At 62.4% G+C, this 57,065-nt stretch carries 54 protein-coding genes and 1 pseudogene (1 of these 55 cut by a window edge); 19 read left to right on the forward strand and 36 right to left on the reverse strand.

The features are described 5' to 3' along the window. Window positions 1–366, forward strand: partial view of a CBS domain-containing protein gene (locus NO360_RS16195; protein ID WP_256308892.1) — the 3' portion only. It extends 27 nt beyond the left edge of the window; only the last 366 of its 393 coding nucleotides appear in the window; its start codon lies off the left edge, out of view; its stop codon occupies window positions 364–366. A gap of 364 nt (window positions 367–730) precedes the next feature. On the opposite strand, the gene NO360_RS16200 is transcribed toward NO360_RS16195, so the two are convergent. The 4 genes from NO360_RS16200 to NO360_RS16215 all read right to left on the reverse strand — a co-directional run bounded on the left by NO360_RS16200 (window position 731) and on the right by NO360_RS16215 (window position 5,934). After that, window positions 731–2,782 carry a glycoside hydrolase family 15 protein gene (locus NO360_RS16200; RefSeq protein WP_256308893.1) on the reverse strand — a complete coding sequence of 684 codons (2,052 nt, stop codon included), beginning with the start codon at window positions 2,780–2,782 and terminating at the stop codon, window positions 731–733. 6 nt (window positions 2,783–2,788) lie between these two features. After that, on the reverse strand, window positions 2,789–4,192 hold the full coding sequence (locus NO360_RS16205; protein WP_256308895.1) for an ADP-dependent glucokinase/phosphofructokinase: 1,404 nt from the start codon (window positions 4,190–4,192) through the stop codon (window positions 2,789–2,791). Between the two features lie 138 nt (window positions 4,193–4,330). After that, window positions 4,331–4,990 carry an alpha/beta hydrolase gene (locus NO360_RS16210; RefSeq protein ID WP_256308896.1) on the reverse strand — a complete coding sequence of 220 codons (660 nt, stop codon included), beginning with the start codon at window positions 4,988–4,990 and terminating at the stop codon, window positions 4,331–4,333. After that, window positions 4,987–5,934 carry a ring-cleaving dioxygenase gene (locus NO360_RS16215; protein ID WP_256308897.1) on the reverse strand — a complete coding sequence of 316 codons (948 nt, stop codon included), beginning with the start codon at window positions 5,932–5,934 and terminating at the stop codon, window positions 4,987–4,989. Before NO360_RS16215 ends, NO360_RS16210 begins: the two co-directional genes overlap by 4 nt. A 155-nt stretch (window positions 5,935–6,089) precedes the next feature. Between NO360_RS16215 and NO360_RS16220 the strand changes: the two genes are divergently transcribed. Together NO360_RS16220 and NO360_RS16225 are read left to right on the forward strand one after the other, a co-directional pair. After that, window positions 6,090–6,971, forward strand: a complete 882-nt coding sequence (locus NO360_RS16220; RefSeq protein ID WP_256308898.1) for a mechanosensitive ion channel family protein — start codon at window positions 6,090–6,092, stop codon at window positions 6,969–6,971. A gap of 310 nt (window positions 6,972–7,281) precedes the next feature. Continuing rightward, window positions 7,282–7,563 carry a YgaP family membrane protein gene (locus NO360_RS16225; RefSeq protein ID WP_256308899.1) on the forward strand — a complete coding sequence of 94 codons (282 nt, stop codon included), beginning with the start codon at window positions 7,282–7,284 and terminating at the stop codon, window positions 7,561–7,563. Between the two features lie 820 nt (window positions 7,564–8,383). Here NO360_RS16225 and NO360_RS16230 read toward each other — a convergent pair. Further along, window positions 8,384–8,593 (reverse strand): hypothetical protein, encoded by a 210-nt coding sequence (locus tag NO360_RS16230; RefSeq protein ID WP_256308900.1) that lies wholly within the window; start codon window positions 8,591–8,593, stop codon window positions 8,384–8,386. A gap of 563 nt (window positions 8,594–9,156) precedes the next feature. Here NO360_RS16230 and NO360_RS16235 point away from each other — a divergent pair. Both NO360_RS16235 and NO360_RS16240 read left to right on the forward strand, forming a co-directional pair. Next, the gene (locus NO360_RS16235) at window positions 9,157–10,050 is read left to right on the forward strand and encodes a CPBP family intramembrane glutamic endopeptidase (protein ID WP_256308901.1); all 894 of its coding nucleotides are present in this window, start codon (window positions 9,157–9,159) and stop codon (window positions 10,048–10,050) included. 249 nt (window positions 10,051–10,299) lie between these two features. Next, a complete protein-coding gene (locus NO360_RS16240) occupies window positions 10,300–11,430 on the forward strand; it encodes a serine hydrolase domain-containing protein (RefSeq protein ID WP_256308902.1) in 1,131 nt (376 codons plus the stop codon). Window positions 11,431–11,739: 309 nt separating this feature from the next. On the opposite strand, the gene NO360_RS16245 is transcribed toward NO360_RS16240, so the two are convergent. Together NO360_RS16245 and NO360_RS16250 are read right to left on the reverse strand one after the other, a co-directional pair. After that, window positions 11,740–12,750 (reverse strand): Acg family FMN-binding oxidoreductase, encoded by a 1,011-nt coding sequence (locus NO360_RS16245; RefSeq protein ID WP_256308903.1) that lies wholly within the window; start codon window positions 12,748–12,750, stop codon window positions 11,740–11,742. A gap of 150 nt (window positions 12,751–12,900) precedes the next feature. Then, on the reverse strand, window positions 12,901–13,086 hold the full coding sequence (locus NO360_RS16250) for a hypothetical protein (RefSeq protein WP_256308904.1): 186 nt from the start codon (window positions 13,084–13,086) through the stop codon (window positions 12,901–12,903). A gap of 236 nt (window positions 13,087–13,322) precedes the next feature. Here NO360_RS16250 and NO360_RS16255 point away from each other — a divergent pair, with 236 nt between their 5' ends. From NO360_RS16255 to NO360_RS16270, 4 genes are all read left to right on the forward strand, one after another. Further along, window positions 13,323–14,195, forward strand: coding sequence for an SDR family oxidoreductase (locus NO360_RS16255; protein ID WP_256308905.1), 873 nt, complete (start codon window positions 13,323–13,325; stop codon window positions 14,193–14,195). 188 nt (window positions 14,196–14,383) lie between these two features. Next, the gene (locus tag NO360_RS16260) at window positions 14,384–14,572 is read left to right on the forward strand and encodes a hypothetical protein (RefSeq protein WP_256308906.1); all 189 of its coding nucleotides are present in this window, start codon (window positions 14,384–14,386) and stop codon (window positions 14,570–14,572) included. A gap of 205 nt (window positions 14,573–14,777) precedes the next feature. Further along, entirely contained in the window at window positions 14,778–15,476 is a 699-nt protein-coding gene (locus tag NO360_RS16265) for a PH domain-containing protein (RefSeq protein WP_345780212.1), read from the forward strand. Then, entirely contained in the window at window positions 15,473–16,012 is a 540-nt protein-coding gene (locus NO360_RS16270) for a PH domain-containing protein (protein WP_256308907.1), read from the forward strand. The genes NO360_RS16265 and NO360_RS16270 overlap by 4 nt, the downstream gene beginning before the upstream one ends. A gap of 440 nt (window positions 16,013–16,452) precedes the next feature. On the opposite strand, the gene NO360_RS16275 is transcribed toward NO360_RS16270, so the two are convergent. The 3 genes from NO360_RS16275 to NO360_RS16285 form a co-directional block, all read right to left on the reverse strand. Next, on the reverse strand, window positions 16,453–17,316 hold the full coding sequence (locus NO360_RS16275) for a CPBP family intramembrane glutamic endopeptidase (RefSeq protein WP_256308909.1): 864 nt from the start codon (window positions 17,314–17,316) through the stop codon (window positions 16,453–16,455). Between the two features lie 299 nt (window positions 17,317–17,615). Then, window positions 17,616–18,167, reverse strand: coding sequence for a hypothetical protein (locus NO360_RS16280; protein ID WP_256308910.1), 552 nt, complete (start codon window positions 18,165–18,167; stop codon window positions 17,616–17,618). 81 nt (window positions 18,168–18,248) lie between these two features. Then, window positions 18,249–19,373, reverse strand: a complete 1,125-nt coding sequence (locus tag NO360_RS16285; protein ID WP_256308911.1) for a HEAT repeat domain-containing protein — start codon at window positions 19,371–19,373, stop codon at window positions 18,249–18,251. A 380-nt stretch (window positions 19,374–19,753) separates the two neighbouring features. Here NO360_RS16285 and NO360_RS19000 point away from each other — a divergent pair. Then, window positions 19,754–19,919, forward strand: a pseudogene (locus tag NO360_RS19000) (ACR3 family arsenite efflux transporter); the annotation flags it as partial. Between the two features lie 84 nt (window positions 19,920–20,003). Here the strand turns inward: NO360_RS19000 and metE are convergent. Further along, window positions 20,004–22,313: a 5-methyltetrahydropteroyltriglutamate--homocysteine S-methyltransferase gene (metE, locus tag NO360_RS16290; protein ID WP_256308912.1), complete on the reverse strand. Its 2,310-nt coding sequence runs from the start codon at window positions 22,311–22,313 to the stop codon at window positions 20,004–20,006. Window positions 22,314–22,719: 406 nt separating this feature from the next. Between metE and NO360_RS16295 the strand changes: the two genes are divergently transcribed. The 4 genes from NO360_RS16295 to NO360_RS16310 all read left to right on the forward strand — a co-directional run bounded on the left by NO360_RS16295 (window position 22,720) and on the right by NO360_RS16310 (window position 25,693). Further along, complete coding sequence (locus NO360_RS16295; protein ID WP_256308913.1) at window positions 22,720–23,589, forward strand: hypothetical protein; 870 nt, start codon at window positions 22,720–22,722, stop codon at window positions 23,587–23,589. 135 nt (window positions 23,590–23,724) lie between these two features. After that, window positions 23,725–24,933 (forward strand): threonine synthase, encoded by a 1,209-nt coding sequence (locus NO360_RS16300; RefSeq protein WP_256308915.1) that lies wholly within the window; start codon window positions 23,725–23,727, stop codon window positions 24,931–24,933. Window positions 24,934–25,101: 168 nt separating this feature from the next. Then, window positions 25,102–25,248 (forward strand): hypothetical protein, encoded by a 147-nt coding sequence (locus NO360_RS16305; protein ID WP_256308917.1) that lies wholly within the window; start codon window positions 25,102–25,104, stop codon window positions 25,246–25,248. A 250-nt stretch (window positions 25,249–25,498) separates the two neighbouring features. Further along, window positions 25,499–25,693 carry a hypothetical protein gene (locus tag NO360_RS16310; RefSeq protein WP_256308918.1) on the forward strand — a complete coding sequence of 65 codons (195 nt, stop codon included), beginning with the start codon at window positions 25,499–25,501 and terminating at the stop codon, window positions 25,691–25,693. 289 nt (window positions 25,694–25,982) lie between these two features. On the opposite strand, the gene NO360_RS16315 is transcribed toward NO360_RS16310, so the two are convergent. Beyond that, a complete protein-coding gene (locus NO360_RS16315; RefSeq protein WP_256308919.1) occupies window positions 25,983–26,567 on the reverse strand; it encodes a flavodoxin domain-containing protein in 585 nt (194 codons plus the stop codon). Between the two features lie 334 nt (window positions 26,568–26,901). Here NO360_RS16315 and NO360_RS16320 point away from each other — a divergent pair, with 334 nt between their 5' ends. After that, window positions 26,902–27,144, forward strand: a complete 243-nt coding sequence (locus tag NO360_RS16320) for a PRC-barrel domain-containing protein (RefSeq protein WP_256308920.1) — start codon at window positions 26,902–26,904, stop codon at window positions 27,142–27,144. A 166-nt stretch (window positions 27,145–27,310) separates the two neighbouring features. On the opposite strand, the gene NO360_RS16325 is transcribed toward NO360_RS16320, so the two are convergent. The 3 genes from NO360_RS16325 to NO360_RS16335 form a co-directional block, all read right to left on the reverse strand. Further along, on the reverse strand, window positions 27,311–28,558 hold the full coding sequence (locus tag NO360_RS16325; protein WP_256308921.1) for an outer membrane protein assembly factor BamB family protein: 1,248 nt from the start codon (window positions 28,556–28,558) through the stop codon (window positions 27,311–27,313). 565 nt (window positions 28,559–29,123) lie between these two features. Continuing rightward, the gene (locus NO360_RS16330; RefSeq protein WP_256308922.1) at window positions 29,124–29,330 is read right to left on the reverse strand and encodes a hypothetical protein; all 207 of its coding nucleotides are present in this window, start codon (window positions 29,328–29,330) and stop codon (window positions 29,124–29,126) included. Window positions 29,331–29,463: 133 nt separating this feature from the next. Further along, on the reverse strand, window positions 29,464–30,489 hold the full coding sequence (locus NO360_RS16335; RefSeq protein ID WP_256308923.1) for a type II CAAX endopeptidase family protein: 1,026 nt from the start codon (window positions 30,487–30,489) through the stop codon (window positions 29,464–29,466). Between the two features lie 125 nt (window positions 30,490–30,614). Between NO360_RS16335 and NO360_RS16340 the strand changes: the two genes are divergently transcribed. Further along, entirely contained in the window at window positions 30,615–30,956 is a 342-nt protein-coding gene (locus NO360_RS16340; RefSeq protein WP_256308924.1) for an ArsR/SmtB family transcription factor, read from the forward strand. Beyond that, complete coding sequence (locus NO360_RS16345; protein ID WP_256308925.1) at window positions 30,953–31,276, forward strand: DUF7521 family protein; 324 nt, start codon at window positions 30,953–30,955, stop codon at window positions 31,274–31,276. Before NO360_RS16340 ends, NO360_RS16345 begins: the two co-directional genes overlap by 4 nt. Window positions 31,277–31,473: 197 nt before the next feature. Here the strand turns inward: NO360_RS16345 and NO360_RS16350 are convergent, their stop codons facing one another. The 7 genes from NO360_RS16350 to NO360_RS16380 all read right to left on the reverse strand — a co-directional run bounded on the left by NO360_RS16350 (window position 31,474) and on the right by NO360_RS16380 (window position 38,798). Beyond that, complete coding sequence (locus tag NO360_RS16350; protein WP_256308926.1) at window positions 31,474–32,418, reverse strand: hypothetical protein; 945 nt, start codon at window positions 32,416–32,418, stop codon at window positions 31,474–31,476. Next, window positions 32,415–32,834: a hypothetical protein gene (locus tag NO360_RS16355; RefSeq protein WP_256308927.1), complete on the reverse strand. Its 420-nt coding sequence runs from the start codon at window positions 32,832–32,834 to the stop codon at window positions 32,415–32,417. Before NO360_RS16355 ends, NO360_RS16350 begins: the two co-directional genes overlap by 4 nt. Window positions 32,835–33,108: 274 nt before the next feature. After that, a complete protein-coding gene (locus tag NO360_RS16360; protein WP_256308928.1) occupies window positions 33,109–33,807 on the reverse strand; it encodes a cupin domain-containing protein in 699 nt (232 codons plus the stop codon). 620 nt (window positions 33,808–34,427) lie between these two features. Further along, complete coding sequence (locus tag NO360_RS16365) at window positions 34,428–34,985, reverse strand: VOC family protein (protein ID WP_256308929.1); 558 nt, start codon at window positions 34,983–34,985, stop codon at window positions 34,428–34,430. A gap of 91 nt (window positions 34,986–35,076) precedes the next feature. Continuing rightward, a complete protein-coding gene (locus tag NO360_RS16370) occupies window positions 35,077–36,348 on the reverse strand; it encodes a site-specific integrase (protein ID WP_256308930.1) in 1,272 nt (423 codons plus the stop codon). A 329-nt stretch (window positions 36,349–36,677) separates the two neighbouring features. Beyond that, window positions 36,678–37,643, reverse strand: a complete 966-nt coding sequence (locus tag NO360_RS16375; protein ID WP_256308931.1) for an alpha-ketoacid dehydrogenase subunit beta — start codon at window positions 37,641–37,643, stop codon at window positions 36,678–36,680. 6 nt (window positions 37,644–37,649) lie between these two features. After that, window positions 37,650–38,798, reverse strand: a complete 1,149-nt coding sequence (locus tag NO360_RS16380; RefSeq protein ID WP_256308932.1) for a thiamine pyrophosphate-dependent enzyme — start codon at window positions 38,796–38,798, stop codon at window positions 37,650–37,652. Between the two features lie 286 nt (window positions 38,799–39,084). Here NO360_RS16380 and NO360_RS16385 point away from each other — a divergent pair, with 286 nt between their 5' ends. Then, window positions 39,085–40,173 carry an amidohydrolase family protein gene (locus NO360_RS16385; protein ID WP_256308933.1) on the forward strand — a complete coding sequence of 363 codons (1,089 nt, stop codon included), beginning with the start codon at window positions 39,085–39,087 and terminating at the stop codon, window positions 40,171–40,173. Between the two features lie 94 nt (window positions 40,174–40,267). Here NO360_RS16385 and NO360_RS16390 read toward each other — a convergent pair whose 3' ends face one another. The 13 genes from NO360_RS16390 to NO360_RS16450 all read right to left on the reverse strand — a co-directional run bounded on the left by NO360_RS16390 (window position 40,268) and on the right by NO360_RS16450 (window position 54,850). Then, entirely contained in the window at window positions 40,268–41,293 is a 1,026-nt protein-coding gene (locus NO360_RS16390) for an ABC transporter substrate-binding protein (protein ID WP_256308934.1), read from the reverse strand. A 274-nt stretch (window positions 41,294–41,567) separates the two neighbouring features. After that, window positions 41,568–42,500 (reverse strand): VOC family protein, encoded by a 933-nt coding sequence (locus NO360_RS16395; RefSeq protein WP_256308935.1) that lies wholly within the window; start codon window positions 42,498–42,500, stop codon window positions 41,568–41,570. 87 nt (window positions 42,501–42,587) lie between these two features. Beyond that, window positions 42,588–43,373: an HpcH/HpaI aldolase family protein gene (locus NO360_RS16400; RefSeq protein ID WP_256308936.1), complete on the reverse strand. Its 786-nt coding sequence runs from the start codon at window positions 43,371–43,373 to the stop codon at window positions 42,588–42,590. A 230-nt stretch (window positions 43,374–43,603) separates the two neighbouring features. Further along, the gene (locus tag NO360_RS16405) at window positions 43,604–43,969 is read right to left on the reverse strand and encodes a VOC family protein (protein ID WP_256308937.1); all 366 of its coding nucleotides are present in this window, start codon (window positions 43,967–43,969) and stop codon (window positions 43,604–43,606) included. A gap of 108 nt (window positions 43,970–44,077) precedes the next feature. After that, window positions 44,078–45,649: a class I adenylate-forming enzyme family protein gene (locus tag NO360_RS16410; protein WP_256308938.1), complete on the reverse strand. Its 1,572-nt coding sequence runs from the start codon at window positions 45,647–45,649 to the stop codon at window positions 44,078–44,080. 7 nt (window positions 45,650–45,656) lie between these two features. After that, a complete protein-coding gene (locus NO360_RS16415; protein ID WP_256308939.1) occupies window positions 45,657–46,739 on the reverse strand; it encodes an amidohydrolase family protein in 1,083 nt (360 codons plus the stop codon). 375 nt (window positions 46,740–47,114) lie between these two features. Next, window positions 47,115–48,344: an ABC transporter substrate-binding protein gene (locus NO360_RS16420; protein ID WP_256308940.1), complete on the reverse strand. Its 1,230-nt coding sequence runs from the start codon at window positions 48,342–48,344 to the stop codon at window positions 47,115–47,117. 143 nt (window positions 48,345–48,487) lie between these two features. Continuing rightward, the gene (locus NO360_RS16425) at window positions 48,488–49,450 is read right to left on the reverse strand and encodes a branched-chain amino acid ABC transporter permease (RefSeq protein WP_256308941.1); all 963 of its coding nucleotides are present in this window, start codon (window positions 49,448–49,450) and stop codon (window positions 48,488–48,490) included. Next, on the reverse strand, window positions 49,447–50,334 hold the full coding sequence (locus NO360_RS16430; RefSeq protein WP_256308942.1) for a branched-chain amino acid ABC transporter permease: 888 nt from the start codon (window positions 50,332–50,334) through the stop codon (window positions 49,447–49,449). Before NO360_RS16430 ends, NO360_RS16425 begins: the two co-directional genes overlap by 4 nt. 310 nt (window positions 50,335–50,644) lie before the next feature. Next, complete coding sequence (locus NO360_RS16435; RefSeq protein WP_256308943.1) at window positions 50,645–51,355, reverse strand: ABC transporter ATP-binding protein; 711 nt, start codon at window positions 51,353–51,355, stop codon at window positions 50,645–50,647. After that, window positions 51,348–52,070: an ABC transporter ATP-binding protein gene (locus NO360_RS16440; protein WP_256308944.1), complete on the reverse strand. Its 723-nt coding sequence runs from the start codon at window positions 52,068–52,070 to the stop codon at window positions 51,348–51,350. Before NO360_RS16440 ends, NO360_RS16435 begins: the two co-directional genes overlap by 8 nt. A gap of 366 nt (window positions 52,071–52,436) precedes the next feature. Further along, a complete protein-coding gene (locus NO360_RS16445) occupies window positions 52,437–53,291 on the reverse strand; it encodes a methylenetetrahydrofolate reductase (protein ID WP_256308945.1) in 855 nt (284 codons plus the stop codon). Between the two features lie 212 nt (window positions 53,292–53,503). Then, on the reverse strand, window positions 53,504–54,850 hold the full coding sequence (locus NO360_RS16450) for a hypothetical protein (protein ID WP_256308946.1): 1,347 nt from the start codon (window positions 54,848–54,850) through the stop codon (window positions 53,504–53,506). 108 nt (window positions 54,851–54,958) lie between these two features. Between NO360_RS16450 and NO360_RS16455 the strand changes: the two genes are divergently transcribed. Further along, entirely contained in the window at window positions 54,959–55,354 is a 396-nt protein-coding gene (locus NO360_RS16455) for an acyl-CoA thioesterase (protein WP_256308947.1), read from the forward strand. Window positions 55,355–55,621: 267 nt separating this feature from the next. Here the strand turns inward: NO360_RS16455 and NO360_RS16460 are convergent, their stop codons facing one another. Continuing rightward, on the reverse strand, window positions 55,622–56,383 hold the full coding sequence (locus tag NO360_RS16460; protein WP_256308948.1) for an IclR family transcriptional regulator: 762 nt from the start codon (window positions 56,381–56,383) through the stop codon (window positions 55,622–55,624). Window positions 56,384–57,065: the final 682 nt, after the last annotated feature.

Raw genomic sequence — 57,065 nt, forward strand, 5'->3', positions numbered from 1 at the left:
ATGTCACGACCCGTCGAGACGGTCAGCCCGACGACAACGCTCGGCGATGCGGCAGAGACGATGATCAGACACGACGTCGGCGCCGTCGTCGCCGTCGACGATTCCAACGGATTCGAGGGGATTCTCACGGCGACAGATTTCGTGCTGCTCGCTATGGAGGGGAGCACAGCGTCGGACGTGACGGTGGCTGAATCGATGCGAACCGACGTGGTCACGACCCAGCGTACCGCACCCGCGACCGACGTCGTCGACGCGATGCTCGAAGAACTGATTCATCACGTCCCGGTCGTCGACGGAAACGAGGTCGTCGGGATGGTCACGACGTTCGACCTTGCGGCGTATCTGGGACGGTCACTCGAACCCTGAGTGCGTCGGGGCGCTTCCACCGGCGGGCGCAGAAAGGGGTAGCTTCACATCGCGCGGAGCGGCGGTGAGTCCGCGGGAGCGCACCGCTCGCCTCGAGGCGGTCGCTCCTCCGCGAGACCGGCGAGGTTTGACCCGCTGGAGGGACAGCGTGAATCGGCTGGAGATCTGAGCCACATACATTGACCGACGGCCCGAAACGAGAGTTAGAAACCTGTTACCGTGGAGAAAAACGAACGTTCCGAATTAAGCGGTTCCTATAAAATAACAATAGTACAGCTGTTACACGCGATCAAGTGAATGTCGCATCGAGTGGTAAAAACTACCTAACCCGTGTACGTTTCTGATTCGAGGCTGGAGAGGAATCTCAGGGTCCGGGAGCGAGACCGACCGGCGTCCCGCGGACGAAACTCTCCACGAGTAGGACGTACATCGCCTGACTCCACTGGAGATTCGAGTTCCACCTGACGCCGCCGTCGCCGTCGACACGCTCCGGGAGCAATCCCGCGTCGGTGCGCCAAGTCCGACTGTCTTCGTGAATGAATTTCTCGACGGCGTCGGGGTCTACGCCGCACTGCCACCGCACCATATCGGCGTAGGCTTCACAGATTGGCCATCCTCCGTCCTCGGCGGTTTCCGTGGGCGTGTAATCGTCTCCGGGATACCGGCCCACGCACGGTGTTCCGTCGGCCCGCCAATACGGATTCTCGGCGTGCATCACCGTTTTCTGCATTTCCTCGCTGTCGGCGTCGACGACGTTCCACGGCCAGGAGGCAGTGAACGCCGCGGCGTCGGGGCGTCTGTCGGGGCGCGGATTGTCCACTCCCTCCGGTCGATCAGCCGTGACGTAGTGGCCGCCGAGGAGTCCGTCGCGCTTGAAACAGTACGCGTCGAAGTTCCCGGCCCACCGCGACGCGAGATCCCGACATCGCGACGCGTACTCCGTATCGCCGGCCCCGTCCGCGAGTTCTGCCATCGACCGGAGGCCGGCGATCGCGGCGGCGCTCCCGCCGGTCGTGTGCCCCCAGACTTCTTCCCACGGGTCCTGGTGCTTCGCGGGGAACCCGTCCCCGTTGTCCCACCCAAGGAGGAAATCCGCCGCCAGTTTGCTCATATCGTAGTACGCCTCCAGCAGCGAATCGTCGTCCGTGAAACGCCAGAGCAGCCAGTGTGCGTAGATCGGTCCCCCGACCTGATCCAACTGGAGCTCCCGCCAGTGTGCCATCCCGTTGGAGTAGTAGTTCTGCCACCACGTGCCCCGTCGGTCGATCCCTCGGTGATCGTACCGCTCTTCGGCGATCTGAGCGCGGTCGAGCCAGTCGACGGCGTTGATCGCTTCGGTGACGGCTCCGGCGGCGAGCAGGGCCTGCACCATCGCGACCAGATCCCGCGGCCACACGTACCGATACCCGAAGGACTGCGGCTGGAACGCGCCGGCGACGATCGCCCCGTTTCGGTCCTGTGCGCACTTCATACTCGTGAGCGAGAGGTCGTACATCTCGCTGACGTAGGCGTCCTCGACGGGGCTACCGGCGTGGGTCCGGTGCCAACTCTCCCACGCCGCCTCGAACATCGACCGCTCGGCGTCGTAGCCGTTGTGTTGGACGGTCAGGGCGTTCTCGATCGCCTCTCGCTCGCTCTCCCCGAACCCGACAGCAGTCGTCCACGTCACTTCCGGAGCGTCGCCGACTTCCAGTCCGACGCCGACGTCGACCTTCCCGCTCAAGTAGTCGTTCCCGTCGATGTGGCCGTCGTTCTCGACGTAGATATCGTGCCACGCGCTCTTCGCCGCGCCCGACGTGTACCCCTGTGCCCCCACGCGCAATCCGTCGAACGTCGTCTGTCCCGTCGGCGGTCGATGGTGGCAGATAGCGAGGTACCGGGCCCCGTCCTGCGCGACGACGAAGTCGTACCCGCGGCTGTGGGACCCGTACGCTTCGTCCACGTCGTCACCGGTGACGAGGTCCCGAATGCCGAGGCCGACCACGGTGAAGACGGTTCGTCGGTGGGACGTCGAAAACGACGCCCGGTTCCTCACTACCAGCGCCGCCGCGTTGACGCTCACGAGAACGTCCTGTTCGAGCGCCGCGGTGACATCGGCGGCGAACTCGAAGTCGTTCGTGACGTGAATCTCGGGGACGCGACCCGATTCGTACTCCACCTCACTCGCGACCGCGTCGTTGCGGACGTCCAGGGTCTGACCGAGGTCGGCGTCCCAGAGAAGCGTGTGGATGTCGTAGAACTGGTCCACGTCGAGTCTGAAGGCGGACGTGTCCTCGATGAGCGCCCCGCGCCAGTCGGGATGGCCCGCTCCGGGGTACTTGTTGACCGTCGAGAGGACCGCCTGTCCGTCGCCGACCGGCGCGCTCACGATGGCGTCCTTGTCGCTCGGGCGGAGGGTCGGCGGGTCTTCCGTCACGGGTGCTCACCCGTTCCCCGCTCCGCGACGGTCCCGCGTGACCGCGACTTCGAGTGCGAAACTGGCCGAGGAGACGATGTCACCGATGCCGACCGTCCCCACCGGGTCCTCGACCACGCGATTGGGGACGGCGACGACCGTCGGAGTGCAGAGCGCGCCGTCTCGGGTCGACGCGTCGACGTTGTCCGCGAGCGACTCGATGGCGCTTTCACCGGCGTCCGACGGTTCGTATGCCAGCCCCCGTTCCAAGTCCTCAGGGGCTGTAATGTGACCCCTCGATGCCTTCGCCGCAGCGTTGATCGCGGCGAACTCGAGTCCGCGGCGGACGGCTTCGGGGGGGAGGTACTCGTCCGTGACCGCGAGGTGGTATTCCATCGCGTGCATCCGGACGCAGGGGACGCCGAGAGCGTCTTTGACGGCGGTTAGCGCGCGGTAGTGTTCGAGTATCGGGGGTGCTCCGTCGACGGTTTCTCGACGCGCCGCACCGTCGCCCGCTGACAGGGATCCGACGCCGAGGTCTCGTCCCAGCAGTTGCAGTTCGTGCGTATCGAGGCCGATCACGTCGGCTTCAGGGAGGACGTGGTCGGTGAGACTCCGTCGAAGGGCGTGGTCGTGCGTCACCGCGTATTCGATATGAACGGGCAGGTCGCCACCGGAGCGCAGGCGGCGGACGACGTCTCTGGCGTGTCGATGCACCTGCTCGTAATCCGTCTGGACGTTCTCGCGAGTCAGGTTGTGATAGCCGGCGAGGAGTGCGCCATCGACCGCGGCACCGACCTGGTCGACGACCGGGTCGAGGTCGTCGACAGTCAAATCGAACTCGGGCGGCCGCGACGCGGCGATGAACCGCGTGTCGGCCGCGGCGCGGACGCCGAACAGCTCCGTCCCGTCCTCGAACTCGAAGATCCAGTTGGTTTTCGTGCGATCCGCCTCGATCGCGTCGCCGAGCGGGACGAATCGGACGCGACCGTCTTCGACGCGTGGGAAGCGCACGGCGTCAGGGTGGTCGAACATCGAGAACTGCGTCTCCGAGAGGAGATACGTGTAAACGATCGGCGCCGCTCCCAGCGTCGAGAGGAGGTTGGTCATTATTCCGGCCTGCCCGCCCATCTGCCTGGTGTCCGGGACGAGTTCGGACGCCAGTTCGGTGGTGAGTTCGGCGCTCATCGCTATTTCGTCGCCCTGCCCCGCGGCCATCGAGCGGGTGATCGCCGTCGCGAGGTCCCGTTTCGAGCTCAGGCGGTCGGGCGGTGCCGCCTCGCCGGGCGGGTCCTCGGGACGGTCGAGGAACGCTTCCAGTTCTTCGTCGACTCGGACGAGCGCGTCCACGTTCGCGTTGTACGCGACGAACAGCGGACAGTCACGGAGCAGCGTCAGATCCGTTTCGATTCGGCTGTCGATGTCGCCCATCTCTTCCGTATTCACGCAGAAGACATTTAATCGTGTCCGTGTTCGCAGTCGCGTCCATCGGGTCGCTTCCGTCGGGCGGGGACGGGCGTCTCCGCGGATCGATCGACGATGCTTGGTATCGAGACCGACGCGAGCGGCTCAGACGAGTCGTTCGGTGAATCGATCGACCGTCTGGATCTCGTCGTCGTTGATCTCGTGGCCGAGCCCGTCGTAGAGTCTGCTGGTCACGTCGCCACCGAGTCGTTCGAACACCCTCGCCGATTCCTGAACGCGCTCGGCCGAGACGTAGGCGTCGTCGGAACTACAGCCCAGGAACACCGGCGTTCCATCGATGGTCCCACCGTAGTCGTCTCCCGTTTCGGGTCCGAGTAGGCTTCCCGACAAGACCACCAGACCGCCGTATCGACGGGGGGTTCGTGCCACGAACTCACTCGCGAGACACCCGCCCTGTGAAAACCCGAACAGAAGCGTTCGTTCCGTCGGGATGTCGGCGTCGGCCGCCACGCCGAGCGCCGCCGAAACGCGGTCGAGCGCGGACGAGAACCACGGTTCGTTGTCCTCGTACGGCGCGTAGCCCGATCGAGGGTACCACGTGCGCCGGGCGGCCTGCGGAGCGAGGTACATTACGCCGTGATGGTGGAATTCGTCGGCGAGTCGGAGCACCTGCTTGGCCGTCGAACCGCGACCGTGGAGCAGTATCACCGCAGCGTCTGCCGCCGGCGGCGGCGCCCCCGCCGTCTCGATCGGCTGATCCCGATGTGGGTCGTCCCGAGACTGGACCGCGAACGGGTCGCTCATCCGTTCGAATCAGACGCGGACGAGACGTCGAGCGGGCGGAGCTGTCCCTCGATCATCTCGCGATCTTCCTCGAGCCAGGGCGGGAGGTACAGCGACTGTCCGAACGTATCGAGGTCCTCACCCGCTGTGAGACCCGGTGCGTCGGTCGCGATTTCGAACAGGATCCCGCCGGGGTCCCGGACGTACAACGAATGGAAGAAGTGTCGGTCCTTCACCCGTGAAACGTCGTAGTCACGCTCCCGAAAGAGGTCGTGCCACTCGTACAGTTCGTCTTCGTCCGAGACGCGCACGGCGACGTGGTGGATCGACCCGGCACCTTCCCGCCCGAAGTCGCTATCCCGATCGAGAAGGTCGACGACGGTCGCGCGGTCACCCGGTGCCCGATACCGGACGCGGTCCCCCTCCTGACCGACGAGCTCGAACCCTAGCGTGTCCAGCACGCTCGCGGTAACGAACGCGTTCGCCGAGAGCAGCGTCACGCTATGGATGCCGCGAATTGCGTGACGCGGCGGAATCGGTCCGTCCGCCCACGGCTCCACGGTCGATTCGCCGGTGACGAGTTCGAGTCGTGTCCCGTCGGGGTCGGAGAACCGGAGCACCGTCTCGTCGAACCGGTCGAACGGTTCTTCGACATCGACGCCGTGTCTACGGAGTCGCTCTCGCCAGTAGGACACCGAATTCGGCGGGATCACCAGTCCAGCGGTGGTTATCTGTGGTTTCCCGATCCGACCGTCTTCCTCCGCGGGGTACGGAAAGAACGTCAGGCTCGCGCCCGGTGAGCCGGTTTCGTCGCCGTAGAAGAGGTGTCGCGTGAACTTCTCGTTGAAGTTCACCGTCTGTTTGACGAGGCGCAAGCCGAGAACTCCCGTGTAGAAGTCGACGTTCTGCTGGGCCTCGCGGACGATACCGGTAATGTGGTGGATTCCGGGAGTGTCTGTGAGCATCGACGGTAATCGCTGGTAGACCCCGAGGGGAAATCATCCTTCGGTTCCCGTGGCCGCAGTCGCGTCCGACCGCCAGCGGGCTCGTCGAGAGTCGTTTCGGCCGGCCGTATCGAGCGAATCATTAAGTGTCCGGTTCCCGTCAACCAGTTCGAAATATGTTACCACTCCAACAGGCTATCTCGCTCGACCCACAGCAGTACGTGCCACCGCTTATCAGCGCAGTCACGACGATCGTATTGTTCGTCGTCGTGTTCGCGGTCATCTATCTCCTCGGGAGGTATTTCGTCACTCAAGCGGTGGAACGCAGTCTCAGGCACCGGGGTTTCGACGAAACGCTCGTCGGTCTCGCGGTGAGCACTGCCGTCGTACTCACCGCCGTCGTGGCGGTCGCGCTGGCTGCGACGGTCGCTGGCTTCGGTGTGGTCCTGGCCGCGTTCGCGACCCTGGCCGGGGCGCTCGCGCTCGCCGTCGGCTTCGCCGCCCAGGACCTCATCGCCAACTTCGTCGCCGGGGTGTTCATCATTCAGGACGAACCGTTCACGGTCGGCGACTGGATCGAGTGGAGCGGGAACAGCGGCGTGGTTCGAGAGATCCAACTGCGAGTGACGAAACTGGACACGTTCGACAACGAATTGGTCACCGTCCCGAACAGCGACCTCGCCAGCGCGGCAGTGGTGAACAACGTGGCGAACGACCAACGACGGGTGTCAGTCGGCTTCGGGATCGGGTACGAGGACGACATCGAACAGGCACGCGAGGCGATCATCGACGAGGGGTCGCGCATCGAGGGCGTCCTCAGCGACCCTGCGCCGACGGCGCCCGTGAGCTCCCTCGGCGACTCGGCGGTCGTGCTCTCGGGACGGATCTGGATCGATCCCGAGGAGAGCAGTTACGGCGCGATCCGCGCGCAGTTCGTCGAGGCAGTCAAAGGGCGGTTCGACGCCGAGGGGATCGATATGCCGTATCCCAACACCGAACTTTCCGGGGGGATCGAAGTCACGAACGTCGGCGGAGCCGGGGAGGCTGCAGGCGACTGAACGACGGTCCATTCGTCGCGTCGGCGAAGTCGAAGAACCGCTGTCGGCGGTGGCAACCGAGAGTTGATCTTCCGCGATTTTATTTCCAGATGACACGTATCACTATACGGCGCCGTGACAGGTGCTAAAATCCCTATTTGGTGACTGATGAGTTGCAGTTGTCACTGCGCGATCAGCGCCAAGATCGCTCGACCCCACGTGCACGGAACCGTATCGCGAACTCCCGGCCCCCCATAGAAATCACACATCGATGGTCTCGGTACGATCAGATATGGTTATGTCCTCAGGGCGCCAATAGAGAGCGATCAATATGGAAAAAAACGTCGGAGGGTACGATCGCACTGCTCGCCTCGTGCTTGGTCCAATCCTCGGAACCATCTCGTTGGCGGCTCTTGCTGGATACGTTAGCCTGGGGTTCGGTCCGCTATCAACAGGTATCGTTGCCGCGCTTTTCGGCCTGGTCGCCGTAGTGCTCATCGTCACCGGAGCCACCCAGCAGTGTGTCCTCAACCGTGTGCTCGGGCTTGACACCTACCGTCCCGAGCGCTCGACTGAAAGCGAAGAGACTGTTCAGTCGCGAAAGTCTGTGTAAACTACCCTAGCCCTATTCTCACCCTTCTTCCCGCGGTCCTTCGGCCCACTCGAATGGTCCCCGGAACGGGACTCCGCGCTACATTCGTTCGCTTCACTGATGATTCCGCCAGGCGGAATCTGAGAACGTGAGACTGTGAGTCTGCACGATGGCTTTCACATAGACTCTCGCTCCGGCCGCCGTCGCGGGTCGCAGTCGACGAGACTGCTGTCGACACAACGGCAAGTTATCTTGAAATCATACTGCATTATACTCCGGCCCCAAGTCGTTGCTTGGGGTCGATCTTTTTCGACCGACCAAGCACCGATGCAGCGCAGATTCTCTCGAACAACTCTTTGGGAAATACGATCTCTCAAACACCGAACTTCTCATCAGTTACTACACATAGCTGACTGCCATCTTTCGATTAGACTTGCTCAATTATCTCGACTACGCGGACGAAAACCTCATCGAAAAGCGGTTTCACAGGCTCGAAATGAGAGTCGGCGGCTTCCGTCACCCGCGGGGCCGGCAGTCTGGATATTATCGCCAAGTGTATTGTATAATTTTCAAAATACTATAACTCCCTACGACCACAATATATGTCGGATAACCAACTGTCAGTTGAGGGACTATCCTGGCAGTGCCACCCGCAGCAGACAATGCAGTTGCTTGCAGAAACTGCGTCTGAGCGCAGCGGTCGGTGACAGACCGCACTCTGTCGTTCATTGAGTTACGGCAAGGGTTGTATCGGGGTCCTAACTGACCGTCGTACCAAATGATCCCCCTCGTACTTCGTAGCCGAATCTGGATTCGAAAATGTGAATCCACGCGGTCGACCTCAATCGGCGTTATCTCTCAGCAAAAGCGCGACGCCTGTGATCGATACGGACGCACCGAGGAGAATGAGACCGAGGTATCCAACTGCTATCGATCCGATATCCTGAATAGCCGAATGGTACTCGTTGGTCACGTGTGTGAACAGCAACAGCGTCCCTGCGACACTGACTGATAACCCGACAGCGTTCATCCAGAGTCCAGCCCTTGGCATACTACCGCCTCGTTCGATTCAAATAAGCTGTAGCACGTTTTTAATAGTCTTGGTGGACTCCTGCCATAAGAGCGTATAGAACCAGCGGGAGGCCGAGCGCGGCGCGCCACCAGCGCGGCGCGACACGCCACCGGAGTACCTGTGAGAACCAGCCCTTCAGGCTCCCGCCCGTCAGGTACGTCACGATGGCGGCCGAGACGGGCGGCCCGAAGCTCCCAGCGACGAGGATAGCCGGCGTGTCGTACGCGATCCTGCTCGATCGATACCAGCCAAGACCGGGAACCAGATTCCCCAGGTAATCGCGTAAGCACCGACGAAAAACGCGAGGACCGGGTGCTCCTCACTCCACTCACGGATCGAATGCATACTTTCCTCCGTAGTTGTCGGTTCGTCGAATCCGAGCTGAGTACTGTCGCCGATTCCCTAGTATCGAGAAAACAGCAGTGATCTACACCACTCTCGCTTGCGCCGCCGCCACTTGATCAGGTGTCATCTGGGCCGTTCCCGGACGATGAGAGCGTGGACACGAAGTTATGTGATGGAAACTACTATTGAGAACGACTATGGCCCCCCTCCGAACCTTCGTTCGCGAGCATCGCTTCCCGACGTTCGTCGTCCTGACGTTCGTCCTGACGTGGATCCCGTGGGGCGTAGTCACCGTCGAACTTCGCGCTGGACGGTCAGACATCGTAACGCCGCTCGTCCTCCTCGGTGGGTTCGGACCGTTTATCGCCGCCGTCCTCACTGTCGCCGGTAGTGGTGACATCCGGTCGTGGCTCGGGAACCTCGTAGACGTGGGGGCACCGCTCCGTGTCTGGGCGGCGGCGGTACTCGTCCCGGTCGGCCTCTACGTCGTCGCGCTGGCCGTCTCCGTGCTCGCCGGTAGTGGATTCGACCGGGCTGGTCTCCTCCCGGCTGCAGCCCTCCCCGCAGTCGCGTTCGCGACGTTCGTCCGCGGTGGGCTCGAAGAACCCGGGTGGCGCGGGCTCGGGCTGCCGGTCCTCCAGCAGCGCATCGGTGCCTTTCGGGCGAGTGTGGTCATCGGCGTTATCTGGGCCGTCTGGCACGTCCCGCTGTTTCTCTTACCTGGAAGCTCGCAAGCCGGTACGCCGTTCGCACTGTACGCCGCGGTCGTTGTCGGTATCAGCGTCATCACGACCTGGCTGTACAACGCGGCAGGCGGACGGGTACTTGTTCCGGTCGTCTTCCACACGCTCTCGAACGCGGTGTCGGTGACGACCGCCGGTGGATTCGTCGGCGACGAAGTCGCCTCCGTCCTGGCGCTGTTGGTCGTCGTCTGGGCTCTCGTGTTGGTCCTCGTCTGGCGATACGACACTACCCGACTTTCGTCCCAGCCCCTCCCGGATGGAGGGCTCGATTTGACGACGACCGAAACCGGCACGGGTCAGACTGAGGATACGGTTGCCGGCACCTCTCAAACAAATCGTCCGGAGTAATATTTGCGCCAACCGGACAGTGTCGTACAACTCTTCACAGGGGTTGATTTCAGATAGTGGAAAATGAATCAACTGTTCAGTACGCCTTCTTACCTATCGCTCAATCCAAAGGATGGCTCTGTAGAAAACCATCATTATAGTGGGAGGGATCTGGCAAAGTCTCGAAGTGTGATTTCTAGTAGAAGGCTCTCTTCGGGCCAGGGAACGATACCACCATTTACAATCCTCAGATGCAAATATTCGATCATTATGGAAGGCAATGAAGCCAAATCTCGTCTGAAATATCGGTTACAATCTGCCGTCAAAGACAACTCCGACCTCCACTCCGCGTACTTGTTGGTCCATTCCGACAGCCGTAACGTTCACTGGAATCTAGCCACCGGTCAGACGGCGGGTATCGAAGCCGCTCCAGAGCAACCATACTACGCAGCCAGCATCGGCAAGACCTTCACCTCGACAATCGTGGCTATGCTGGCCGACGACGGGCAACTGCGCTTCGATGACCCGATCTCGGAGTACCTGTCAGAGTCACTTCTCGACGGTCTTCACACGATCGACGGCACAGATTACACAGACGATATCCGCATCCGTCATCTCCTCGGTCACACGTCCGGACTCCCGCATTCGCTTCCCGAAGGCGGAAGGATGTTCTTGAATACTCGATTGGAAGAATCCTCCGAGGGGAACACACTGTTCGACGAGATGCTAGAGGAACCGGACCGGATATGGGAACCGGAAGAGACGATCGAGTGGGCAAAACAACATCTGGAACCGCACTTCCCACCAGGGGCGGACTGCTACTATTCGGAGTTCGGGTACAACTTGCTCGGATTGATCATCGAAAGCGTAACTGAGCAGCCGTATCACGAGGCGCTAGCGGAGTTCCTGTTTGAGCCGTTGGAGATGGAGCACTCGTACTTACCGCCGTTCTCTGACCCTGCTGTCGAAAGTGAGCTCCCCACAGCCCCGTTTTATATCGACGAGACGAGGATCGATGTGGATGACGTGCCCTCGTTGAGCGCATTCTGCGCCGGAGGGCAGACGGTGAACACCGCAGAAGAGCTATTCCGGTTCCATCGGGCTTTGGTCGAGGGGGACCTCGTCTCCGAGGAGACGCTCCAGAAGATGCAGCAGTGGAACAAACTGTGGCAGGGAATCGACTACGGCTACGGCGTCGTCCGCATCCGGCCATTGCCGTTTCTCAAACGCTTCCACTCGTGGGGTGGGTTGGGTGCGAGCAGTGCGTTTATGCTGTACAATCCCGCGATCGACGTCTATCTGATCGGGACTTTCAACCAGTGGTCGTATATGCGAAAGAGCATAATGTTTCTCCTCCGAACGCTGCGTTCGATTTCGAAGGTGGAGCCATCCGGACAATAGCTTTGGAGGCGAAAAACCCACGTTTCGAGTTCGCAGCCAGGAGCCCTCGTACTAACCGTGGGCATATCGGTGCGTAATCGATACGGTGGCTGCACTGAGCGATTCAGGAGTCCCAAACGCCGGAATAGATGAACCGTCGTCCCGTACCCGCTCACCACTCAACTCAGCCACTGCTATCACCCCTCGTCGCTGCTCACGGATGTCTTCGGTTCTACTATCGAGTAACCGGTCAAGCAGCCACCCGTCCGGATCGGAACGTGCGTTCGGACGTCCTTCGAATCCGCTCAGATCCCCGCTCAAGTTCGGTGGTCACCGATCAACGAGGAACGCTTCCAGGGGCCAGCGTGGCGTATGCTCCGGATGCTCGTCCGTATAGCCCATCCGGAAGAGGTGCTGTGGGACACCGGCGGTACTGTCGAGTAGCCCCTGCAGGCGCGTCCGCAACTCGGGGCGCTCCAGCGTCTGGCTCATCGGGTGGACGGCGACACCAGCGGTGGTGGCAAGCAGTGCAAGGCGTTCGAAGACCTGTCCCACCTTGACTTGCGTCATCGGATCGTCTGACTCCGTCGTCAGGACGGCGACGAGGGGTGCGCTCTCGATGAGTTTCGAGTTCTTTGCTGCTTCCCGGTCACCGAGATCGAGATGGGTGACGACGGCCTGGCCGATACGCGCCACAAGCCAGGAACTCCCGAGCGCCCCGAGCCCGATCCAGTGGCCCAGCTCCGTTCGATACTCCGGGTCGTCCATCAGCCGTCGGTCACCCTCAGCCTGTAACTCGCTCATAGACTGCTTCACCGCAGGCTCGTCGACGAGGTGCAACGTGACGTCGTCCTCGGCCACAACTGCGCCGAGTTCGTCTCGTACCGCTGTATCGAGCGTTCGGTCGTCGAACAGATCGTGACTCGTCGAGCGTTCTGTGATCGCATCGAACAGTTCCGACGGTCGGTGAGTCGACGGCTCGCTGTCGTCGTGGAGGGTGACGGTCGCCACGGTATCGGTGTCCGTCTCGCCGTGGTACTCGACGCGGGGCTCGACCTCGAAGTGTTCGGCTGCAACACAGAGATTTTCGATCGCACAGCCGACGCTGATGTACAGTTCCCGCTTCGTCGGGTCGGCGGCGTCCAGCCAACGCGATTCGTCGGTCCCGATGTCGACCTCGTTCCCCGACACGCGGAATCGCCACGGCTGGGAGTTGTGACTGGACGGGGCAAGTATCGCGTACCGAAGGAGGAATCGGATCTTCTCGTCTATGGCTGCGCTCGCTGGATAGTCGTTCGAGTCGAGCTCCCAGACCGATCTCGTGAGTTCTGGCTCACTCATACCACGTTGTTCTCTCGGGACGACAAAATGCAAGAGGGCCGATTTCGACCCCTGGGAATGCAGACTAGGTTGCCACAGGCCGTTGGAACGTCACAGATACGGCGAGACGATCGCTGGCACGACCCAGAGAGCCGCGATGCCGATCGCGGCTCAGCGAATCCGGCGCTGTAGGTTCAGTACGGCGAGTTCCTCGAGGAACACCGCCAGTACCGCGAGAACGACCGACGACAGCACGGTCGTCGTCACGAGCTGGAAGGTGACGAACTGGGTCGAAGTGAGCACGAACACCCCTGCGGGGACGAACAGGAACGCGAGATCGAAGAGCGACGACCCCACTCTCGTGTCCGACCACGAAGTCAGCGACGCAACACGATCGAGGGCGACTCCGACCACGAGTAACAGTGTGCTAGTGATGGTCTCCAGAAGAGCAACTCGTCGTCTCACTGTGCGTGAACCCTGTGAGAAACTGCCTTTTCAGAAGACCGCAAGATAATGGAGCTTCGACGAAACCCGTTTGATCGCGTACCGCATCGGAATTTTCACAAGTCTGTCGTTTGAAACCTGGACCACACGTGACTGCCAGCGCGGACTCCCAGCGCGTCGTGGTACTGACGGGCGGGACGAGTGGTATCGGTCGCATCGCTGCGAGAGACCTTGCTGCGCAGGGGGCGACTGTTGCGGTTATTGGGCGAAACCAGACGCGCGGTGACACACTCGTCGCTGACGCGACTCCGCTCGACGGCGATATCCGATTTCATCAGGCGGACCTCGCACCGCAGGCTACCGTTCGTTCCCTTGCCACGGAGCTCCTCGATACGTATGACCGGATTGATGCCCTCGTCCACAACGCTGGGCTCTCGTCTCGCCATCGCACAGAAACCGAGGATGGGGTCGAACTCACGTTCGCCGTTAACTACCTTGCCCCGTACCTGCTGACACACGAATTACTTGCTCGACTTCGAATCTCCGCCCCCAGCAGAGTCGTCGTCACCGCCTCAGACATTCACCGTCGCGCGAGGTTCGATTTCGACGATCTCCAATTCACCGAGGAGTACGATTCGCTCCAAGCATACGCCCGATCGAAACTCGCTACTATCGCGTTCACACGTGAACTTGCTGATCGACTCGAAGAGACCGGGATCACGGCGAACTGCTTTCACCCCGGCTTCGTCCCCACGACAAAGCTGTTCCGCGATGCCGCGGTCTGGACACGGGCGATGGTCCGGGCGGCAGCCATTATTCCCGGTATTGGAACCTCCAAAAAGGAAGGCGCACGGCGACTCTGTCACCTCGTGACGGCTCCGAAATTCAGTGAGCGAACCGGGGCGTACGTCACCGGGGAGGGGGTCACGTCCCCATCGACAGAAGCAACCGATCCAGAGAATCGAGAACAGCTTTGGAAGATCAGCGCCGACTTGGTCGACGTTGATCCCCAGTGGCTGTAGTCCAGAGGTCAGCTGTACGGACCGAATCAACTCCCGGGGGAAAATCGTTCCTCGGAGTTCATTGTACCAGTACCCCGATCGGATCCCCGCGAAGACACCGGTCAGGAGCAGCCCGCATCGAACGTCCAAGAGCGAATAATACGTCTTAGCTCGTCTACATTTATCAGTTCGGGAGTCGTTTCTGAGGTATGGAGACTCGATTACGGATGTATCTTGCCGGAGGCGTCGCTGCACTCGCTGCGTTCCTCTTCGTGTCCCTAGCCTTCTCGGGGCAATTCAACTTCGTACACGGTGGGGTATTCATCGTGTTCTTCGTCGTGGTAATGGTCGCCTTCGCCAATTTCATCGAGTGGGCCGAATCGCTCGAATCCAGTTGACGGGGGTTCACTGACGGATATGGAATCGATCTCGAAACCCAACAATGCTCACAGCGGCTAGTAGGTTATCTAATCCGGTTCAGCGTGTACTCGTCAGTGGTCTCCTCCGTGTCGAGAGCACTGTTCGCGGAGCACCCTGCCAGCGCTGTTACCGATACGGTACCGGTCACCCGGAGGAGTCGTCGTCTCGAGGGGACCATACTGTGTGCGGATCCTCCGGATGTTTGGCTCTGTTGAAATTCGGAGTTGGCATCTTTGTGGCATCGTTGCCGGTGGTGTCGGCGGAACCACGCCGACACTCACTCGTAATAAGGAAAATATTCATTCCGATATCGTGTCTGCAGTCAGTATGGCACCGGATCAATCGACGGCAGCCCAATTCGACTGGATTTCACTCGATGACGACGAAGAGGTCGTGTGGGCTGATACGCCCCACGAGAGTAGTCTCGTCCCAGCCCTCGTTGTGGGTGTTCCACTTGCAATCGTACTCGTTGGAATTCCCATCATCGTCGCCGCGTATCTTCACCGGGAGAACACCGAGTACGTCGTGACCAATCGGGCGCTTTACCGGAAAAGCGGTATCATCTCACGGAACGTCCAGCGCGTTGACCTCGGAAAGGTCCAGAATACGACGTACTCGCAGGGGTTCTTCGGTCAGCGTTTCGGGTACGGGACCGTCGAGGTGTCGACCGCCGGGGGGTCGGGCGTCGAACTCACGTTCGACTCGATTTCGGACCCGAAGCGAGTACAGGAACTCATCAACACGCAGACGAAAGACGATGGCTCCGACCGTCCCGACGACAAAGCCGCTGTTCTCGACGAAATCCTGACCGAACTGCGAGCGATCAGGGTCGCCGTGGAAGCACCTGAGCAGGAAGAAGCCGGAACCTCTGAGGAGTTATGACTGGTGACTGGCTGACGCTCGATGCGGGTGAAACCGTTGCGTGGGACGGACAGCCGAAACGCACGACCGCACTGCCGGGCGTCGGGACGGGAATAGCGCTTCTCGTCGGTGCGGCGTGGCTCGTCACCGTGCGGAACGAGTTCATCTTGGGGATCCTCCTCGGAATCGCTGGTGTCACCGTCGGATCCTGGGCGTACCTCAGCGTGATAAACACCGAGTACGTCCTTTCTGATCGAGCAGTGTACACGAAACGAGGGGTAATCGGGATTCGGATCTCGGAGTCGTCGGTCTCGAACGTTCAAAATTCCGCGTTCTCGCAAGACGCACTCGGTTCCGTTTTCGGATACGGCACTGTCACGCTCGAGATCGCGGGCGGGGACGATATCCAGTTCCGGCGGATCGAGGAGCCCGAGACTGTCCGTCGCCTCGTTGATCACACAACGGGTGAGGAAATCCCGGGGAGTCTCGAACAGTGGCGTGCGGTACTAGACGAAGTGCGAGCGCTTCGGCAGGCGGTCGAGTCACAGGCCTCCTAGGCAGCGTTCATCTCGTCGAACAATATGCGAACACTGCTGAATGAGGATGTTCCTGCGACGCGGTCGAAGTAACGCACGGAATGTCGGTCATCGCTCCGAAGTTCGGTGGGACGGAAATCACTCACTCAGTACAGACGGGCTCCGGTCAGTTGTAGTGGTTTCCCGGTCGCAGGGAGTGAGAGGCTATGCAAGAGCAGTATGCGTGATGCCTCTATCGAGGGTAGCAGATTGTGCCTGTGCGGCTTCTTTTCGCAGGGCCTCAGAGAAGGATTCTCACACCTGAATGGGATTCAACCAAGACAGGTGAAGCGGTTCCCGAAGCCGCAGCCGATCTGTCCGAAATGTGCCGAACGTGGCCCGCTGAATATCGAGGGAGTAGTCAGAGCCGATTTGTTGGAGTAAGCAACGTCATATGATCCCCGCTCACTGATCTGGAAGAGTCAGTCGATGAAAGTCCCGCGTCGGAAGAGAATAATGAATCCACCGAGTGCGATCAGTCCGATAACGACCCCGACGAGTCCCTCCCCATTAACGACGAAGATTTGGCCGGCCACCAATCCTTCAACATTTGCGTAAATATCTCCGAGGATCCAGGGGTTGAGAACGTTCCAGATCAGGTGCAACATCATCACTGGAAACACACTCTCATCAGTGAGATAGTACGCGTACGAGAACGGAAACGAGATGGTGAATACGGCAACCGCCTGCACCGCGGTAATCAGGAGTGGGTTTGCGACGCCAATCGCTACCCCTGCGTTATAAAGAAACGCCGAGTGGAACAAGGCCCAAACGATACCGACAGCAGCCGTCGCCCTGACCCGCCCCCACCGCGCCGTGAGCTCCGGAAGCAAGTATCCGCGCCACCCGAACTCTTCACCGTACATCCGAATTAGCGACTCGAATAAAAAGACGACCAACAAGAAGACGCCACCCTGTCGAAGCGCGAGCACGACAATATTCTCTGGTCCGGCTTGATACGTCCCGAGACCCGTCGTTAGCGCCAGCAGTGCTGCGATCCCGATGAATCCGACCGGATAGACCACGGCAAAAAGGAGCGAGCGACCCGTCGACCCTCGAAGTGAAGAACTGACCGTTCGCAACACCGAGTGGCCCCGAGCCCGCCGGATAACGAGCGCAACAGTCGCTGGAGTGAGCATCAACAACAGGGTAGTGTACACCGGGACCGTATCAGTGATCAGCACGAACGAAATCACCCAACTCAGAATCAGCGTCCCGACGACGAACGCTCCAATCGCAATCGGAGGATCGAGGTTCGTCGAAGATTGTGGGTCGACTGTAGCCATACGTGTTAAATCACCCACACGAATCAAAAGCGTTTTTCACCCCAGGAAATCTTCAATCAGTGCCACAGGCTTGTTGGTTCATACCAGACAGACTCTCCCACATCAGTGGTGTTTACTTAATACAGAGGGTAATTATATTGTCCGAGATTCGAAGCGTGGAGTTACGAGGAGCTTCATACGTCTGGTTCTCGTTTGTGGTTCCCTGTTGCGTAAGCTACCACCCGTAGCCGTGAAACCGTTCAAGCAGTAAATTGTCTGTTGGACAGACGAACTAGCTAAAGGATTACTCTGTGGCTTCACTACACACGTTCGTCGGTCGCACGCTTGACGCTATCGTTTACTTCGTATCCGAATGCAGCATCGAGAATCGCGAGTGTCTGTCCGCCGCCGACCAGGCCGAGTCCAAAGACTGGACCCACAGGCAGACTAACGAACAGGCCGAGAGCATACACTGCCGCGCCGAGTACGCACGCCGTCGCGCTGCCGAAATATATCCACGCGCGCTTCGACACCCGCCGTCCGGTGTCGACGAATCCGACAGCAGGCAGGACCATCCAACCGAACAGTGCGATGCCCTGAAAGAGCGACCCCGACGACCCGACACGAAAGCCCATCGCACCGACCACCGTCGCGACGAATCCAGAGACGATCACCAGCCACCACGTGTGAAGGACGCCCTCCCGCATATCCGATCGGCCGGTCACAGCAAACCCCGCCAGCAGGGTTGCCATCACGACGTGGGCGATGAACAGCGTAGACGTGCTAACGATTCTGAGATGTGCGGCCGCCACGAACCCCCACGCTAACGGTATCAAGACGACCGGTCCGAACTCACGAGCCTGCCGAAACATACTTGCTCGGACTCGGGGCTAATCTAAAGAGGCTTGGTAAGTGATTCGAGGCTTCCGTCTCGCGCTTGGGACAGGAGTCCATCAGTCGCCTACGTCGTCGCTCGGAGTGACGCGGTCGGTCGGTCGGTTCCGCCCGTCATCGTCGTGGCACGGCCGGAGCGGTTCGATCCGTGGACCGCGTGCTGTCAGGTCGACCTCGGCGTCGATCTCGAACACGTCCGCGAGCAACTCCGCAGTGACAACCTCCTCGGGCGCACCCCGAGCCTGGATCGCGCCCTGCTTGAGCGCGACCATCTCGTCGGCGATCCGCGCCGCCTGTTGGATGTCGTGGAGGACGACCACTACAGTGATGTCGCTTTCCTCGCGCAGGGTCTCGATGATCTCCATCACTTCGAACTGGTGGTGCAGATCGAGGAACGTCGTCGGCTCGTCGCCGTTCTCGATACCGTCGGGGTCAGGTTCTGACCCGATGCCGGCCTCGGACGCTGCGAGTAGTCCAAACGCTTCGACCGCCCGCCCCCAGACGTACGGGTTTGCGTCACCGAGCCGCCTCTGGAGCGGTTCCGCTGCCTCCCCCAGATTCGCTGGGTGCTCGCACCCGACGACCACCAGTGCCGTACAGAGGTGATACCGGACGAGCTCGTTGTCGTCGTCGAGGTGTTCGGCCAGCGAGTCGATCTGGTGGCGAAGCCGACTCGGATCGCCGAGTGCGACGTACGCCAGCGTCTTCGCGAGTTTCTCTTTGACCTCGGGTTCGTCGAACGACAGTCCGATGCGGAGGTCTGCCAACGTCCCAGGGTCAGTAACTTCCCCCGGTGAGTCGACCGCGACGTACCCCAGTGCTTCGGCACAGCGGGCTCGGACGTAGTAGAACTCCTCGTCGTCGGCGAGACGCTCGGCGAGCGCGTCGACAGCGGGCAGGACGGCCGCCGGATCGGATTGAGCCAGCGTAACGAACAGTTTCGCGGTCGTCAGCCTGACAGCGCGGTCGTCGTCGGTCAGAAACGTCGAGAGCGGGCCGGCGAGAACCCCGAAAGAGCGTGGCGGTTCTTCAGCGGCGTTCCGAACCGCTCGCAGCGCGCGCTTTCGCGTCTCGGCATCGGCCGCGCCGAGCCGGCCGAGACACGCCACTGTCTCCTCGTGGGCCCCTTCCTCGAGGAAGTCAGTCAGGTGGTCTGGCGTTATCGGCTGGTCTGGTTCACTCATCGGCGCGATCGGTACGTGACAGACTTTATCAGCAGTCGCTTCAATCCGGTGGTTCTGCGCTGCCCCGCACACTGTCTTTGCTGGGTATCTCTGTCGTGTATCGACGAGATCGGGTACTACGTCCAGTACTGGCCGATTTCGGCGTACCGGGGAGTTTCACGTACCGCCCCTATGGTCCGTGTGGATTCTGGGAACGGCCTACTACGTCGAAACGGCGGGACAGGGATCCAGCGAGACGATCGAACGGTATATCGAAGGAGCAGAACACGTCTGAGTGTCGGTTTCACCCTCGGAGCCAGGTGGTTCAAGGGACCGTTGCTCTCTCGTCTCTCTGAAGGCGAAGTCTTCCGACGACCCCGAGGTGCTCGCCTCGCTTATTTGCAGGAGGCTCGACGGGGCACGTCACAGGCTCGGTCGCGTTCGACGGCCTGTTTCAGATCATCACGCCCGGTGTCTCCGTCTGGTTCTTCGGATGTATCCTCCCGCCGCTGTTCGGGGGAGTCGCTCGTCGCCGATATCCGGACGTTCAACGTGACGCAGATCCGCTGTCGCGTCCGGCGGTTTTCGCTCCGATCGGCCGCAGAGGCCTTCGCTGTCGTTCGATCTGTCGTCGTTCTCGTGGACCGCTACTCACTCCGGGCTCGACTCGCGAACGTTCTCGGCGGCCTGGACCATATTCTCGAGCGACGGTTCGACCTCGACCCATCGGCGCGTCTTGAGGCCGCAGTCCGGATTGACCCACAGCTGTTCTCTGTCGAGTACGTCCAAGGCCTTGTGGATGAGCGTCTCTATCTCCTCGACCGACGGAACGCGTGGGGAGTGGATGTCGTAGACTCCCGGCCCGATGTCGCTCGGGTACTCGAAGTCGTCGAAGGAGTCGAGCAGCTCCATCTTCGAGCGGGACGCTTCGATGGTGATCACGTCGGCGTCCATATCGACGATCGCCCCGATGATGTCTTCGAACTCCGCGTAGCACATATGCGTGTGAATTCCCGTCTCGTCCGCGACGCCACAGGAGGCGAGCCGGAAGCACTCCACGGCCCAGTCGAGATACCCTTCCCACTGACGCTCGCGCAGCGGCAGCCCTTCACGGAAGGCCGGTTCGTCGATCTGGATGGCCTGGATCCCGGCGGCTTCGAGGTCGAGCACCTCGTCGCGGATGGCGAGCGCGATCTGGCGGCACGTCTCGGCGCGCGGCTGGTCGTCGCGGACGAAAGACCACTGCAGGATCGTCACCGGGCCGGTCAGCATCCCCTTCACGAGCTCGTCGGTCTGCTCGTTCGCGTAGGAGAGCCAGCGGACGGTCATCGGCTCCGGACGGCTCACGTCGCCGGCGATGATGGGCGGTCGAACGCAGCGGCTGCCGTAGCTCTGCACCCAGGCGTTCTCGGTGAAGAGGAATCCGTCGAGCTGGCGACCGAAGTACTCCACCATATCCCCGCGTTCGCTCTCGCCGTGCACGAGCACGTCGAGGCCGATCTCCTCCTGTTGCTCGATCGCGTCGTCGATCCGACCTTCGATGAACGCCTCGTACTCCGCTCGGGAGATCTCTCCTTCCTTGTACGCGGCCCGCGTCTCCCGAACTTCGTCGGTCTGCGGAAACGAGCCGATGGTCGTGGTCGGAAGCTCCGGCAGGTCCAACGCGTCGCGCTGGAGTGCCCGCCGGGTGTCGCGGTCGGAGTCGCGTCGGACCATCCCGTCGTCGATGCCGTCGACGCGGCGCTGGACGGCGGGATCGTTGATCCACTCGGAGTCGGCTCGTGCCTCGATCGCGCGGCGGCTCCGTTCGAATATCGTCTCGGTGTCCTCGGTGTTTCCGGCCGCGCGGTCGGCCAGCGCCACGATCTCCTCGATTTTCTGCGTGGCGAACGCGAGCCACAGTTTCTCCTCGTCGTCGAGTGCCGGCTCGGCGCCGAGGTCGACCGGAACGTGGAGCAGCGAACACGACGGCCCCACGATGACGCGGTCGGATCCGAGAGCGTCGATGGCGGTCTCTACCGTCTCCAGCAGGCTGTCGAGGTCCGCTCGCCAGACGTTGCGACCGTCGACGAGGCCCAGCGAGAGCGACAGATCGTCGGGGACGCCGTGATCGAGCGCCTCGTCCAGCTGTCCCTCGCCTCGAACGAGATCGAGGTGCAGAGACTCGACCGGGAGGCCGAGAGCGGTCGGGAGGTTCTCCGCCAGCGACCCGAAGTAGGTGGCGATATGCAGATCCAGGTCGGCGGCGTCGGCGAGCGTCTCGTAGGCCGCGGTGTAAGCCGCCCGTTCCTCGTCGGAACGGTCGGCCACGAGGGTCGGCTCGTCGATCTGCACCGCTTCGGCCCCGGCGTCGTCGAGCTCCTGCAGTAGTTCCCCGTAGACCGGGAGCAGGTCGTCGAGCAGATCGAGCGCGTCGAAGTCCTCCTCCTGGCTCTTTCCGAGCAGCAGGAACGACACCGGCCCGATCAGGACCGGCCGCGTGTCGATCCCGAGTGCCGCAGCCTCCTCGTACTCGTCGATCACTTTCGTCGAGGAGAGCGAAAACTCCGTATCGCTGGCGAACTCCGGGACGAGGTAGTGGTAGTTCGTGTCGAACCACTTTGTCATCTCCATCGCTTGTACGCCGGAGCCCTCACCTTCCAGGTCCTTTTCCTGGAGGCCGCGGGCCATCGCGAAGTAGGTGTCGAGGTCTACCGTGTCGCCGTCCCAGGGGAAGCGATCCGGCACGGCCCCCACCATCGCGCAGGTGTCGAGCACCTGATCGTAGTACGAGAAGTCGTTGGCGGGCACGAAATCGAGCCCGAGGTCGTCCTGTTTCCGCCAGTGCCTCTCGCGGAGTTCCGCTCCCTCCGCGAGGAGGTCCTGTTTCGAGCGCTCGCCGTTCCAGTACCCCTCAACGGCCCGCTTGAGTTCGCGGTGCGCGCCGATCCGTGGGAATCCGAGGTTGGTTGTCGTCGGCATGTATACACGTGAGTGATTATTTGGAAAAAATTTATGCACCACGTCAATCCCTGACGGTTGTGTCGATTCGTCGGGCGTGAGAGCGTGATGGGGAGTTCTGCTCGCGTTATCCGGTGGTTCCTCAGAATCCTGACAGCCTTCTCCAGGGAGAACAACTCCCGATTTCCCGTGTCGCGTGCACCACAGTTAGCGAGACTTCGATCACGAATCTGCGATGGGTCAAACGGCGACCGGTAGCCCCTCGTCGAGGAATCTCTCCGATCGTGTGCGGCCACAAACCTGCCGTGTTGTGTTCCTGGGGCCGCTTCGAGCGTCGTCCCTAACAGCATCGGCAGCCGTCGCCGCTGTCCTGCCACCCACCCAGTGCGCAGAAAGCATTTACAACGTACGAGCCAACGCCTGCGTGATGCCCTCCAGACGCGCGTATCTCACGACCCTCGCAGCCGCCGGACTCGCCGGCTGCGTCGGTCACTCGCCCGATTCGACAACTGAGACCACGACCGACACGGGGACGACAGCGTCTGAGACGGCCTCACGTCCCGCGGTAGCCGTCGAGGCGGTAGCCGTCCAGTACGCCTACCGGCACATTCAGAACGTGGATTGGAACGCGATCCGCACGGCGGACGGCCAGTTCGTATTCGTCACGGTGAACGCCACCGACGCGGCTCCGACCCCCGGTCGGGAGGCGTTTTCGCTCGTCGCCGACGAGGAGCGCTTCGATCCAATCACGATCGAGCATCAGTATCCGGTCGACCGTGACGTCCCCGAAGCGCCGTATATGCCCGGCCAGACGGATGCTGACCCGTACGGGTGGCTGCTGTTCGATGTGCCGGCACAACTCGAGACGCCGCCATCGCTCGGTCTGGAACGCGACGGTAACTCTTGGACGTGGGACCTCGATACCGAGAAGGCGACGACACCGCCGCCAGGGTGGGAGTGGACGGTGAGCGCCCCCGAGACGGTCGCGCCCGAGGAGACGTTCGAGATTACGATCGGCGCCGAGAACGTCGGCGACGGCCCCGGGACGTTCCGCGGCGCGGTGAACTTCTCGTATCCGCTGTACCGGCCGAAGGGATTCGACATCGTACTCGACCCCGGCGAGACCGGCGAAGCCACCGTTTCGGCGAGTAGCGAAGGCGCCGATCCGGGGAGGGAACTGGATTACGGGATCCGGACGCCGACAGAGCAGTCGGGAGTGAGTGTCACCGTCGCGTCCGAGTCGCCATCGACTGCGACTCCGACTGCGAATTCAACTGCAAGAACCGACGCGGAGTGAGACGTCCGCCATACGCATCGCTCGCCACGTTTCTGTCCGTCTGCCGGGTGGTTCGGCCCGCCTGTCTGCGATCGTCTCGCTGATGCCTGTCGCAAGACGGCGGTCTATTTCCGAGTGGATGCGGTAACTTATGGTATGAGCTCTTCTGTAGTCTGCTTTCGGTGTGGTGAACGGTACGACGACGAAACGCGGGTCCGCTGTGCGTGCGGTCAACCGCTCTGGTTCGACACGCCCGATACTGACTTCACCTTCTCAGACGATCGAGACAGAGACGGAATGTGGCGGTACGAGTCGCTGCTGCCGATCGAGCGACCCGACGGCGTCGCGCGCGCCGCCGGGGGGACGCCGCTCGTCAGAAGCCCGGGACTCGATCGGGCCGCTGGGTGCCGGGTGTACGTGAAAGACGAGAGCGAGAATCCGACTGGGGCGTACAAGGACCGCGGCAGTGCCGTCGCGGTTTCACACGCTATCGAAGCAGGTGCCGACGTCGTCGGCACGATCTCGTACGGGAATATGGGAATCAGCACGGCCGCCCACGCTGCCAGCCTCGGCCGAGAATGCATCGTGTTGGTACCCGACGAGATCCCGCAGGCCCGACTGGAGCTGATTGCGCAGTACGAGCCTTCGATCGTGCAGGTCGAAGGCGACTACGGAGCCCTGTACGCCGATGGGGTGGCCCTGTCGGCGTCGCATCCGATTTCGATTCTCGTCAGCGATGCGCCAGCCCGCATCAGCGGGTACAAGACGGTCGTCTTCGAGATCTACGAGTCGCTCGCCCCGAACACGCCCGACGCGATCGCGCTGCCAGCGAGTTCCGGCGGGTTCGCTTCGGGAGTCTGGCGCGGGCTTCGCGACCTCGCGGCGCTCGACCTGCTCGACGAGCTCCCGCGGCTGTATCTCGTCCAGACCGCCTCCGCCGATCCGATAACGCGAGCCTTCGACTCTGGGGCGACGGAACCAACGGCTCTCTCGCCCGAGGAAACCGAGGAGACGATTGCGCACTCGATCGGGAATCCGGACCCACCGAGCGGCGCTCGTGCGCTCGCGGCCGTCCGGGAGACCAACGGCGCCGTCGTGTCGGTCACCGACGCGGAGATTCGGACCGCCCAGCGACGGTTCGCCGTCGATGGTGGCTTCTGTGTCGAACCCGCGGCAGCGACGCCCCTAGCCGGCCTCACGCGTCTTTCAGAGCGCGGCGCGATTGCTTCTAACGAGGAGGTCGTGATCGTGCCGACCGGGACTGGCTTCAAGGAACGTGGGACGGGCGACGTGCCGGTCAGTACCGAGCGAACGAGTCGGTCGGCGTTGCCGGAGTTGCTCGAATCGCTTCTCGACGCACGCTGACTCGGACCGGAACCAACTGACCCTGTTGAGAGCTTCCGGGAGGGATAGAACTGGCCTGTCGAATATTTTCTGGCACAGACCGCGTTAGTTCTGCGTCGATTTGTCTGTGGGAGCGGCGAGGACGTACGTAGGTCTCATCCGACGATCTCAGCCCAGTATCTCGTATTGGTGTTCGACGATGCCGGTGTCACGGACTGTGGTGTCGAGCAGCCGGAGCTCCTGTCGGTCGTAGGGTCCTGCAAAGAGCCGCACACCACCGCCCTCGAGAAGCAGGGGAACACGGTCGTCGAACGCAACGAACAGTACGGTATCTGACTGGCTTCGACGATCGCCCGGATTCCCACCGGCCGACGATTCCCGAACGCATCTCACGTGCCGGTCCCCCTGCAGTATGGCCCGGGGGTGTTTGCGGGGCGGCAAGTGCAATGGACGGATTCCGACCTCCGCTCCGAAGGTCGTTCACTCCGGGGATTCCCGACTCGTTCGACGCGGTCCGGGAGTATATACAGCGCGCGTTTGAGCCTTGAGAGACTTTTTGACGATACTACGTCTACGAATAGCTACGATGATGAACCAGACGCTCTATCCCGCGCTCATAGGAGCGAGCGACATTGGAATCGCGGTGGTCCTCCTCCTGATCGCCCCGTTACTTGGGGTGATGATGGCTGTGGTCGGGGCTCTCGTCTTGGCGATGTGTATCGTTCAACAACTCGATCAACCACCCACGACGAAGCGGTCTCGGGTCGTGCGTGACGCGTAAGCGACCTCACTTCCGCAGCCGTGGACAGGTAACACAGAGAGACTGAGTGCGGATTGGGAGTACGGCTGACTCGCAGGCAGCGGGATCATTACGAACGTCCGATCTGGGCAGGATCGTGAGTAAATCGCTACGTGAGACCTTCTCGAACGGGCGGCCCGGACGCGGGATCAGATCGGTCAACGCAGTAGGCTCCACGACCGCTCCCGAATTCCCGAGAGCGACGCGATTCTATCGTCAGTCGAACACACCCCGGAAACGGAAAACGATGAGACGCGGGGAAATCTCCGGCTCACGGTTCTGTTTCGTCCGTCCCGGGCGGAGCAACACCGAGTCGCCCCTCGACGAAGGCGGCGAAATCGCGGGCGAACGCCTCAACTTCTTCCCAATCGGTATACTCGTAATCCTGTGACGTGTCCGTATCACCTGTCGCGTCCGCGGCGATCCGCTTCATCAGCAGGCGCGTGAGAAAGCCGTACTCCGAATACCGCAGGGCCCCGCCGAACAGACCGATCCGGTCAGGGTGCCAACCGGTCGACTCGACGAACTCGTCGACGTACTTCGCAGCCTCGGCTCGCCGTTGCTCGTCGGCGGTCGCCGACGACAGAGACACTTGAAAGAACCCTGTCGGACGGCTCGTCAGCACGTCGCGATGCTCGCCGACGAACGTTCGGACGGCTGACTGATGGGTACCGACGTGGATCGACGAGCCCACCAGAACGGCGTCGAACTCCGTGAGAGGTTGGTCAGGAGAGCCCTCACCGAGGTCGGCCACCGTGACCTCGTGCCCCCGGTCTCGGAGCGTCGAACCGATTCGAGTGGCTATTTTCTCAGTCTGTCCCTCACCGGTGCCGTAGCACACCAGAAACGTTGCCATCGGTATCTGCCCCAGTAGCGTGTACCCGGGCCAGCCGAATAATATCGACCGTTCGTGTCGGTTTTCGTATGGAGAAAGCGAGACTGAGTCCTGCTCTGCGGGGCGGGAGGTATCGAGGAACACCCATCTTTGTTGGCTCCTACCGACCCGCTCGCAGCTCGACCGCGACGGGGCCTCGAGGAGGGAGCATACCAGACACCCACGTCCGATCAGTGAAGGAAGACTTCGTCCGATCCGTGGTTCTCGAGGACTACAGTGACGAAGAACGAGACATAACTGAAGCGGCCGTTTCAGTTTTCTGTACCGTTAAGACGCTATCGAAACACCGGCCACTATGGACACAGTACTCGCTTCGTCGCTCGCCGGGGATACCGTGATGACGACCGACGGCCTGGAACTCGGGACTGTGGAGAACGTCACGATGAACGTGAAGACGGGCGAACTTGCCTACCTGCGTCTGGATCCTGACAGCCAGCCGAGCAGCGGATTCGATCGGACCGAGGAGGGACAGTTACTCATCCCCGCAGACCGGGTCGAAGCGAAACAGGACTATCTGCTCGTTGCTCCGCCGCGGTAAGTCAGACCGGAAGTCCACTATTCTGTGACGCAGACGGTGGTTCCCGACTCGTGGAGGTGTCTGACTCAGGACGATCCCGGGTCTGTCGGCTGCAAACTATCTCCTCGGTGCGAACCAGCGAGGAATCCTCGCCTTCGTGGCGGACTGAGGTCCTCTCACCGACCGACTACGAGTCGCTCGAATCAGCGGCCGAGCGTCCCCAGAGCACATAGCCGAGACCGACGCCGCCCAGAGAGACGGCGGCACCGACGCCGGTTCCGAGAAGGAACCCCTCGCGCTCGTTTTCGGTCGAAGCTTCGCCGTACCGGTCACGGAGGTCGCTCTTGCTCTGGACCGAGCGATCTCGGGGCGCGTAATCCTGACTGTCCACGACGCCGTCGCCGTCGGTATCGCGTTGTCCACGCGCAGTTTCCTCTGTGGAAGAGGTCCGACAGGAACCGCTCGCAGCGACGCCAGTCGAGTCTTCGTTCGCAAGCGCGTACAATCGCCCCGACGAATCGCCGACGTAGACGACGCCGTCGACGACCACGGGCGGCGTGTTGACCCGGTCACGCAGTTGGTGAGTCCACTGCATCTCACCGGCGGTGGCATCGATACCGAAGACGTTGCCAGCGTCGCTTCCGAAGACGACGCACTCCTCGTCGGTGCCGACGACGGTCGGGGGTTGGCTGAGTCTCTCGCCGCCGTCGAACCGCCACTGCTCTTCTCCCGTGACTTCGTCGAAGGCGTAGAGGTTTCCGTCGGTTGCAGCCACGTATACGGTCCCAGTCGCGACCGCCGGCCGGACCCGAACGGCGACCTCTTCCCCCTCCAGCGTCGTTCGCCAGCGTTCGTCTCCCGTGATTCGGTCGAGCGCGGCCACGACTCCCGAGTGACTCCCCGCGAAGACGACCGCCTCCGACACTGCGACGGAATTGACGTACTCTCCGAGGTGTGCCTGCCATGCAACCTCCCGTGCACTCACGTCGAACGCGACGACAGATCCGGTCGTGGTTCCGCCGTAGACGTGCGTGCCGCGGCCGGCGAGATGGCCGTATATCGCAGCCGTGTCACTGGAGAGCCGATACGCAGTCTCGCCCGTCGAGGCGTCCAAGGCATACAGTACCGCACCCTCGGTAGCGCCGTTTTCGTCCGTCCGCTCGGTGGTCACGAACACCCGGGCCCCCTGAGAGTCGACGTCGAGAAGCAACGGTTGACTCGTCAGGGTGGACAATCGACGCGTCCACAGCTCGCGCCCCGAATCGAAACCGAGACAGCGGACAGCACCGTCGGTACTGATGTACACCCGATCGCCACGAACCGTCGGGGAGCCGCCGTCGAACGCCGCCCGCCACTGGCGTTCGCCGGTTCTGGCGTCGAGCGCTCGGAGCCCCTCAGCGGTCGCCGACAGGACAGTCCCGTCGACGACTGCCACCTCGGACTGGCGATGGGCGACATCGGTCCCGACGCACCAACGACGAGAGATAGGTGGTCGTGGCGAGCGTTCGTCTGCGTTGTAACCGGCTCGCGCCGACGTGACGCCGCTCGTTCGGTGGGTTCCGATTGGGGAACGTGTCCGCTTCTCGGTACCGGGAGTCGCGGAAGCGACAGTCTCGCTCGGTGTCGCTGCGGACGTCGTCGCGGTCGCGGACCGGCCATCGGGCGTCCCCGCAGCGGCCCCGCTCCAGGCAAGCGTCGCGCCCAGAAGCGATAGCAACTGTCGTCGTGAGTGGAGGGCTGGCACACGAGTGAGTGGGAGGCCTCCCGTGAAAAGAAGTGGCGGTCTCGCTCGTGGTTGGTCTGGGAGACATCCCTCGTCCGAGTGCGGGATTCCGACGCCGAAGCGGGAGTGGGGGCAACACACTGCGAGAAATCGGCTGGTGCGACGTGCTCGTTCCCCACTCGCTGGGTCCACAGCCGCCGTTCGCGGCCCGGGACAGGCCCATTGAAATACGCAGTGGGCGATAGGTGTTGATCGGGGTGCGGTCAGTACGAGAGATTCACGTTGTATCACTACCGAATACTCTGTCCCAGAGTGTGTCGATGACGACGAATCCGACGAAGATCGCGACGACGTAACTGATAAAGTCGATTCCGATCGCGAGGGGACCGATAGCGTCGCGTGTATAGACGTTGTAAAGCGTGAATATGACTGCAGCGACCACGGCATCGGAGAGATGAGCGGAAAGCAGTGCTCGAAACGTCATTAACGGTGCCTTTCGGGGCTGGCTTCAAATTCGTGTTGGGTGAGTTTCTTGACTCGAATCCGACGTGTTCGCGGCCTTAAGCCACCAACTGTTTTTGAGTGGAACATATCTGCCGACGATGATTTCGTCGGAGTCAGCTGACAGAATCCGCGGGGGATAGTCGCATCCGCAACCCACGCCGCTGGACTGTGACGTACCCTATCGAGAGTACGGCGATGAGGACAACGGCCCCAACGTTCACCAGCCCCGAGACGGCGACGAATCGCGCGGGACCAGTGAATTCGGGGCGGAGGACCGTGGCGGCGATCTCCGCGGTCTCGGGTCGAACGTTACTCAGTCCGTAGACGTTGTTAAACGCGAGGTTCGTCGCGGAGTGAAGCCCGATCGGAACGGCCAGCGAATCGGTGACGACGTAGGCACTGCCCAGAACCACCCCCATCAGCACCCAGAACGCGAGCGCGGGCAGTGAAGCCGCCTGGTCGACGTGAACGACGCCAAAGAGCAGTGAAGACGTACCGAGTCCAGCCAGCACCGCACCGCGTTCGGAGAGCCACCGCAACTGGAGTCCCTCGGCGGCGTTGGTGAGCACGATACCGCGGAACAGCAGTTCTTCCCAGATTCCGACGAGCAAGAATTGGACGGAGAACGCGATCAGTGCCTGTGAAACGGGAAGCGCGTTCGCAGCGACGCCCGGTGACAGAACCGCCGAGATGTGCGCCCACCCCACGGAGAGGTGCACTCCGAGCGCCATCCCCCATACGAGGAACGCGATGACCGCACCCGCAGCCGCATCACGGATCCACTCCGGTCCGACGTCGAGTCCGTAATCAGTGAGTCGGCGGCGATCGACGTTCCAGGCCCAGACCACGGCCACGAGAAGCACTATTATTACGGTAAAGGCGTTCTGTGCGGCTCCCAGGACCGATGGCGGAAGATCTCGATTACCGAAGAGGACGGGCGGAAGGACCTGTGATCCGACGGCGACGAGTACGAACGCACCGAGGATCCGCCACAGTGCGCGCGGCCGGTGCTCAGTGCGGTTCCACAACGGGGCGAGCAGCGTCCGTGTGAACTGTCGTCGACGATCGGTCCCTCGCGTGGCGACGCTCTGCTGGTTGGAGGGGCTGTCCGCATCGCGGGGCACATCGGGCTTCGACATCGGTATGGTGAGCAAGAGGAGCCACGACAAAGAGCGCCATCGCCTGGTTTCAGCGAGTGAAGCCGGGCACAACCGAAACACGGCACCGAACTGTTATTGAGCACGAAATAGACGTGGCAGGTGTTGTGTCGGACGGAACAGACGCGGCGGCACTCGCTGACCTCCTCGCGGACGACTGTGCCCGACACATCCTCATCGAAACGAAAAATGATCCCTGTTCGGCGTCCGAACTCAGTGCACGTCTCGATACGTCGGAACCGACGATCTACCGTCGGCTCGAACGACTTCGGAAGCACGACCTCGTGTCCGAGGAAATCCGGCCCGTTACCGACGGCAAGAACTACAAAGTCTATCGAGCGCGACTCCACAGAGTCACGCTGGAACTCACCGATGAGGGCTTCGAGAGCACCGTCTCCCGTCGTGAACGGATGGCCGACCGGTTCACTCGCTTCGTCGAAAACAGATGACCACACTTGAAATCATCCTCCAGTCGATCGATCTCGATACGCTGAGCCGTGTGCGCACCGTCAGTGAACTGCTCTCCGTCGCCCTGGGCTTAGCGATCAGCTACCTGGCGTACCTCGGCTATCGCCGGAATCGAAGCCGTCCGATGCTGTTTATCGCCCTCGGATTCGCGCTTATCCTCGGCGTTCCTGGCCTCGCACTCGTCGTGCTGAGATTCGGCCTCGACGCACCGATCCCGATCGTCAATAGTGTCGGCCAAGTCAGCGAACTCGCGGGGCTCGTCGCGATCCTTTACGGGCTGTGGACGCCGCAGCGCACGTAGATAGGGAGACCTCGTGAGTGCGAGAACCGGTTCACACGCGTACCTGAGAAGGATCTCACTTCCCGCACGCGTGTCGTGATGGCAGTAAAGAGCCAATCACGAATGTGATCGACAGCGTAAACAAGTTGAGAGACACCGGCGCCACGTCGAATCAGCGAGGGGATCAGCTGGTTCGATGGGCATCGAGCCCAGCAGAATCAGTAGGTCGCCAGATCGGAGAGCAGCGCCGTCGCACGTGATTTGAGACTTCGGTCCACAGCCCCAACCGGTCGACGTGCGGTCGCGTTTCCGTACTGGTCGAACTCCGTCTCGATGCGATACGTCAGCGGTTTCGGTGTCTCTTCCTCCCAGAGGTCGACGACGAGGTCGCGATTGTCGACGATACGACGGAGCCGTCCCGTCTCGCTGTCTAGCGTCGCCTCGATCCAGCAGTCCCCGAACGCAGAGACGGACGTGAACGAGAGCGGAACGACCTGTGCGTAGGCGTCTGGCCCGGAAATTCGGTACGTGACTGTCCCGTCTCTCACCTCGGTTCGCGTCCAGTCAGTCCGATGTGGCCGGATAAACTCGCCGCGGACCGTCTCGACCACTGACCCGCCCTCGGCGACGGCGTCGACGCCGTCGACGCTCTCCGACAGACGCACTGTCCCGTTCTCCGGCGTCGGCGCGTCGAAATCGTACAGTATCGCCCCGTCGGTGACGTAGCACACGTTCGTCAACGGAAGGTCGTAGCTATCGCTGTACACGCGGCTGTAGTGAAGCAGCGCCCACAGCAGCTGGTGCGGCGTGACAAACTCCCGGTCCGGCACGTCTTCGACGCTTTCACTGCGAGTTAGCGGCGCATCGAACGTCGTCAAGGTGTGGAGGTGCCGCCGACGGGAGTGTTCGTGCCACTGTCTGCGCACGTCGAGGTCGTACGGTGCCTCGCCGGTCCAGTCGTTCAGCACCCGCACCGTCGTGATGGACCGATGGTCCGCGGCGTGACGGTGGCGGGCCGCCGCGACGATGCGCTCGCGGGGTGAGTCACCCGTCGGAAGCGCCGGGTCGTACGGACGGACGTCGGCCACGCGAACACCGCCGTACCCCGCGAGGGTGCCCACGGTCGCTGCCCCGACTCCGGCGAGGAACTCCCGGCGGTTCATCCGTCGGCCCCCGGAGTACTCGTCTCTGGCCGCCAGACGGCGACCGCTCTCGATGTCTGCCGCTCGGGCGCCACCCAGACCAGACGCGTCGTCGCCGGCTCCGGAATCTCGTGAGTCAGCGTCGCCCCCGGCGTGAGCGGAAACTCCCCGACCGAGTCCGTGCCGTCGCGGTCGACCCAGACAGTCTCGACGCCGTCGGCACCCGGTGTGACGACGAACAGGCGGCCCGTGTTCTCGGCCGTGACGCGGTTGCCGCGGTCGAACGTCACGCGGAATGCTTCACGGTCCGGATCCCAGTCTATCGTCGCGAAGATGTTCGGTCCGCTGGTCGGATACGCCGTCGTCGAGGGACCACTCGGTGTCAGCATACATCCGGAGAGGGGGACGAGCGTCGCGAGGAGGGCACGTCGATGCACGGGTGGCGCTTCGCCTACGAGGTGTAAATATGAGTGGGTCCGCGGACTGAGGGAGTCCTCGGCTTCTGGTGTTTACCGGTTGAGAGCCAGCCGGTCAACCGCGGTGTGCGGGAACTCGGGACGAGACAGATGCTCCTGGGCGATGCCGGGCAACCACGGTCGCGCTCGCAGCGTTGGACAGTCGAGGATTTCCCGAGCTGTCGTCTTTCAGTCACAACTGTAACGGCTTGGCGGATGGAGAGATCAACGGGCGTCAACGTCCCCCCACAGTCACTCAGACGTCGGGTTGCTCCACCCTGGCCTCCCAGAACCGGTCTCGCAAATACCGTTCATCCATCGCGCTGCGACCAGCCAGTCTCGCGAGTCGGCCGATGGAAGCCCAGAGCACCTTTTGCACAGGGAGCGGTGCAATGGCGATTCGCGTTTCGTCCTCGACGTACTCGGCCAACAACAGGCCCTGAACGAGATCAGGTTCGCCGAACTCTCCTTCAGTCCCGAAATGTCCCTCGTGGTCGAGTCCCGCGGACATATACTGGGTGTCGATCGTCTTGGTCCAAGGGACTTCGACGTGGAAGGCGACGAAACCGTCGGTGTCGTTTCTGAAGTAGTGCGGATCTCCAGGTTCGACGGTCAGTCGTTCACCAGGTTCGAGATGGTTCGGTTCGCCGTCAACGACGACAGTCACCGTACCTTCGACCGACCGGAAGACTTCGCGATTGCTCGTATGGACGTGAGGCGGCAGTTCGGTGGCATCCGGGCCGAGCCAGACGAGCATCGCTGGAGTGCCGTTCCCGCTCGATTCCGGGTACTGCAGTATCGTCGACCACATTCCCATCCCCGGACTCGATGCGAGGGCGTGCGGCGACGCGGAAAACAGTTGTATGGCACGTCCGTCCGGATCGACTTCGAGTTGAGGGCCGTCGGTCGGGTTACCGGCGTCGTCGAGCGGTCGGCCGGTTATCTCGGGGACCATACTCGCGGCGTCGCACGGTAGACGGAAATGACTGGTGAATACGAACCCACCCCGTCGGCGTCACTGGTAAAAGAAAGAATCGAGCGCAGGGGTTTGTTCGATAAATTAGAATACAAATCACTGTTTAGAGCGTGTCGTAGGAAGACGCTCATACCGTTACGAACTGGGAGGCCGAAGTCTGATATTACAGGCCCTCTGACAACAGGCAGATGCATTGGTTCCGAAAAGCGCGGTATGCGGTCGCTCTCTTGGTGATTCCGCTCACTGGAATCGCCTTCGCCACACGGATCGGTGAGCACTCCGCGCGGTACGTTGTAACGGTATATCTCGTATTAGCAGGAACGTTCGCGCTGACCGTAGGTATCGCGTATGCAGATCATTCCGTAACCGAGTGGCTCTCGTGATCTGTGATAGATTCACTAGCGCGCTGTAATACCCGGTGAAATCGTTCGTCGACAGCAGTCAACAGATACGATGGCGAGTGTCTGAGAGACGACCAGAACAGTTCTCACTCGCTTGTTCGTTCCAAACCACACTGCACAGAAACGTGACTTCCGCTGTAGCCCCGCCCCCGGGTTGCGGAGCGATGGAGGGTCAAATCCGCGCGCCTGCTTTCTCGCTCAGCGGTCGAACCGTCCGAGAAATCCCCCGCTTTCGGTCGATTCCTCGGGACCGTCAGGTTGGTTGATCTCGGGTGATTCGGTATCGGACTCGTCGTCGTCGTCGTCGTCGGCATCTTCGGATACCGACGGCGTCTCCGCCCGGCAGGTAACCGAAATGGGTTCGCCGTTTCGGGCGGCTTCGACCGCCCACATCTGTCCGCATCCGAGAACAGTCTGCCAGTCGTCGCCCGCCCGGCGAGCGACGGAAACGAGTATCTCGTCCGTCTCGGCGTCTCGGCCCGCGTACTCGATGCGGAACAGATCGCCGTAGATCTTCAGTCCGGAGGGCGTGTCGAGTCTGACCGGTGTGGTATCGGTCGACCCGTCGGGGCTCTCGACGGCCACTTCGACGACGGGGACGTCCTCCTCGGGCGTCGAAAAGGCGATTTCGAGCGTGTTGCCGTCCAGTTCGACGTCGGTCAGATCGACGAACGAGGCCGACTGACCGGTCGCTTCTGCCACGCGTTGCCGGAGCGGTTCGAGCGGAAGCCGGACAGTGTCGCGTCCCTGTGTCATCTCTCCGAGGGCCTACACGGGGGAGACGTATGACTTCTCCGGCGTTAGGACGGGGCCCTACCGGAGCTGGCTACCCCTCGTTAGGGAGAGCTTATAACCGCGGTCCGAAGACGTCGGCGAGTTCGTCCCGGACGAGGTCGCGCATCGCCTCGGCACGGGCCTCCCGCCGCGTCCGCTCGTCGAGGTAGTTTCGATCGGAGACCGCCGCGTCTCGGCTCCCTTGGGCGGCCGCGACGGCAGCCGTTCCGGCCTCGATCGAGGGCTGTTGCTGCCGGTAGAGCCGGTACCACGTCCGTCGGCCCATCTTCGGGAGCGGATGCCCGCCGTCGATCTGCACCCCCGCGCGCGCTCCGAGGTCCCGGAGCCACCTGCGCGCGGTCGCGGTCGACATCGGGCGATCGAGGGATTGGCCGGGCAACAAGTATCCCGTCCAGCCGTCGCGGTCCGCGAGGTCGTCGATGCGCCGTTGGGTCGCATCGACCCCGACGAGTAGTTCCACGGTGGCGCGCGTCCGACGGGCGTTCTTCCGTTCCCCGGCGGCAAACTCGATGTACGGAACGGTTCCCTCCCGATCGGATGGGTCGAGCACGAGTTGATCGACGTGAAGCTCGCAGGCCTCGACCGGGCGGAGTCCCCACCCGGCGAGCGCGAGGAGGAGGAAACCCTCGTCGGCGTCGGCGACGTCGAGCATCGCAACTAGGTCGTCGCGTGAGAGCGCGGGGTGATCGTAGCGCGGGTCCTCGTCCCACCCGAACCGGTTCAGGAGGTTCTCGGCGGGGTTGTAGAGCCCTCGGCCCATCTCGACGACGAACGTGTACCAGTTCTTCACTGCCGAGACGTACTTCTTTTTCGAGGCGAGCGTTCCGAGTTCGTCGTCCAGAACGCGGAACGTATCGCGGACCCGGGCGATCTCGTCGGGTTTGGCGGTCTCGTCCAGCAGCGGCGTGAGCAAGTCGCTCGTTCCGTTGACGTCGCGGTACGTCGTCGCGAACGTTTTCAACCGAGATTTGCGCGGGGCCACCGTCGTCGAGGCGCGTCCTCGGTCCCGTTCGAGTTCTTCGAGGTAGTCCTCGAATACCTGAACGGTGGGGTCGTGATCGAGCCCCCAACCGTCGGTTTCGTCGTCGTTGCTGGCAGGTGGCAGACCTACCTTTTCGTAGAACTGGCCGGGCGAGAGGTCGTACGAGCGTCGAAGTCGTTCGACGAACCCCGAATAGTTCGATTTGAGCCACGCGTACGTCGGCGTTTCGCGAGTCGGGTCGAGTTCGACGGCGGGGTCCGCGCGGATCGCTGGAATGATCTCATCCCGATAAAACCGATCGAACTCGCCTAAATCGTCGAATTGGGCGTATTTCGGCGTCATATCTCGATTTCGAGCCGCCGGAGAAACCCGCTCGCTCCGTCCGTGGGTGATTCGAAGTGCATCCGTTTGGGTGGGTAGAGCGTTTCTATCTAGGATATTATAATTTGTGGTGTGTCGTTGTCCCGAGCAGACAACGAAACAACACAGAAATAGCGACGGTCGAGGACACTAAGCGATAAATCATATAGCGCGATATCAAATTTTCCAGTGCGGACTGCGGCACCCTTCACTCCGGCGTCCGAGGAGTTCGGGACGCTACGGCGTGAAATCGGTCGGAGACGACGCGTCACACCGGAGAGGTCGCTGCGCGAGAAAAACTGGCCGAGCCGTCAGTAGTCCGCGACGCGCTCGATCGCTTCGGCGATGCGCGGGGGATGCGGGATGTAGTAGTCCTCCATCGACAGCAGCGGGACGGGGATGTCGAATCCGGTCACGCGCTCGATGGGCGCTTCGAGGTACATCAACACCTCGTCGTTGATCGTGGCGATGATCTCGCTGGCCCAGCCGCCCGACTTCGGCGCCTCGTGGACGACCACGCAGCGACCGGTCTTCTCGACCGAGTCGACGACCGTCGCTCGGTCCATCGGTGAGATCGTTCTGAGATCGATCACCTCCGCGTCGACGTCGATCTTCGAGACCGCTTCGAGCGTCTTGTGCATCATCGCGCCCCACGAGATCACCGTCACGTCCTCGCCTGCGCGACGAACGGCGGCCTCCCCGATCGGAACCTCGTAGTCGTCGTCGGGCACGTCCTCGCGGATCGACCGATAGACGTGCTTCGGCTCCATAAACAACACCGGGTCCGGGTCCCGAATCGAGGCCTTGAGCAGGCCCTTCGTGTCGTACGGCGTGCTCGGAATGACCACCTTCAGTCCCGGAATGTGCGCGTATGCGCCTTCGAGGCTCTCGGAGTGGTGCTCCAGCGCGCGGATCCCCGCCCCGTACGGCGTTCGGACGACCAGCGGCGCGCTCCACTCGCCGCGGGTGCGCCACCGCATCCGACTCGCGTGGGTGACGAGTTGGTCGAACGCCGGCGGGAGGAACCCCGAGAACTGGATCTCCGCGACCGGGCGCAGCCCGAAGACCGCCAGTCCGACCGCGCCGCCGGCGATGGCGATCTCCGAGAGCGGCGTGTCCACCACGCGTGTCCCGCCGAACCGGTCTTTCAGCCCCTCCGTCGCCCTGAACACGCCGCCGGTCTCGGCGACGTCCTCGCCGAAGACGACGACGCTGTCGTCGCGTTCCATCTCCTCGGTCAGCGCCATATTGATCGCGTTGATGATAGTTTCAGGCATAGATGCTCACCCCTTGGGTCGCCGCACGATGTGCTCGTCTAAGTCGTCCAGTTCGCTCAGGCTGCGTTCGAGCTCTCGCAGTTGCGCTTCGAGCTCGGGCGGCATCTCCTCGTAGAGGTGGACGAACAGCTCCTCGACCTCGCGGGGGCCGTACGCGTCGGCGGCTTCGATCGCCGCATCGAACTCCTCGTCCACCTCGGCGACCATCGCCTCCCTGTCGACGTGGTCCCACAGTCCTTCCGACTTGAGGAAGGACTCGTAACGCTCGATCGGGTCGCGGTCGAGCCACGGTTTCACCTCGTCTCGATCGCGGTACTTCGTGGGGTCGTCGCTCGTGGAGTGACCCTCGCGGCGATAGGTGAGTCCCTCGAAGAGGACGGGATTGCCCTGCAGCGCGAGCTCTCGGGCCTCGCTCATCGCGTGATACGTCGCGAGAACGTCGTTGCCGTCCACGCGGATCCCGTGAACGCCGTATCCGACCGCGCGCTGGGCGATCGAGTTGGCGTTCGTCTGCTTCTCGAACGGCGTCGAGATGGCCCACTGGTTGTTCTGACAGTAGAAGATCGTCGGGGCGTCGAGTACCCCCGCGAAGTTGACCGCCTCGTGGAACGCGCCGGTACTCGTCGCGCCGTCGCCGAAGTGCGCCGTGACGACCGAGTCGGTGTCGGTGATGTTCATTCCCCACCCGATGCCGGTGACCACGGGAAGGTAGCCGCCGACGGAGATACCGATCATACAGTTCTGTTCGGCCAGGTACTTCTGCGCGTCCTCGATGCCGCGCCAGAAGAGCAGAATGTCCCGCAGTGAGACCCCCTTCATTAGCATCGCGCTGGTTTCGCGTCCCATCGCCAGCAGGTAGTCGTCCTCGGCGAGGGCGTAGCCGCTCCCGACGATACTCGCCTCGTGGCCGCGGCTCGACCCGACGGTCCCCATCTCGCCGCGTCGCTGGAGGTTGATCATCCGCTCGGCGTACCGCTTCTCGACGAGCATCCAGCGATACAGATCGATGAACTCCTCGGTGTCGAGGTCCGGCACGTCCGCGGGGTCGTACTCGCCGTTTTCATCTATTATTTGATATTTAGTGACGGGGAGGTCGTCCTGCGTGATCCACGGGGCTTCCAGTTCAGTGGCCCCCTGTGAGGTGTTTTCGGTCATATCTCGTGGCTTCCGTGTCGGTAGACTTGTCGTGTCGATAATAAATATACCGAACGAATTGACGCCGTGTGGTGATTGGAGCGGCGGGACCGGACAGTACGGCAGCCACCTCTGGAAAAGTCCGAGACCGACCGTGTCGAACCCAGTTACCTAAACGTCTAAATGGCGTGGCCGACGTACATCGGTGATGTATGGCAGAGAGTGTCACCCACGGTTGGTCGGTCCCAGATTCGTGCTCCGTGGCATCGAGCGAGAGCACTGGTCAGTTCGCCCGGGTGATTGCCCGATGATCGACGCGGCCGAGGAGCGGGTCGTCGACTGCGACTGGCACTACCAGGACTCGTTCACAGAAGTCGCGAAGTATATGCCCGAGCCCTGGCGCACGAAGTACAAGAACAGCAATTGGGAGGACGCCGGCGTCACGCAGGCGCTCAGTTCGTTCTTCCCGACGTCGACGGGCGACAGACAGAATTACGGCAAGGTGCTGCGGGAGCACTCGAACTACCCCGACGAACCCGAAGAGCCCGAACGCGTCCGCGAGGGAATGGACTTCCTCGACGTCGACGTCTCCCTGCAGATCTCGCATCTCATCCTCGCTACAGGCGGAATCAACGCCGACGACGAACGCATTCAGGCGTTTACGAGGGGATATATCGAGTATATGTTGGCGGAGGTGCTGGACCCCGACGACGGCGTCTACGGCCTCGCGCCGGTCCCGTACGGCGACATCGACGCCTCACTTCGGATCCTCGATCGCGTCGAGGACGAGGAGGCGTTCGTGGGAGCGTGCTTCGTCACGGCGGGGGCGAGCCCGCCGCTCGGCAATCGGAAGTACGATCCGATCTACGAGCGCTGCGAAGATATGGACCTCCCGGTGGTCTATCACACGGGCGGGTCGGGACTCGACGAGTACGTCCGTGCGGGCTATCAGGAGATGATCGAGACCCACACGCTCGGGTTCCTCGAGTCGAATATGTCGCAAATCGTCAGCGTCGCCTGCCAGGGCGTCCCCGAGAAGTACCCCGACCTCGACATCGTCTTTATGGAATCGGGCGTCACCTACATACCCGGCTTGGTGAGTCGTCTCGACGAGGAGTACCTCAAGCGCCCCGAAGAAACGCCGCTACTGGATACGCGACCCAGCGAGTACATCACGGACTTCTACTTCGGGACCCAACCGCTGGAGATCTCCGCCCGCAACGATCTGCTCGAACTCTGCTTCGATATGATCGGCACGGACCAACTGCTCTATGCTTCGGACTATCCACACTGGGACTTCGACAGTCCCTCGGTCATCAACGACCTGCCGATGCTCGACGACGACGACCGCCGCGCGATTCTCGCCGGCAACGCGATGGAGGTGTTCGGGGTATAGGCAGACGCAAGAGTCCCTGACCAGCGATGTAGATTGACGTGGAAAGCAGGGACGGCGGCGGGTGGCCGATCGGCGAAAGACGACGCAGAAGCGGTCAGTTCGAGGGGATGTAGTCGTTGGTCGCGTACTCCGTGACGTCGAAGCTCTCCTCGACGAACCCGAGGTTGACCATCTCGTCCATCGTGAACTGCAGGCGGTCCATATCGATCGTGAGGTCCTGCCGGTAGTAGTCGTTGTTCGTGAGGAAGAAGCCGTCGACGAGCGGCTCGGGAAGCTCGAAGTACTCCGCGGCGAGCGAGACGACCTCGCTGCGGTTCTCGTAGGCGTAATTGACCATCTCGCGGAAGTCCTCACCCCACGCCGCGATGGCGTCGCCCTTCTCGTCGATGGAACTGTTCGCGGCGACGGTGTAGGCGAACGGGTACGCCTGGTCCCACGTCTCCTGTGAGGTGTACACTTCGGTGAATCCCTCGCCGCGAGCGGAGACGGCGAAGATCGCCGGGAAGACGCCGGCGTCGATACGACCGTCGTTGATCGCGGAGACGAACGTCGGGAACGGCAGTTCGACGATCTCAGCGTCGTTCTCGGGGTCGAGGCCGACCTGCTGGAACTTCTTGACGATCATCGCGTGGACGCCGGTCCCCTGTGCGTTGACGCCAATGGTCGCTCCTTCGAGGTCTTCGGGTTCGGTGATGTCCGAGTCCGCGCCCGAGAAGATGGTGATGCCGTACCAGTCGGGGTGAGCGTCCCAGAAGTCCGTCGCGATCATCGAGATGTTCCCCGGGACCGCCTCCTGACGGACGGCGGACGCGTAACTCACCGTCGAGAGCAGCGCCATATCGGCGTTGCCCGCCGCCATCTTGTTCAGCGAGTCCGGCGTGCTCTGGTCACGAGTGACGTTGAGTTCGTACTCCGAGCCGAGGTTCGTGAGTTGTTCTTGGATGTCTTCGATCGCGAACAGCGAGGCGATGTTCTCGACGGGTACGGTAAACGCCAGCCCGAGTTCCGGCGTCCCGCCACCGGTGATGCTCGAACACCCGGCGAGGCCGGTGAGTCCGACGGTCCCGACCGCGGCGCTGTGTTTCAGAAACGATCGGCGACCCGAGTTTTTGAGTGGCATCGTAAAGTGAGTAACATAATCGAACTAAATAAATGTTTGTGAATATACGCCAACAGCGGCGTTCGGACGGCGACGACGAGAGCACTCTCGTCACCGGCGAGTTGCACGAACGCGTTCCGGCCAGCGAAAGAGGCGATCGAAGCGGTAGAGTACCGTCGAGCATCGGATCTCGGGGGGTGCCGACGGCTGACAGGGAGCTATCGGCAGTTAAGAACATAATAACAGTCGTGGACACGACCGTGCGGCGTTTCGTCAAAAACGCGGACGCGTCGCCTCAGTAGTTGACGCGGGCCTTCGACTCGATTTGCCCGATCCACTGCCGGTCTTCGAGATCGCCCTCCTGCCACTCGATGGTCTCCCACTCCGGATCGAAGACGAGGTAGCCGCCGGCGTTGAACTCGATGCGGTGGCCGCTGACGGGGTCGCGCACGTAGAGGAACTTCCCGCGGGAGATGGAGTGCTGTCCGATCCCGTCGGTCGGGATGCCGTGCTCGTTCATCGCGTCGTGCGCGTCGAAGAGGTCGTCCGCCGTGTCCACTTTGTACGCGATGTGGTGCAGCGCGGGGTCGTTCGCCGGGTCCTCGTCTTCGATCACCGCGGCCTCGATCTTGTTGCCGTTGGCGCTGAGGAAAGTCCCCCATCGCGAGCCGTCCTTGCGGTCGTACCGCTCCTGCACGCGGAAGTTGAGCGCCTCCTGGAGCCACTCCCGGAAGTCGTTGGCCGCGGGGTCCCACAGCTGGACGTGATCGATTCGCTTGGGCGCGATCGGATTCGTCGTCGTCCGGGAGTACGTCTTGTTCTTGAGCTTCGAGCGACGCTCCGCCGGCGGGTCGGGTTTCTCCATTTCGTAGTAGAACTCGAACTCGTGTCCCGTGGGCGTCGTGAAGCGATAGGCCTCGCCCTGGCCGAGTTCTTCGCCGTCGTCGATCCACGTCACGTCGATGTCCCGCTCCTCGAGGGCTTCCTCGAAGGCTCCGAGATACTCGGGCTTACGCGTCTGCCAGCCGACGTGGTCGACCCCGGCCTCGTCAGCCTCCGAGAGGACGATCGAGTGGTGGTCGAACTCGTCGACGGCGCGGAGGTACGACGTGTCGCCGTCGCGTTCGACCTCTTCGAAGCCGACGGCGTCCCTGAAGAACTCCAGCGAGCCGTCGAGGTCGGGCGTTTCGAGCGCTACGTGACCGAGGCGAGCGAGTTCTGGATTCATCACAACTCAGTGCACGTCGGTCTCCGATAATAACCTATCCTTCCGAACGGACGTTCGCCGGAACCGAAGGAGTCGAGCGTCCGGACGTTACCGCAGCGAGTCGACCGAATCCAGCCGTTCCGAGAGCGTCGACTTGATCGACGCGAGGTCGCCCCCGATTCGGATGATCTGGTGGCCGTCGTCGACGGCCGATTCGATGGCCTCGGGCTCGGTCTCGATGACGCCCGTCGGAACGTCCGCCTCGTGACACGCCTCGGTGATCTGCTCGATCGTCTCGACCACTTCGGGATGCGTCTTCTCGCCGGGGTGACCCATCTGTACCGAGAGGTCGGAGGGACCGATGAACACGAAGCCGAGTTCCGGAACCGAGAGGATGTCGTCGAGCTCGTCGACCGCGGTCGTCTTCTCGATCATCACGCCGAGGCACACCTCCCGGTCTTCGGTCTCGATGTAGTCACCGCCGGACAGCCCCCACGTCCGGGAACGACCGCTCGCCATACCCCGTTCGCCGGGTTCCCCGTCGTAGACGAACCGAGCGGCTTTCGCGGCCTCGCGGACCTCCTCGGCGGTGTCGACGCGCGGGATGAAGACGTTTCTGACGCCCGCGTCCAGCACCTTGCGGATCAGAGAGGGGTCGCCGCTCGGGAGCCGGACGAACAGTTCCGTCCCGCCGATTTCGGCCGCCCGTGTCAGTTCCTCGAAGACGGTGCTGTCCCACGGGCTGGGACCCATGTGTTCGAAGTCCAGCCAGACGAAGTCGATCCCGAGTTCGCCGTAGATCTCGATCACTGTGGGGGAGAAGGTCGACGACCGGGCACCGAAGACGACGTCACCGTTCTCGATGGCGTGCCGGAAGGCGTTTCGTTGCTCCATTGTGGGAGCGACTGCGGGAGCGAGTGTGTTATACGTTCCGATCGAATCACTCGACGGGCCTCGCGGGCGACGCGGTCGGCGGAAAGAGACACCGAATCGGGGGGGCATCGGACGAATCTCCGGCGACGGCTGTATCGGCGGAGTACACCCGGGGATTCTCGACGGCAGTCCCGGAGCGGCGGCTCCGGGGTAGAACCGAAAGAAGAGGGACGGACGCGGCGTCGGCCGCGCTATTCGTCGTCTTGAACGATCTGGAAGCGGCGGCCGTCGGGGTCGCGGAAGTTGGTGATCGTGCGGCCGGTCTTCTCGACGTGGTAGGGACCGACGATGGAGTCGACCTCTTTCTCTTCGAGGTCCGCAGTGATCTCTTCGATGTTGTCGACGCCGAACGCGATGTGGTTGATACCGGGGACTTCCTCGCCCTCGACGGTGTGAATCTCGAAGAGCGGGCCGTCGCCGTCACCGGGGACGAGTTCGAACGACTGGCCGTGGTGTTCGGTCTCGCGGTGCTCCTCGTAGCCGAGTTTCTTCAGGAAATCGGCCATCTCGCTCGCGTCGCTGGCTTCGATCTCGATGTGGTCGATCTCGCCGATCATACTCCGAAAGTGCCGTGCAACGGTAGTAAGTATTCCGATATTGGTACCCAAAGTGAGGGACGCGACGCCGGCCTCCCGAGCGGCGGCAGTCCTGCCGGGCTGTTCGCGCTACTCTCGGTCGGGAACCAGTCGCGACCGGAGTTCGGCGCGGTCGAGTTTCTCCGTCGCGGTCCGGGGGAACGACTCGTCGACGAAGTGATACTCGCGCGGCCGCTCGAAGCGGGCGACTTCGTCGCTCTCGAGACACCACGCCTCGAGCTCGTCGGGGCCGACGTCGGCGTCGGTCCGGCGAACCACCGCGACGACCTTCTCGCCGTACTCGTCGTCCGGCACGCCCACCACCGCCGCCTGCTCGACTGCCGGGTGTTCGAGCAGGCGCTCCTCGATCGGCGTCGGGAAGACCTTGATTCCCTTCGATTTGATCATGAAGTCGGTCCGACCCTCGACGTACAGGTAGCCGTCTTCGTCCTTGTATCCGAGGTCGCCGGAGTACCACCACCCGTCCTCGAACACCTCCTCTGTCTTTTCCGTGTCGTTCCAGGCCCACGCCGCGCAGTCCGGACCCTTGATGATGATCTCGCCGGTCTCCCCCGCGGGTCTGACCGCGTCAGGTCGGCCGCCTGGTTCGACGACTCGGACCCGGGTTCCGGAGATCGGCTTGCCGACGCTCCCCGTCCGATCTTCGGTCAGTTCCGCCGCGCTGATTTCGGTGCCCAGGACCTCGGTTGCCGCGTAGCTGTTGAACACGTCCTCGCAGATCTCCTCGCGGATGGAGGCGAGCGTGCGCTCGTCGAGGTACTCGCCGCTTGTCACCACCCGGTCAAGCGAGCCGAGATCGTACTCCGAGAGCGAGTCCAGCCGGAGCACCTCCTGCCACATCGTGGGAATCAGATCCGCGGTCGTCAGGTTCTGTTCGTCGATCAGACGGACGTACGCCTCGGGATCCCACTCCGAGAGGAAGTACGTCGTCGCGTTCGACGACAGGGCGGGGAGGAACAGCGCGTACCACGCGGCGAAGGAGGGGGTGAACACGTGCGCCTGGGCCGCAGTGCGGTCGAGTGCGAGGAGCTTTTCGAGGTGGAGCGCCTTGTGACAGAGCGCACGGTGGGTGTGACACCAGCCCTTCGGTCGCCCGGTCGTGCCGGAGGTCCACTGGATGGACGCGACGTCGTCCTCCCGGACGCGGATGTCGGGGGCGACTGCCTCGTGCGATTCGATCAGCGGTTCGTGCGACTGCTCGTAGTCAGTCCGCTCGGTGCCGGTCGTGATGACCGCGCTGAGGTCGGTCGTGATCTCGTCGTAGAGGTCCGATTCGACGAACGCGGAGAACTGCTCGTCGACGACGAGCACGCGGGGGCGGATCGAGTCGATACAGTACCGCAGCGTCTCCGCCGAAGCGCGCGTGTGAAGGTTGGAGACGATGCACCCCGCTTTCATCGCGCCGTTGAACAGGATGCTGTGCGCGATCGAGCAGTCGCAGAGGAACGCCACCCGGTCGCCCTGCGCGCAATGCTCGCTGAAGGCGTTCGCCGCACGGCGACTCCGCTCGTCGAACGTCGACCACGTCACCTCTCGCCCGGTGGTCGCCTCGCCGTACGCGATCCGATCGGGATTGTTGGTCGCGGCCATCTCCGAGAGTTCGTGTATCGGCGGCAGCCCGACGGTGGATGTCGTGTGCATCGTCCGTTCAGAGGTCGATGTAGTTGCGGAACATCCGGTTGTCCGGGACGTCGAGGTCGAACAGGCGAACCGCGTTGCCGCCGAGGATCAGGTTCAGATCCTCCTGCGGGAGGTCGCGGTCCATCGCGAACTTCTGGAGTTGGCGGAGGCTCGGCCCCCAGAAGTCGACCTGGTGCGCCGGGAGTCCGCGGTCTGCGACCTGGTCCCAGTAGTATGGCGGGTCCTCGTTCGGCTGGCTGATCTGCGGCATCGACGCGCCCCAGTCGGTCCCCCAGAGCAGCTGGTCGACGCCGATGTTGGGGTCGTTCAGCGGTTTCTTCAGCAGGTCGGCCCAGTAGAGGCCGATCTCGAGGTAGACGTCGTCGAAGGACGCGGCGACCTGACAGCACTGGTCGACGTGGTGTTCGCGCCACGTGGCCTGCATCCCGCCGTGGTCGAAGATTATCGGGACGTCGGGATACTCGGCCTTCATCTGACTGGCGAGCGTCGGGTCGCTCCAGTCCGGGAAGTGATCGAAGATCCCGAGCCCGGTGGCGTAGCCGGAGACGTAGCCGGTGTGCCAGCGGATCGGCACCTCGTGTTTGGCGGCGACGTCGAAGAACTCGCGGAGTTCGTCCTTTCGGTCGGCCCAGTCCATCGGCTCCTCGGTCGTCGGGTCGTACGGCATCCCCTCGCCGATCATCCGGAAGCCGTCCTCCTCGAGCCACTCGTCGACCTCCGCGGCAGCCTTCTCGGCGGTCCACTCCTCCTCGCCGCGCTGGGCCGCCTTCATCGTCTGGACCGGGTAGGCGGCGGCGACGAACTTCTCGGGGTGTTCCTCCATCATCTCGGCGTGCATCTCGTTCGTGAACCCGAAGGTCCCCGGGAGGAGGACGCACATGTCGACGCCGTAGGTGTCCATATCCCGGAGGACGCGATCGGAGTTGTCGTAGACGATCACCTCGTCGTCCTCGGTGGCCTCGTCGCCCGGAACCGCAGTCACCATTTTTTTCGCGAGTTCACCGTAATCGGCCTCGCCGTCGAGTTGGATCCGCGCGGCGTGGCGCTGCGCGTGGCAATGCGTCTCAACCAGGAATCGACCCAGCTTCATACCTGACCATTCCGCTATCTTTTAATAAATGTATGTGTACACTCGATCGCTGCAACGCGATGGCTGGACACGTCGCAGATCGACGCCGTGTTCAGATCAAACGGAGACGTCCGTCGACCGGCCGTACGGGTGGGCAAGTACAATAATCCGTATGAATATCGGAGCGTTTGCGAGCCTTCGCTCCCACGGTCTCACGACGGCGTGCGACCCGGATGGAGTTGCAACCACCACAGTATCAGAGCGTTACCGTAAGTCGCACGTCGTTCACCGCGAGGCTCGCGAACGCAAGCCTCGCGGCCTTTTTTGGTCCAGATTTTTTGCGGGGGTTCGAGGCCGCGCGTAGCGCGGCCGAGGACTCCCGATAAAAGAGGTGGGTTAGAGGCTGCAGCGGGCGTCCGGAATGACGTCGGGGTACTCTGCGAGGACTTCGACCTCCGTGGCGTCACCGGCCTCGACGCGTCGGCCGCCGAAGAAGTTGAGCGCTGCCTGGTGATCTTCCTCGCGGAACTGGATCGGACCGAAGACCGAATCCCACTCCAGCCCTTCGAGTTCGGTAATGATGTCGTCGGTGCCCGTGCCACCGGCGGCCTCGATCGCCGTCGCGAGCGCACGCATAAGCTCGAAAGAGGCCCCGGCCGTCGAGTTCGGCAGCAGGTTGCTGTCGAGGTTGTTGTAGAGGCTCTTGAACTCGTTGTTGACCTCGGTATCGAGACTGGGGTTGTAGAAGTGCGTGCCGAACCAGCCGTCGACGGTGACTTCGTTGGCCATCGTCGAGGCGGCGAACTGGCCGATCGGCTTCCCTGAGTTGAACATCATCACCTTCTCCTCGGGGAGCCCGAACGAGTTGGCCTGCGGGATCAGCTGCGCGGCCGCACCCCAAGTGAGGACGCCGGTCACGACGTCGGCATCGCTGTTGGAGATCTCGGAGATGTACGTCGACCAGTCGGTTTCGCCGAGCGGGACCAGCGTGCTGCCGGCGACTTCGCCGCCGACCTCGCTCATCGCCTCCTCGACCAGTTGGAGGCCGTTCTGGCCGAGCGCGTAGTCCTGCGACACGTAGTAGACGCTCGAGGGGTCGATGTCGCGGTCGATGTGGTTGGGGAGCTCCTGGATGAACTGCGTCCCCGTCGGCGCCAGGTGCCGGTTGCTGGGCCAGATGAAGAACGCGTACTCGTTACAGTTTTCAGGGTTCTCACGGGCCTCGACCGAGGAGGCCGTCGTCAGGAGGTGCGGCACCTGCCCGTCCTCTTTGATGTACTGCATCACGGCGATCGAGTTCCCACTGCTCACCGGGCCGATGATGGCGTCGACGTCCTCGTCTTCGACGAGCGTTCGGGCCGCCTGAATCGACGCTTCCGGCGTGGACTCGCCGTCCTCGATGATGAGTTCGAACTCCTCGTCGAGGATCGTGTTGTTGAGATACTCTTGAGCGACTTCGAGCCCGCGTCGGTTCTCTTCACCGGTCCGGGCGAACGGGCCACTTAGGGCCATCACCGCACCGATCGTGACCGAGTCGGACCCGCCGCCACCCCCACCGAGGCAGCCGGCAGCCGACGTAATGCCCGCGACGCCCGCAGCTTTGAGGAACGATCTTCTCTGAAGCATTGTATGCCTACACTGTGTGTTACCAGTATTCATAATAAAATTTCGGGTTGGATTGCGGCGAATTTAGCGGCCTTTGCGACGAGCGGGGCGAATCGAGCGGGAGCGAGTGGACCGACCGAGAGAGCGAAACGGGAGCGGAAGCGTTACTCCTTACCCCTGATGAACCCCATAATCCCGTCCGGGAGGGCGAAGACGAAAATCACGAAGAGGAGACCGAGAAGCAGCCGGTAGCCTTCGAGCCAGATGCTCTGGAGGACCTCTTGCATAAACACGAGGCCGATGGCCGCGGCGAACGGTCCGAGGAGCGTCCCCGTCCCGCCGACGATGATCCAGATGATCACGTCGCCGGTCAGCGCGAAGGAGATCAGCGACGGCGAGGCGATGCCGATGGAGCCGACGTACACTGCCCCAGCCAGGGCGGAGACCACGGCGGAGACGACCCACGCGATCATCAGCTCGCGGTTCGTGTCGTATCCGAGGTACCGCATCCGGAGTTCGTTCTGTCGCGTCGCCTGCAGAACGTCGCCGTAATCGCTCTTGATCAGCACGTACAGGCCGATCCCGAAGACGGCGACGACGAGCAGCGTGAAGTAGTAGTAGGGCGTGCTGCCGCCGAGATCGAGGCCGAGGACCTCCGGCGGGCTGAAGAAGCCGAGACCGTCGGAGCCACCGGTCACCGAAGTCGTGACGAACGTGAAGTCGTATGCGATCGCCCCGAAGGCGAGCGTGAACAGCACGAAGTAGACGTCACCGATCCGGCGTTTGATCGGGACGTAGCCGACGATGACCGCCATCACGATCGCGAGGACGACGGCGACAGGGAACCCGAGCCAGAACGACTGTCCGTAGTCGACGACCACCTTGGCGACGGAGTAGGCACCGAGTCCGAAGAACGCCGCCGGGGCGAGCGTGAGCAGTCCGGCGTAACCGAGGACGACGTCGACCGAGATGGCGAACAGCCCGAAGATGAGCGCCTCGGTGGCGAGGCTGGACTGACTGGGGGCGAGGATCGGAACCGAGAGCAGCAGCAACGCGCCGAAGACGAACAGGGGACGCCGAGCTCGCCCGCGAACGAACTCGCGGGCCTCGGTCAGCGTGTCGCTCATTCGTGCACCTCCGGCTTACCGAAGAAGCCGCGCGGTTTGTACAGGATGAACACCATCGCCGCCGCGAAGATGAGAATCCGGACGTACGTGGGAGCGAGAAGCAACCACCCGAAGGCGATGACCTGCCCGACGATCATACTCACGACGAACGAGCCTTTGAAACTCCCCATCCCGCCGACGATGATGACGAGAAACGCCATCGTGATGTAGTCGAGCCCGATCGTGGGATACATCGACGTGATCGGGGCGGTGAGCGCCCCGGCGAGCGCCGCCAGCGCGGTGCCGAGGACGAACGTGACGGTATAGACCTTAGACGTGTCGACGCCGAGGATCTCGGCAGTCGGCTGCATATTCGCAGTGGCGTGGATCTCCAGTCCCAGTCGTGTTCTGGTCAGTAGCAAGCCGATAGCGAGCGCGACGGCCGCGCCGACGGCGATGACGAAGATCCGATACGAGGGGTAGCTCACGCCGAACAACTGAATCGACTCCGGAAGCGGCGACTGAACCGTGTACGATCGGCTCCCGAAGTAGACGGCGAGGGCCTCCTCGATGACCAACCCGATGCCGAACGTCGAGAGGAACCCGAGCAGCGGTTCGTCGTAGATCCAGTACAGGACCTTCCGTTCCAGTGCGAGCCCCAAGAGCGTCACCAGCACGACCGAAATCACGAGGCCGAGCCAGAAGTTCCCCGTCACCTGAAGCACGACGTAGGTCCCGTAGCCCCCCAGGGCCAACATCGCGCCGTGCGCGAAGTTGATGAGACCGATCAGCCCGAAGATGAGCGAGAGCCCGCTCGCCACCAGAAAGATGATCATCCCACGACTGAGGCCGTTCAGTACGTATGTGATGAAGTTGTCAGCGGTGATAAGTGGGAGTTCGTACATAGATGTTACCCGAGATCGATATCCAAGTGATCGCAGTCGGACCCTCGACGACTGTGCGAGTTACCGGTCGTCATACATAACACACTGTACGCGATACTCCACATCATAATATAATTTTTGTTAAAGTGGGAAACGAGACGCAATTCGGAACCCCACTTGTCGCGGATTGAAAGGCATTCTGCGGGAGAGCGGCCGCGTTCGCCCGGCTGCACCTTGTCGAGCGCAGGTGACGAGCGGGGTCGAACCGGAGGTCTGACAACGTCGAAAGGGCTGCCGGGGGACCGTTGCGGTGGCAACCGCTGTCGGGAGTTCAGACAGTCAGATACTTGTCCTGAATTCCCTCGTCGCCGAGGAACTCCGAGTCGCCCTCTTCGACGATCTGACCGGTCTGGATCATATACCCGCGGTCGATGAGCGGCAGCATCCGATTGATGTTCTGCTCGGCGATCAGAACCGCGCGATCGCCCGTCACGAGCGATTCCAGTATCTCGACGACGTCGTCGATGATCGTGGGCGCGAGCCCCTCAGTCGGCTCGTCGAGGAGGAGGAGGTCCGGGTCCGTGACCAGCGCACGTCCGATGGCGAGCATCTGTTGTTCGCCGCCGCTCAGCGTCCCGCCGCGCTGGTTCTGCCGTTCGCCGAGGCGTTCGAACTGCGTGAAGACGTTCTGGATCCGGTCTTCGCGGACGTCGTCGCCGACGTCCGCCGACATCGCCAGATCGAGGTTCTCCCGGACCGAGAGCGCGGGATAGATTTCGCGCTCTTCAGGAACGTACGCGATGCCCTCTCGGATGATCTCGTGTGGCGACCACTGGGAGACGTCTTGCCCCCGGTAGGTGACGGTTCCCGTCTTTCGATCGATGCGGTTCACGAGGCTGTTCAGGAGGGTCGTCTTCCCCATCCCGTTCCGGCCGAACACGCCGACGACGTCGTTCGTGCCGAGGTTCATCGAGACGTCGAAGAGGACCTGACTATCGCCGTAAAAGGCGTTCAGGTCCTCGACGGAGAGGAGTTCACTCACCGAGATACACCTCCTTGACCTGGGAGTTCTGAACGACGTTTTCCGGGGTGTCGGTCGTGAGCACTGACCCGTTGTGGAGAACCGTGATCCGGTCCGAAATCGCCCTGACCAGGTCGATGTCGTGTTCGACGATCAAGATCGCGTAGTCGCCGCGAAGCTCTTCGAGGATCTCCCTGACCTCGTTCGTCTCCGACTCGTTCAACCCGGCCGCGGGTTCGTCGAAGAGGATGACCTTCGAGTCCATCGCGAGCACCATCGCGATGTCGAGGAATCGTTTCTGCCCGTGAGGGAGGTTCCGCGCGACCGTGTCGAGTTGGTCTTCGAGGTGGGCCAGCTCGGCGACTCGCTGGATCTCCTCCGAGTAGTCGGCGTCGCGGTCGAGAACGCTACGGACGGTCCGCGTCGACTCGCGGACGGCGAGACGGAGGTGCTTTCTGACCGTCATCTCGGGAAAGTACTGGACGACCTGGAACGACCGCCCGATCCCGCGGCGTGCGATCGTCGACGGGGAGAGGCCGACGAGGTCCTCGCCCTCGAATTGAATGGTGCCCCTCGTCGGAGTCAGCTCTCCGGTGATGAGGTTGACCGTCGTCGTCTTTCCGGCCCCGTTGGGACCGATGAGTCCGTGGATCTCGCCGGATCGGAGCTCCAGGTCGACGTCGTCGACGGCGACGACAGAGTCGAACTTCTTCGTGAGTCCCTCGACCGAGAGCATACTATACCCCTCGGGTCCGTCGGGCGTCTGGTTTCCGGTCCGGATTCGGCCTGCAAGGGAGGCGCGAGATGTACTCACCCATTGTGGTTTCTTATCGGGAGGTTATCCCCGACCAGTATAATCCTTTTGTCAACTGCGGAACCGCTGTCAGGTTTGTCAGGATCACTGTGTGGCGACGGCGGCGTCGGTCTGTTTTTCGTCCACGTTCGTGACGCACCGAGAAAGGCGGTCCGAGGAGCGACCCCAACGTGTCACGGGAAGACCGCCCGGCCAGCTCCCCGAAAGAGACGGCACACACTGTCGCCCAACGGTCGAACGTATCGGCGTCAAAATATGTAGCCGAAGCGCGTAATCCAGAGTGTCAGGCTATATTCGCTCGGTCCGCCAAGCTTCCGTGTCGGGGACCTGATTGAACGTGTAGACGTGGAGGCCGCGGATGTTGTACGTCGGATCGTCGGCGTACGGTGCCAGCCCGTCGACAAGTTCGTCCGGCCGGTATCGACCGCGGGACCCGATGAACTGCTTGACGAAGCCGACGATTCCGGTCGTCTTCTTCAGAAATCGCACCGAGTCACCGACGCCGACCTTCTGGGAGATGCTCAGGAGCTTCTCGTACTTCATCACGCCCGGAATCCCGACTTCGACCGGGAGGTCGACGCCGCGGTCGCGAACCGTCTCGATCCATTCGAGGATGGTGTCGGGGTCGTAGCACAGCTGCGTGGCGATGTACGTCGCGTACGGGGCCTTCTTTTTCATCGCCTCTGCGAGCGTCTCGTCGTCGATGAATTCGTGGCCCTCGGGGTAGCCCGTGATACCGATCTCCTCGAACTCGTACTCCAGGTCGTCGAGCGCGAGGAGCATATCGTAGGCGGATTCGAACTCGCCGATCGGTTCCTCGCGGTCGCCGCCGGGGACGAAGATGTCGTCGATGCCGACCGCGGTCAATCGCTCGCAGATCTCCGCGAGGTGCTCGGGACCGCGGACGTACCGCGCGGAGACGTGCGGGACGACCTCGTAGCCCTGCTCTGCGGCTCGCTCGGCCGCGTCGATCGTCGCCTCGAGCTCCAGCTGCGGCGAGGCGGTGATCGTGATCGTCGCGCCGTCCGGGAGGTGTGCGATCTCGTCGTCGAAGCTGTCGAACGGCATCAGCTCGAAGCGCGGCGACGCCAGAAGGTCTGACGGCGAGGATCCCCGAGCCGGACTGCGCGCCTCAGATGCCATCTGCGTCCCTCCGGGTCGTCGATCGGGTCGGTCGCGTGTGAGATGCCTGGGTGGCCGGTCCGTAGCCGAAGAAACCGCTCGCTGTGAACTGTCTCATCGTTCGGAAATTCGGACCGGTGATGAAAAAGGTTGTCTTGCACCGGCGATCGGACCCGGACGAACGAACCCGGAGCGGACGAACGAATCCGATGCCGACGCGACCGGTGCGCGCTTCACCGATTGTCGGTCGTGTATGGAACCGGGGCGACGGTCGTGGAAATATCCGTTTGCGCGTGGCGTTCGACTGCGGGATTCCGTCGCCCAGCGGGCTCGCCCCAGCGGAGTGAGAGTTCCGTCCCCCGCTCTGCGTGGTCGGAGTCGACGACCGCCAGTGAGATCACCGTCCGTTCGTTGTAGGTGTACGCCGCCCACGTCGACATCCCGACCCGCTCGTCGCCGTCGAGCACCGCGTCGTGGTGGGAGGCCGAGCGCCACGGCACGGGCAGGTCGAGGAACTTTTTGCTCGGTCCGTCGGCGAACAGCGACGCGAACGTGTCGACGACGTCTGCGTCGTCCCATTCGAGCGTCACGAGCCGTCGCGAGGGATCGGTGGCTTCGGCCGCCAGGGCCTCCTTCCCGACGAAGTCGTGATCGAAGTCGATCAGGCGATCGTAGCCCAACTCGACTGGCGTCACGTAGTAGTCGGTCACGTCGTCGGAGTCGAGGCTGCCGGCGATCGAGTAGTGAGCCTCCAAGCTGTGCGGGCCGAGCCACTCGCGGTAGTCGGCCATCGCCTCGCTGTCGTACACGGCCGGAAGCGGCATCCCGACCCAGCCGGAGACGACCGCCGAACTCCCGTAGCTCCTCGCGCCCAACTGTCTGATGCCACGCTCCGCGCCGGCGTCGAGGATCGTCGATCTGATCGCCTCGGCGTCGGCCCACGGACCCCAGAACTCGAAGCCGGCCTCGCCGGCCATTCCGTGTCGAAGCAGCGTCACCTCGCGGCCGTCGATCGAGACGTCGTCGAAGTGGAAGAAGCCCAGATCGGGAAGTGGCCCGTCGGTGACTTCGTCCATCAGCGCGACGGCCTCGGGTCCCTGGAGCTGGTACCGGTAGTTCGTGGGCGGACCGTCGCGGACGCCCGACGTCTCGGCGCGCTCGGTCCGCACGTCGTAATCGCCGGTCTCGACGTGGTACTGGACCCAGTTCGGCCCCTGGGGCGGTCCAACCAGGACGAACTCCCTGCGGTCGAGATTCAGGAGGATCCCGTCGCCGATGAGGTACCCCTCGGGGTTCGCGAGAACGAGCTGTTTCGCCGTTCCAGGCTCGAACCCCGAGAAGTCGTTGACGGCCAGGTGCGAGAACAGTTCGATCGCGTCGGGACCCTCCACCCGGAGGTCCACCATATGATGCGACTGGTCCGCGAACGATACCGTTTCCGCCCACGCGCGTTGTTCTTCGATCCAGTGGGTGTGCTCGTCGGGGACGTTCGGAAACCCGACCCAGCCGCCGCGGCTTCGCAACAGGTCGACGACGGAATCGGCGGACTGGAGGACGTCTTCCAGGCTCGAAACAGACATAACGATGAGTCGAACCCTCGGGCGAACGGTCATAACTGTTTCTAGTGAGAAACCGACACGGCAGTCGCCTGAGAAAATTATTTATATCAGTGAAGGAAATCAGGAACGATGTTCGAGTACGAATGGAAGTGCGCCTGGGGAGACGCCGATCCCCACGGTATCGCCTACTATCCGAACCTCGTCGACGCGATGCACCGCGCCGGGGAGGAGTTTATGGACGACCGCGGAGTGGCTTACTGGGACATTCCGGAGGATTACGGCGTTCACCTGCCGATCGTTTCGATGGACACCGACTTCAACCGCCCCGTGACCGTCGGCGACGTGGTTCGGATCACGGTCGAACCCGACGTGGGATCGAAGAGCCTCGGGATGGAGTTGACGGGGCGCGACGACGACGGAAACGCCCTTTTCACCGGAGACGAGCGCCACGTCTGCGTGTCGAAAGCCGACAACGAACCGCAGGAACTGCCGGAAGCGGTGAGAGACGCCATCGACGACGATTGAGGGTACGACAGCGATACGTCTCACGCCAGGCAAGTAAATCGCAGCGGGTAGAAGAGAAGCGCGACCCGCAAACGTGCCGCGACGACTCCAAAAAATTCCAGCACCGAGGCATCCCACGGACCGTCGCCGAAGGCACAGACACCGCCGACGATCACCGGGGCTTCGCTCCATCGGTCCGCGCGTTTGGGGGTTCACAACGTCGGGAACATCTGAAGGGTCACGAGTACCCGAGGTCAGCGATGCGGAACGCACGTATGCGGGGCGGGGTCAGTTCCCGTACTGGTAGTTGATCGTGACCTTGTTCGTCATCTCCTGCAGTTTCTGAACGATCTCCTCCCGATACGTCGAGTCCCGAATGCGGCCCGTCGGCACGACGATGCCGAACGAGCCGAGGATCTCGTCGTCGATGATGATAGGCACCGCAGCCATCCCCATCCCGATGACCTGTTCGTCCCAGTCGACGGCGTAACCGTCCTCTCGAATCTGTTCGAGTTCGCGTTTCAGCGTCGCCGGGTCCGTGATCGTCTGGTCGGTCCGCTGTTCGAGCCCCCGCTCGTCGATGATCTCGTCGATCCGCTCCTCCGGGAGGTACGCGAGGATCGCCTTCCCGGTGGCGACGGTGTGGAGCGGGGTCGTCGCACCCGAGTACGTCCCGAGGTTGAGGGCCTGCCTGCCCTCTTCCTGGTGATACACCAGCGCTCGGCCGTCGTTTTCGACCGTCAGACCGACCAGCTCGTCGGTCTCGGAGACGACCTGTTTCATCTCCGGCTTCGCCACCTGATACAGTCGGTTCCGATACTTCATCTTCCCGCCGATCGTGATGAAGTACGAACTGAGACGGTACTCCCCGTTCTCCCGGGAGACGAACGGCGTCTGATTCAGCGAACGGAGATAATCGTACGCGGTGCTGTCGGGCAGCTCTAAGCGGGCAGCGATTTCGGAGGGACCGGCACCGTCCAGTTCCCAGAGCAAGTCCAGGACCTCGAACGCTCGCGCGACGGTGGTGAGCGGCGTACGGTCAGTGGGCATACCGGAGGAAGGCCGTGAAGCGTGTTGAATATTCCGATTTTTCCGGACAGATAGGGACGATCCAGCGCGGTCCGCCGGTCGACGGTCACGGTTCGTCGGATAGTGGACGCCGGAAGCGGGGCGGAATCCACCGGTTGCCCGTGGTCCGCCGGAGCGGTTCCATCCAGCGAACCACCGGACGACTCCGGGAAGCGGGCCCCAGAGCCGACCTCTCGGTGCCTTCTCGCTCGTACGCCACCCAGCCGGGATGAGTTCGTTCCATAGGACGTTCCGAGTAGTTGCGATCATATCGGAAATATACAAATGAATGATTATGATATTCCAAACGGGGGGTCGGCGTAGATGGAGGAGAATCGGCTTAGAGGTGCTAGAGGGCCCGAAACAGCCGGGTGTTGCGAAATTTTACTGCTTATTCAAAGCGCGGCGAATCGCCTCCAGCGAAGGGTGTCGATCGTTCGCCGTACGAGGATCTACTATATTCGGCCCAGAACCGCATAGAAATAACACGAGTACGCCTGTGATTTTCAGTAGTTTTCGGTCGCTGAGGCTCCATCTGACCGAAAACAGTGCGAAAAATAGTCCCGGTCATATCGGATTGGTTCGTTTTCTGAAACGAGTTCCACCGTCGATATCGCGTCGAATCAGCCCCAGCGAGGACTGGAGACAGGGCTAAAATTCGGTT

The sequence above is a fragment of the Halobellus litoreus genome, from assembly GCF_024464595.1.
In the GTDB taxonomy this organism is placed as follows: Archaea; Halobacteriota; Halobacteria; order Halobacteriales; family Haloferacaceae; genus Haloquadratum; species Haloquadratum litoreum.

Coding starts and splice junctions, on each gene's coding strand:
- NO360_RS16410 (WP_256308938.1), bottom strand. CDS start 45,649: ATGCACACGACATCCACCGTCGGGCTGCCGCCGATACACGAACTCTCG.
- NO360_RS16280 (WP_256308910.1), bottom strand. CDS start 18,167: ATGTTTCGGCAGGCTCGTGAGTTCGGACCGGTCGTCTTGATACCGTTA.
- NO360_RS16365 (WP_256308929.1), bottom strand. CDS start 34,985: ATGACACAGGGACGCGACACTGTCCGGCTTCCGCTCGAACCGCTCCGG.
- NO360_RS16430 (WP_256308942.1), bottom strand. CDS start 50,334: ATGTACGAACTCCCACTTATCACCGCTGACAACTTCATCACATACGTA.
- NO360_RS16345 (WP_256308925.1), top strand. CDS start 30,953: ATGACCACACTTGAAATCATCCTCCAGTCGATCGATCTCGATACGCTG.
- NO360_RS16245 (WP_256308903.1), bottom strand. CDS start 12,750: ATGAGTGAGCCAGAACTCACGAGATCGGTCTGGGAGCTCGACTCGAAC.
- NO360_RS16420 (WP_256308940.1), bottom strand. CDS start 48,344: ATGCTTCAGAGAAGATCGTTCCTCAAAGCTGCGGGCGTCGCGGGCATT.
- NO360_RS16205 (WP_256308895.1), bottom strand. CDS start 4,192: ATGGGCGACATCGACAGCCGAATCGAAACGGATCTGACGCTGCTCCGT.
- NO360_RS16440 (WP_256308944.1), bottom strand. CDS start 52,070: ATGCTCTCGGTCGAGGGACTCACGAAGAAGTTCGACTCTGTCGTCGCC.
- NO360_RS16335 (WP_256308923.1), bottom strand. CDS start 30,489: ATGTCGAAGCCCGATGTGCCCCGCGATGCGGACAGCCCCTCCAACCAG.
- NO360_RS16405 (WP_256308937.1), bottom strand. CDS start 43,969: ATGATCGGCGAGATCGACCACATCGAGATCGAAGCCAGCGACGCGAGC.
- NO360_RS16230 (WP_256308900.1), bottom strand. CDS start 8,593: ATGCCAAGGGCTGGACTCTGGATGAACGCTGTCGGGTTATCAGTCAGT.
- NO360_RS16380 (WP_256308932.1), bottom strand. CDS start 38,798: ATGACCGAAAACACCTCACAGGGGGCCACTGAACTGGAAGCCCCGTGG.
- NO360_RS16270 (WP_256308907.1), top strand. CDS start 15,473: ATGACTGGTGACTGGCTGACGCTCGATGCGGGTGAAACCGTTGCGTGG.
- NO360_RS16400 (WP_256308936.1), bottom strand. CDS start 43,373: ATGGAGCAACGAAACGCCTTCCGGCACGCCATCGAGAACGGTGACGTC.
- NO360_RS16235 (WP_256308901.1), top strand. CDS start 9,157: ATGGCCCCCCTCCGAACCTTCGTTCGCGAGCATCGCTTCCCGACGTTC.
- NO360_RS16445 (WP_256308945.1), bottom strand. CDS start 53,291: ATGGCATCTGAGGCGCGCAGTCCGGCTCGGGGATCCTCGCCGTCAGAC.
- NO360_RS16275 (WP_256308909.1), bottom strand. CDS start 17,316: ATGGCTACAGTCGACCCACAATCTTCGACGAACCTCGATCCTCCGATT.
- NO360_RS16300 (WP_256308915.1), top strand. CDS start 23,725: ATGAGCTCTTCTGTAGTCTGCTTTCGGTGTGGTGAACGGTACGACGAC.
- NO360_RS16460 (WP_256308948.1), bottom strand. CDS start 56,383: ATGCCCACTGACCGTACGCCGCTCACCACCGTCGCGCGAGCGTTCGAG.
- NO360_RS16225 (WP_256308899.1), top strand. CDS start 7,282: ATGGAAAAAAACGTCGGAGGGTACGATCGCACTGCTCGCCTCGTGCTT.
- NO360_RS16215 (WP_256308897.1), bottom strand. CDS start 5,934: ATGCTCACAGACACTCCCGGAATCCACCACATTACCGGTATCGTCCGC.
- NO360_RS16385 (WP_256308933.1), top strand. CDS start 39,085: ATGATCGACGCGGCCGAGGAGCGGGTCGTCGACTGCGACTGGCACTAC.
- NO360_RS16450 (WP_256308946.1), bottom strand. CDS start 54,850: ATGTCTGTTTCGAGCCTGGAAGACGTCCTCCAGTCCGCCGATTCCGTC.
- NO360_RS16395 (WP_256308935.1), bottom strand. CDS start 42,500: ATGAATCCAGAACTCGCTCGCCTCGGTCACGTAGCGCTCGAAACGCCC.
- NO360_RS16315 (WP_256308919.1), bottom strand. CDS start 26,567: ATGGCAACGTTTCTGGTGTGCTACGGCACCGGTGAGGGACAGACTGAG.
- metE (WP_256308912.1), bottom strand. CDS start 22,313: ATGCCGACGACAACCAACCTCGGATTCCCACGGATCGGCGCGCACCGC.
- NO360_RS16295 (WP_256308913.1), top strand. CDS start 22,720: ATGCCCTCCAGACGCGCGTATCTCACGACCCTCGCAGCCGCCGGACTC.
- NO360_RS16455 (WP_256308947.1), top strand. CDS start 54,959: ATGTTCGAGTACGAATGGAAGTGCGCCTGGGGAGACGCCGATCCCCAC.
- NO360_RS16375 (WP_256308931.1), bottom strand. CDS start 37,643: ATGCCTGAAACTATCATCAACGCGATCAATATGGCGCTGACCGAGGAG.
- NO360_RS16220 (WP_256308898.1), top strand. CDS start 6,090: ATGTTACCACTCCAACAGGCTATCTCGCTCGACCCACAGCAGTACGTG.
- NO360_RS16320 (WP_256308920.1), top strand. CDS start 26,902: ATGGACACAGTACTCGCTTCGTCGCTCGCCGGGGATACCGTGATGACG.
- NO360_RS16360 (WP_256308928.1), bottom strand. CDS start 33,807: ATGGTCCCCGAGATAACCGGCCGACCGCTCGACGACGCCGGTAACCCG.
- NO360_RS16260 (WP_256308906.1), top strand. CDS start 14,384: ATGGAGACTCGATTACGGATGTATCTTGCCGGAGGCGTCGCTGCACTC.
- NO360_RS16240 (WP_256308902.1), top strand. CDS start 10,300: ATGGAAGGCAATGAAGCCAAATCTCGTCTGAAATATCGGTTACAATCT.
- NO360_RS16425 (WP_256308941.1), bottom strand. CDS start 49,450: ATGAGCGACACGCTGACCGAGGCCCGCGAGTTCGTTCGCGGGCGAGCT.
- NO360_RS16330 (WP_256308922.1), bottom strand. CDS start 29,330: ATGACGTTTCGAGCACTGCTTTCCGCTCATCTCTCCGATGCCGTGGTC.
- NO360_RS16210 (WP_256308896.1), bottom strand. CDS start 4,990: ATGAGCGACCCGTTCGCGGTCCAGTCTCGGGACGACCCACATCGGGAT.
- NO360_RS16350 (WP_256308926.1), bottom strand. CDS start 32,418: ATGAACCGCCGGGAGTTCCTCGCCGGAGTCGGGGCAGCGACCGTGGGC.
- NO360_RS16390 (WP_256308934.1), bottom strand. CDS start 41,293: ATGCCACTCAAAAACTCGGGTCGCCGATCGTTTCTGAAACACAGCGCC.
- NO360_RS16310 (WP_256308918.1), top strand. CDS start 25,499: ATGATGAACCAGACGCTCTATCCCGCGCTCATAGGAGCGAGCGACATT.
- NO360_RS16370 (WP_256308930.1), bottom strand. CDS start 36,348: ATGACGCCGAAATACGCCCAATTCGACGATTTAGGCGAGTTCGATCGG.
- NO360_RS16415 (WP_256308939.1), bottom strand. CDS start 46,739: ATGAAGCTGGGTCGATTCCTGGTTGAGACGCATTGCCACGCGCAGCGC.
- NO360_RS16285 (WP_256308911.1), bottom strand. CDS start 19,373: ATGAGTGAACCAGACCAGCCGATAACGCCAGACCACCTGACTGACTTC.